The following is a 57,427-nucleotide window of genomic DNA, read 5'->3' on the forward strand; positions in this document are numbered from 1 at the left end:
CGAGCAAGGTGTAGCTGTAGCTGACCACGCCAGTGGCGGCGTTGAAGCCAGTGATGGTCAGCGTGTTGCCCAGCGCGGTGGTGATCGATTGTGGGAAACCGGCGGCGACGCCACCGCTGACCACGTTGATACCGCCGACGCTCAGGGTTTGCACGCCGTCCAGCGCAGTCACGGTAAAGGTGCCGCTCTGGGTCAACGCCGAAGCGTCGGGGCTGCTGCCGTCGTCGAGGTTTTTCTCTTGCACCGTCAGCTCGCCGCCGTCGGTGTCGAGACCGGTGATGATCACCGGGTCGTCGTTGTTATGGACTTGCAGCACCAGGTCCGCGGTGCTGGTGTCGCCATCGGCGTCGGTCAGGGTGTAGGTGAAGGTTTCAGTGCCGCTGCCGCCGCCGTGCAACGCGACGAATTGCGGGTCGCTGGTGTTCAGCGTGTAGGTATACGTGCCGTTGGGGTTGAGGACCAACGTCCCGTAGGTGCCGGTGAAGGTGCCGCCGATGATCGGGCCGCTGTCTGGGCCGGTGGGAATGCGATCCGCGCCCTGATGATCATTGGGCAAGACGTTGCCGGTGAGGCTGACGAGCGTTTCCGATGCGGTGCTGGCGTGGCTGTCATCGATTGCCTGGGGCACGTCGTCGGTGATGTTGACGTCCAGGGTGCCGGTGGCCGTATCACCGTCGGTATCGACCGCCACCACGGGAAATTGCTCACTGATGCTGTTGGCACCGTCGCCCGTCGGATGGGTTTCATTGTCGGTCAGGGTGTAGCTGTAGCTGACCACGCCAGTCGCGGGGTTATAGCCGGTGATGGTCAGCGTATTGCCCAGTGCCGAGGTGATGGATTGCGGGAAACCCGTGGGCACGCCTCCGGCAATCACGCTGAGGCCGCCAATGCTCAGGCTGCTCAGGCCGTCGGGGGCCGAGAGGGTGAACGTACCGCTTTGTACCAAGGCGCCTGGGTTGCTCGCCGTGCCGTCGGCGAGGCTGGCCTCGTGGGCGGTCAGTTCGCCGCCATCGACGGTCAGGCCGTCGAGGGTGACGGGATTATCCGGCGTCTCGGGCGTTACCGGCGGTACGGCAGCGTCGTCGCCGTCGCCATCCGGCTCAGCGGCCAATTCCAGCTGGGGAAACTCCGGTATCCCGTTGAAGCCGGCGGTTGGAAAGCCGATGAGCGGATCAACCTCCCCGGCGACTTCTTCCAGCAATACAAAGCTGTGCCCGCCGCCCACTCCGCCCGGGTTGCCACCCTCGGCGCCCGCAGCCGTGGCCTCGCCCGTCTGGGTCGGGTCGGCACCGGCGGCGATGGCCTGCTGCAGCTTTTGCACATCGGTCAGTTGCGCATCGGTCGGCGCCGCGCTGTCAGGCGTGTCGACATGAGGCGCCTGGTTGGCGAGCAATTGCGGGGTCAGGCTCAGGTTGCTCTCGCGGCCCAGAGTCAATTCCTGGCCGTTTTGCAAATGCACGGCCACTGCGCCTTCGGCCCCGGTGATCAGATGTTCGCCGGCATACAGCCGATCGCCTTCGACCAGGGGGCGCCGCAGCCCACCGGCAGCCTCCGCGAAAACCTGCCCGACCACCTTGCTGACGGTACCGATGAGCGCTGCCATGTGCATTCCCTCCGCTGCCAACCGCAGTCGGCACCTGTCTGGGTGAAGAATGCGTGCTCAGGTTACCGTCAGAATCTGGAAAATCTGCCAGCTTTCGCGAAGGTCCAAAGCGCTAGCCTTTCGCCACAATGACAAAAAACTGTCGCTTAAAACCACCTCTCCGCTCAACCTTTTTGCACGCCTTCACTATGTTTCAAAATTTGTATGGAACTTTTTATTGACGCCTAAAAGTCGTCAGAACCCTTATCTTCCGCGGCTTTCGCTTTGAACAATGTGCTGGATTTCTCAGAGCACATAAGTTTTTTTCGGCATAAAGCTTATGAGAAATTCTTCTTAGGTTTTCCTCAGGATGTTCTTAGCTGTGTTGTTACAAGGTTGAAACGGTTTTGATCTTTTAAACGTCAATATTCTGGCGACAACGAAGCACAACAGACCTCAGGAGATGCTCCCCATGCGCGTTCTTACTCCCCTCTACAGCGCGGTTTTACTGGCCATGGCCTGCTCTTCTCAGGTACAGGCCATGTCCGTGACCGAAGCGATCCAGAGCACCATCGCGACCCACCCCGAACTGGCGCAACGGGTGGACAGCCGTTTGTCGGCCAATGAAGACGTCAAGGTCGCCAGGGGGGGCTTTTTCCCATCGTTGGATTTGAACGCCGGTTATGGCCGCGGCTACAGCGATAACACCAACACCCGGGCATTGGGCAACCACCACACCAACATCCTGACCTACACCCAGTCGGAGCTGCGCCTGCGGCAGATGATTTTTGACGGTTTCAACACCGCCAATGAAGTGGAGCGCACCAAAGGCGTGGTCAACTCCCGAGCCTATTACGCCCAGGGCACCGCCCAGGACCTGGCCCTGCGCACCATCGAGGTGTATCTGGAAGTGCTCAAGCGTCGCGAACTGGTGACCCTGGCCAAGAACAATCTGCAAGCGCACCTGCGGGTCAACGATCAGATCGGCCTGCGCACCGAGCGGGGCGTTGGCAGCACCGCCGACTCCGACCAGTCCAATGCCCGTCGCGCCCTGGCGGAAAACAACTACGACACCGCCCAAGTCGACCTCGCCGATGCCGAGGCGAACTTCTACAGCGTGGTCGGGCGCATGCCCGATGAGCTGGAAGCGCCGCCCTCGACCAAAGGCGAACTTCCCGCCGACCTGCGCGAAGCCCAGCAAAGCATGGTCGACAACAACCCTTACCTGAAATCGGCACAGGCCGAGGTGCAGTCCGCCGAGAGCCAGTACGAAGTGGCGAAGTCGCCTTTCTACCCGCGCTTCGATGCCGAAGCGGCGGTGGGCGCCAACAACAACCTCGGCGGTGAAGAGGGCCATGACAACAACTGGCGGCTCGGCGTGGTGATGAATTACAACCTGTTCCGCGGCGGCAGCGACAAGGCGCGGCTGGCCTCGAACGCCCATCAGATCAACCAGGCCATGGACATTCGCAACAACGCCTTGCGCCAGCTCAATGAAGACACGCGCCTGGCCTGGAACGCGATGCTCAATGCCCGCAAGCAGACCCCGACCGCCCGCGAGTACGCCGACACCACCGCCCGTGTGCGCGCCGCCTATCAGGATCAGTTTGGCCTCGGCCAGCGGACCCTGCTCGATCTGCTCGACAGTGAAAACGAGCTGTACAACGCCAACCGTCGCTACACCGAGGTGCGCTACACCGAGGAATACTCGATGTACCGGGTGCTGGCGAACATGGGCCTGCTGCTGCAAAAACAACGGATCGTGCTGCCAGCCGACGCGGTCGCCCAAACCGAGGTCCAGAACCAGGCGCGGTTGCCGGAACTGAAGTAATCCAGTGGGAGTGATCAGCATGACCCGCATGGAACCGGTAATCCCCGGCGCCGACCCGCGCCTGAACTTCGATGATCCCTTGCTGGACGGTCTGTTGATCCTCTGCAAACTCCATGGCGCGACCGTCAGTCGCGCCAGCCTCAGCGCCGGGCTGCCTATGGCGCACCAACGCTTGAGCCTGGACCTGCTGCCTCGCGCAGCGGCCCGGGCCAGTTTGCAGGCGCGACTGTTGCGTCGCGACCTGAACGATATTTCCGCGCTCAACTTGCCGGTCATGCTGATCCTGGCAGGAGGTCGCTGCGCGATACTGCGGCGCTGGGGCGAGGACGGCCAGGCGCTGATCCTGCCCAGCGAAGCCGATGGCGGCGAGCAATGGGTCAGTCGCCAGGAACTGACCGCCGACTACAGTGGCCAGGCACTCTTCGCCCGGCCACGCCATGAACTCGAAGACCTGCGCGCGCCCTTGGTGCCGCGGGTCGAGGCATGGTTTCGCGACACGTTGAAACTGTCGCGCTGGTTGTACAGCGACGCAATCCTGGCAAGTTTCCTGATCAACCTGCTGGGCCTGATGGTGCCGCTGTTCGTCATGCAGACCTACGACCGCGTGGTACCGAACCAGGCTACGTCGACGCTATGGGTACTGGCCGTGGGGCTGCTGATCGGCACCGGGTTCGAATTGGTACTGCGGGTGGTTCGCGCCCATCTGCTGGACACCGCCGGCAAGAAAACCGATGTAATTCTCTCCGCCACCCTGTTCGAACGCATCACCGGCATGGCGATGAAAGCCAAGCCCGTGACCATCGGCGGATTCGCCCAGAGCATCCACGACTTCCAGGGCCTGCGCGAATTCCTCACCGCCGTGACCCTCACCAGCCTGATCGACCTGCCCTTCGCCCTGCTGATGCTGGTGGTGATCGGCCTGCTCGGCGGCTGGCTGGTGGTGATTCCAGTGGTGGCGTTTCCAATCACCATTGTCTTCGCCATGATCATCCAGGCCCGCCTGCGCGACACCGTGCAGAAAAGCCTGGCCCTCGGCGCCCAGCGCCAGGCACTGCTGATCGAAACCCTCGGCGGCCTGGAAACCCTCAAGGCCTGCAGCGCCGAAAGCGAGCGCCAGCATCAATGGGAAAGCACCCACGGCGCCCTCACCCGCCTCGACAGCCATGCGCGCAACCTGTCGGCGCTGGCAACCAATGGCACCCTCTTTCTGCAGCAACTGGCGGGCATGGCGACCATCGTCGCCGGCGTCTACAGCATCATCGCCGGCAACCTCAGCGTCGGCGCGCTGGTGGCGACCTACATGCTCGGCAGCCGCGTGCTGGCGCCGCTGGGCCAGATCGCCGGGCTGATTACCCGCTATCAGCAAGCCCAGCTCACCATGCGCAGCACCGATGCCCTGATGGCGTTGCCCCAGGAGCGCGATGCCAAACAGCGCCCGCTGGACCGCACTCAGTTGCAGGGCGCCCTGGACGTCAGCGGCGTGACCTTCCACTACAACGGCCAGGACACCCCGGCGCTGGCCGACATCAGCTTCAGCCTCAAGGCTGGCGAACGGGTCGGGATCATCGGCCGCAGCGGCTCGGGCAAAAGCACCCTGGCGCGCCTGGTGATGGGTTTTTACGCACCGGAGGAAGGCCAACTGCTGCTCGATGGGCTGGATTTGCGGCAACTGGACGTCGCCGACTTGCGGCAGCAGATCGGCTATGTCGCCCATGACCTGCCGCTGCTGGCCGGCAGCCTGCGCGACAACCTCACCCTCGGCGCCCGCTATATCAGCGACGCGCGCATGCTGGAAGTGGCGGAGCTGACCGGCGTTACCGAACTGGCCCGCCAGCATCCACAAGGTTTCGACCGCCCGGTGGGCGAGCGCGGGCAGTTGCTCTCCGGTGGCCAGCGCCAGGCCGTGCTGCTGGCCCGCGCGCTGCTGCTCGATCCGCCGATCCTGTTGCTGGACGAGCCCACCAGCGCCATGGACAACAGCAGCGAAGATACCTTGCGGCAGAAACTTCACACCCATGTCCAGGGCAAGACCGTGCTGTTGGTCACCCACCGCACCTCAATGCTGAGTCTGGTGGACCGCTTGGTGGTGCTGGATAACGGGCGAATCGTGGCGGATGGGCCGAAGGAAGCGGTGATCGATGCGCTGCGCAAGGGACGGGTGGGCTCCGCGGCGGTATAGCTGCCGACACATCCCCCTGTGGCGAGAGAGCTTGCTCCCGCTGGACTGCGAAGCAGCCCCAAGGCCATTCACCCGGTTGTGTCAGGCAGACCGCGTCGGCAGGTTTACGACGGCTTCGCCGCCGAGCGGGAGCAAGCTCCCTCGCCACAAAAAGCAGCACCCAGCTCTTTTCATTTAACCAACGGGTACCGCCCCATGTCCGCTCAAACACCCGATTCAGCCGCCCGCAGCTACTTCGGCAGTTTCAGCAAAAGCGCCGAAAGCGAGTTCATGCCGGAAACCGCCAGCGCCACGCTGCAGGATTCGCCCCGTCGCTCGCGGGTCACCGTGTGGCTGGCTGCCGGGCTGATCGTGACCGGGCTGGTCTGGGCCAAACTGGCGGTGCTGCAAGAAGTCACCACGGGTGAGGGCAAAGCCATCCCATCGAGCAAGATCCAGGTGATCCAGAATCTGGAGGGCGGCATCGTCACCGAGATTTTTGCGCGCGAAGGCCAGATGGTGAACAAGGGCGATACCCTGCTGCGCCTGGACGATACGCGGTTTCTTTCGAACAAGGGCGAGAGCGAGGCCGATCGTTATGCCCTGACGGCCCAGGTCGAACGCTTGTCGGCCGAGGCAGAAGGCCGTCCCTTCAAGCTGTCGGCCGAGGTGATCGCCAAGGCGCCGCAAGTGGCCGAAGACGAGCGCTCGTTGCATGAGCAACGCCAGCGACGCCTGGCCAGCGAGCAACGCACCCTGACTGAACAACTGCGGCAGAAGACCCAGGAACTCGCGGAGTTTCGCTCCAAGCAAAGCCAGTTCAGCTCGGCCCTGGGCCTGCTGCAAGAAGAGATGAACATGTCGGCGCCGCTGGTGCGCACCGGGGCGGTTTCGCCAGTAGAAATCCTGCGGCTCAAGCGCAGCGCGGTGGAAATCCGCGGCTCGCTCAACGCCACGACCTTGGCAATCCCCCGGGCCGAATCGGCGATCAACGAGATCAAGAGCAAGATCGATGAATCGGAACAGTCCTTCCGCTCCGACGCGGCGAAGGAACTCAACGAGAAACGCACCGAGCTGTCGAAAATCACCGCCTCGAGCATCGCCATCGATGACCGTGTCACCCGCACCACCGTGGTCTCGCCCGTGCATGGGGTGATCAAGCAGCTCAAGGTCAACACCATCGGCGGCGTGGTCCAGCCGGGCAGCGACATGATCGAAATCGTGCCTCTGGAAGACAACCTGCTGATCGAAGCCAAGGTCCGTCCCCAGGACGTTGCGTTCCTCCATCCAGGCCAGAAAGCCATGGTCAAGTTCAGCGCCTACGACTACACGATTTATGGCGGCCTGAGCGCCAAGCTCGAACTGATCGGCGCCGACACCATCACCGACGACAAGGGCAACAGCTTCTACCTGATCCAGGTGCGCACCGACAAAAATCACTTGGGCGGCGATGCGAAACCGCTGCTGATCATTCCAGGGATGGTGGCGACGGTGGATATCATCACCGGGGAGAAAAGTGTCTTGGATTACTTGCTCAAACCGGTGTTGAAGGCGCGGACCGAGGCGATGCGCGAACGCTGATCCGCATTCAACTCAACTCCGTGGCGAGGGAGCTTCTAACCGCCATGGTTCTTTTGGTAGGTCTCTTCCCCCATCGCCGCAATCTGCCCTTCGATCAACGCCTCGAACGGCTTCAGCAACAACTCGAAGCTCGCCGGTGCTTCAAGGGTTTGCAGCGCCTGGACAATCGCCTCCACCGTCGACAACGCCCCCGGCCCTGGCGCCTTGCGCAAACGGTAGCGGGACACGCCACCCTCGGCCAGGGTCACCCTTGGCAATGCCGCCAGCAATGGATTCATATGCAGCAGCTTGCGCGCCTTGCGCCAGGTGCCGTCGGGGACGACCAATAGCAGCGGGTCATCGCTCGGGCCATAGGCTTGCATCGGCTGCGCATCGTCAGCAGGAAACAACAACCGCGCCTGATAACCCGGTTGGTTGAGCAGCCTGGGCAAATCCGCGAACACCTCGCCCACGATCAATTCGGCATTATTGAGCCCCAACGCCGCCAACCGGGCAGTATTCAAGGCGTGGCTCACCTCGCTGGGGTGCTGCAACAACAAGACCTGGGTCCGGCTGTCGAGGCTGGGGATCAGCGGGCACAGGCAGTGGCTTTGCGGCCGGAGACAACGCGGGCATTGGATTCTGGACATGGTCATGCCTGATTCAGTTGCGCTTTGAGCAAGTCACGGAAGGTCTGGATCAACGGCTCGCGGCTGCGGCCACGGCGCACGATCATCGAAAACGGTGCCTGATAGCCGAACGTCGCCGGCAGCAGCACGCGCAAGTCGCCCTTGTCGACCCAGGCCTGGGCGTAATGCTCGGGCAAATAACCAACATAAGCACCGGACAGCACCAGGATCAACTGGGCTTCCATGCTCTCCACCGTCGCCGCGCTGTGTTTGAAGCCATGGCGAGCCAGTTCGGCCTGGCTCCAGTAACCACGCCCGACCATGCGTTGCTGGGTGATGACTTGCTCGGGAATGCGCCGCTCGTTGAACAGCGGGTGGCGGTTGCTGCAATACAGCCAGTGCTGCTCGCGGTACAGCGGCATGTAGACGAGGCCGCTCATGCGCGTGGAGAACGCGCCGATGGCCAGGTCCAGGCGATTGTCCTGGACGCCGAGTTGCAGTTCGTAAGGACTCATGACGGACAAGTGCAAATGCACCGCCGGATGTTCCTGGCTGTAGGCGCCGATGGCTTCGGCAAACGGCAGGGCCTTGTCGCTGACGGTGGAATCGATCACGCCGAGGTTCAGCGTGCCGCGCAGTTCGCCCTTGAGCGCTGCGGCGTACTGCTCGAACCCTTCGAGTTCGCCCAACAGGCGCAGGGTTTCCTGATGGAACAACTCGCCCTTGCTGGTCAGGCTGAACCCGCCCCGCCCGCGATGGCAGAGCACCAGGCCCAGGGCCGATTCGAGCTGGCTCATGTAAGTGCTGATAGCCGAGGTGGACAGGTTGAGCTCGTGCTGGGCATTGGCAAACCCCTGATGCCGGACCACGCTGACAAAAATGCGCAGCAGTTTCAGGTCGGGTAGAGCGTTGGCCATTGGGGTCTCCAAATTACTCAGGGGTTTGTAGCGCTCTTGTGGCGAGGGAGCTTGCTCCCGCTGGGCCGCGAAGCAGCCCCAAACCATTCACCTCGACGCATCAGACGGACCGCGTCGGCTGGTTTTGCGATGGCTGCGCCATCGAGCGGGAGCAAGCTCCCTCGCCACAGGGGGTGTTCATATCCCCCGGAATTGCATTACTGCGGAGTCTATCGCCCCGTCCGCCATTAGTTTAGAAAAATCTGAACTAAGTATTTGCCGCCAGCGATTCTTCACCGCAAAAGCTTTTCGCAGAATCGGCCCCTGATAAATAAAACAAACGATGAGGCCCTACCCGTGGACAAGATTCTTCACCAACCACTGGGCGGCAACGAAATGCCGCGCTTCGGCGGCATCGCCACCATGATGCGACTCCCCCATCTGCAAACCGCTGCCGGCCTCGACGCTGCGTTCGTCGGCGTACCGCTGGACATCGGCACCTCCCTGCGCGCCGGCACCCGTTTCGGGCCCCGCGAAATCCGCGCCGAATCCGTGATGATCCGCCCCTACAACATGGCCACCGGCGCCGCGCCATTCGACTCGCTGGCGGTGGCGGACATTGGCGACGTGGCGATCAACACCTTCAATCTGCTGGACGCGGTGCGGATCATCGAAGAGTCGTACCACAAGATTCTCGAACACAACGTCATCCCCCTGACCCTGGGCGGCGACCATACCATCACCCTGCCGATCCTGCGGGCGATCCATAAGAAGCACAGCAAGGTCGGCCTGGTGCACATCGACGCCCATGCCGATGTGAACGATCACATGTTCGGCGAGAAAATCGCCCACGGCACCACCTTCCGCCGCGCCGTGGAAGAAGGCCTGCTCGATTGCGACCGCGTTGTGCAGATCGGCCTGCGCGCCCAGGGCTACACCGCCGACGATTTCAACTGGAGCCGCAACCAGGGCTTCCGCGTGGTCCAGGCCGAAGAGTGCTGGCACAAATCCCTGGCACCGCTGATGGCCGAAGTGCGCGAGAAAGTTGGCGGCGGCCCGGTGTACCTGAGTTTCGACATCGACGGCATCGATCCGGCCTGGGCTCCGGGCACCGGCACCCCGGAAATCGGCGGCCTGACCACCATCCAGGCCATCGAAATTGTCCGTGGTTGCCAGGGCCTCGACCTGGTCGGCTGCGATCTGGTAGAAGTCTCGCCGCCGTATGACACCACCGGCAACACCTCGCTGCTGGGCGCCAACCTGCTGTACGAGATGCTCTGCGTACTGCCGGGCGTGGTCCATCGCTGAGGCGCCGCCATGAACGATCAGGATCAAGTGCTCAAGGCCGCCGCGCAACTGGTGTCGGCCTTCGCCCGCAATGACCGCGACGCTTACTTCGGCGCGTTCGCGGCCGATGCGAGCTTTGTGTTCTACACCCTCGAACAGCCTTTGTTGTCCCGCGATGCCTACCAGGCCTTGTGGGATCGCTGGCGGTCCGAGGATGGCTTCGAGGTGCTGAACTGCACCTCGAGCAACGCCTTCGTCAGCCTGCAAGGAGACGTGGCGATTTTCATCCATGACGTGGCCACCGAGCTGCGCATGCAAGGGGAGCTTTACATTAGCCAGGAGCGCGAAACCATTGTGTTTCGCCAAGAACAACAAGGCCTATGGCTGGCCTGTCATGAACATTTGTCCGCAATGCCGGAAGGGCTGCCACCCCCTTAGCCAAGCAGGCAGCGCTCACGTGCGATGAGTGCGCCTCGATGATCGGAGCAGATCATGAATAACAATAACGATAAAAGCCTTACGCAGATTGAAACCAACGGGGTCGAACAGATCCCCGACCATGAACGAACCGCCGGTCCGGGCGATCTGTTTCGCCTGATCTTCGGCGGCGCCAATACCTTTGCCACCGCCGTGCTCGGCAGTTTCCCGGTGCTGTTCGGCCTGTCATTCCAGGCCGGTGCCTGGGCGATTGTGCTTGGGGTGTTGGTGGGTTCGATCATCCTCGCGCCGATGGGCCTGTTTGGCCCGCTCAACGGCACCAACAACGCGGTGTCTTCCGGTGCGCACTTCGGCGTGCACGGGCGGATTGTTGGCTCGTTCCTCTCGCTGCTGACCGCCATCGCGTTTTTCTCGCTGTCGGTGTGGAGTTCGGGCGATGCATTGATCGGCGGCGCCAAGCGCTTGATCGGCGTGCCGGAAACCGACCTCAGCCTGGGCTTGGCCTACGGCCTGTTCGCCCTGCTGGTGTTGACGGTGTGCATCTACGGCTTCCGCTTCATGCTGTGGGTCAATCGCATCGCCGTATGGGCCGCCAGCCTATTGTTCCTGCTGGGCATATTCGCCTTCGCGCCGAACTTCGACAGCCAGTTCGCCGGCACGGTCAGCCTCGGCCAGCCGGGCTTCTACGCCGCTTTCATCGGCGCAGCGCTGGTGGCCATGAGCAACCCGATTTCCTTCGGCGCATTCCTGGGCGATTGGTCGCGCTACATCCCGCGAAATACGCCGAAGCCGCGCATCATGCTGGCGGTGATCGCTGCCCAGTTGGCCACGCTGATTCCGTTCCTGTTCGGCCTTGCCACCGCCACCATCGTGGCGATCAAGGCACCGGACTATATTGCGGCCAACAACTACGTGGGCGGGCTGCTGGCAGTGTCGCCGGGGTGGTTCTTCCTGCCGGTGTGCCTGATCGCGGTGATCGGTGGCATGTCCACCGGCACCACCTCGCTGTATGGCACCGGGTTGGACATGTCCAGCGTATTCCCTCGGTTACTGTCGCGGGTCAAGGCAACGCTGCTGATCGGCGTGCTGTCGATCGCCTTCATCTTCATCGGGCGCTTCGCGGCAAACCTGGTGCAGAGCGTCTCGACCTTCGCGGTGCTGATCATCACCTGTACCACGCCGTGGATGGTGATCATGATCATCGGCCTGCTGGTGCGCCGCGGCTTCTACTGCCCGGAGGACTTGCAGGTGTTCACCCGCGGCGAAACCGGTGGGCGCTACTGGTTCAGCCACGGTTGGAACTGGCGGGGCCTCGGGGCGTGGATTCCCAGCGCATTGGTGGGGCTGTGCTTCGTCAACCTGCCAGGGCAATTCGTCGGGCCATTGGGCGAACTGGCCGGCGGGATCGACATCAGCCTGCCGGTGACCCTGGGCCTGGCGTCGGTGGTGTACCTGGCGTTGCTGGGGCTGTTTCCAGAGCCGGCGGCGGTGTATGGGCCGGGGGATGCGCGGAGCACTGATCCGCTCAACCCGTCAGAACTGCGACAGGCCGCCTGACTGACCAATTCCCGTGGCGAGGGAGCTTGCTCCCGCTGGGTTGCGCAGCGACCCCCAGGTTTTCTGACTTGAAAAGCGGCGACTGCTGCGCAGTCGAGCGGGAGCAAGCTCCCTCGCCACGAAAGCCCGTTCGCACTGAGGCTGCGGTGTCAGCGCCAGCAGCCTTGTCCCACATAAAAAAAGACAATCGGAGACACGCCATCATGGCTTTGGATTTAATCGTCGTTCTCATCTACGCCGCCGGCATGATCGCCCTGGGCTGGTATGGCATGCGCCGCGCCAAGACGCGTGACGACTATCTGGTCGCCGGGCGCAACCTCGGCCCGGGTTTCTACCTGGGCACCATGGCCGCGACCGTGCTGGGCGGCGCATCGACCATCGGCACCGTACGCCTGGGCTACGTCCATGGCATTTCCGGCTTCTGGCTGTGCGGCGCGATCGGCCTGGGCATCGTCGGCCTGAGCCTGTTCCTGGCCAAGCCGCTGCTCAAACTGAAGATCTACACCGTGACCCAAGTGCTGGAGCGCCGCTACAACCCGGCGGCTCGTCACGCCAGTGCGCTGATCATGCTGGTGTATGCGCTGATGATCGGGGCGACCTCGACCATCGCCATCGGCACGGTGATGCAAGTGCTGTTCGGCCTGCCCTTCTGGGCTTCGATCCTGGTGGGCGGCGGTGTCGTGGTGCTGTATTCCACCATCGGTGGCATGTGGTCGCTGACGCTGACCGACATCGTGCAATTTTTGATCATGACCGTTGGCCTGGTGTTCCTGCTGATGCCGATGTCCATCGTCGACGCCGGCGGCTGGGATGCGATGGTAGCGGCGTTGCCGGCGCGTTATTTCGATTTCACCGCGATCGGCTGGGACACGATCCTCACTTACTTCCTGATCTACTTCTTCGGCATCTTCATCGGCCAGGACATCTGGCAACGGGTGTTCACCGCTCGCAGCGAACGCGTGGCGAAAGTCGCCGGCACTGCCGCCGGCCTTTATTGCGTGCTCTACGGCTTGGCCGGTGCGCTGATCGGCATGGCCGCCAAGGTGTTGCTGCCGGACCTGGAAAACGTCAATAACGCCTTCGCCAGCGTGGTGCAGACCAGCCTGCCCAATGGCATTCGCGGGCTGGTAATCGCCGCAGCGCTGGCGGCGCTGATGTCCACCGCCGCGGCGGGCCTGCTGGCAGCGTCCACAACGGTGGTCCAGGACCTGTTGCCGCGTCTGCGCCAGGGTCGAGAAAGCGGCGACGGCGACGTCCACGAAAACCGCATCGCGACCTTGCTGCTGGGTGTGGTGGTGCTGGGCATCGCCCTGGTGGTCAGCGACGTGATCAGCGCCCTGACCCTGGCTTACAACCTGCTGGTGGGCGGCATGCTGATCCCGCTGATCGGCGCGATCTATTGGAAACGCGCCACCACGGCCGGGGCAATCACTAGCATGTCGCTGGGCTTCCTGACCGCGCTGTTCTTCATGTTCAAGGACGGCCTGGATGCGAACACGCCGATCTACTACAGCCTGAGCGTGGCGCTGGTGAGTTTTGTGCTGGTGAGCCTGTTGTCGCCACGTTCGAATGTGGTGGCGAAGGCCGCTTGATCAAGCAGTAGCAAAGGTTTCTTCGAGGGGCATGGCGTCGGTGGCCATGCCCCTTTTTTTCCTGCATCAGTCCATCGAAACAAAAAAGATCGCAGTCTCGGGCTGTTTCAATTGAAACAGCCCGAGACTGCGATCTCTCCAAAATAGGTGGGTTTACCGGCGGCGCGGCTGGCGGCGGCGTTGCTCGTCGTCGGTGCGGATCGGTATCGGCTGCATCGGCGGTTCGATCAGGCCGAGCGCGACACCCAAGTCGTGAAGCCAGTTCTGGATTTTCTCTTTCATCGTGGTGCCCCCTCAGGGTGGTGCGAGCGGCAGATTTCTGTGGCCCCTTCACACTGATAATAGTCCGAAGTCCTACGCAATGCTCGTTACAGATTGCAATGATCTGTTACTGAATTGATCCAAATCCCAGCCTGGGAGTTCAAGCCGATTGCGCCGTGATCATTGGCGCGCGCGGCCAGGCTTGTTGTTGCAATTCCATCCAGGCGTTCAAGTTGGCGCCGACCATGCCTTTGCGCCACATCAACCAAGTCGTTGCGCTGGCAAACGGCTCGGCCAATGGATGCATCGTCACCCGTTCCCGGCCTGGCAGGCTGGCGAGCATCGACTCGGACATCAACGCCACCCCGGACCCGGCAATCACGCAAGCCAGCATCCCCTGGTACGACTCAATCTCCATCGCCCGGCCCATGGTTGCGTGATCATGGGCAAACCAGGCTTCCAAGCGCATCCGGTAGGAACAGCCGCGCCGGAACGTGAACACCGCGCGACCCTGGACATCCAGCGCACTGCGCACCGGCGGATGATCGGCCTCGGTGATCAGCACCAGCCGCTCGTTGCACAACGGCACGCCATCCAGCCCCGCCAGCTCCAGTGGGCCGTCTACCAATGCCGCATCGAGGCGATTGGTGAGCAAGCCTTCCAACAATTCTCCACTCGGCCCCGACTGCACTTGCAGGTTCACCGCCGGGTAAGCCCGGTGATAACCGGCCAGCAGGTCAGGCAAATGCGTCGCCGCCGTGCTGTACATGGTGCCCAACACAAAATCCCCGGCCGGCTGACCGCCCTGCACCGCCGCATGGGCCTCGTCGTGCAGGGCGAACAGCTTGATCGCATAGTCCAACAGGACTTTTCCCGCAGGCGATAACTGCAAACGCTGACGCTCACGCAGGAAAAGGTCGACGCCCAACTGCTCTTCGAGCTGCTTGAGCCGGGTCGAAAGGTTCGACGGCACCCGGTGCAGGCGTTCTGCCGCTCGGGTGATGGAACCTTCTTCGGCCACCGCCTGGAAAATCCGTAACTGGCTAAACTCCACGACCCTCTCCAAAAAAGAACAAGTTGCTCACTATTATTCATTTTTAATGAAAGTCAATCGGTTCTAGCCTGATGGTCATTCGCCTCGACGCTGGAGATCGACCATGTCGCCCTTGATTCGCCTGCTCGCCAGTTTCATTGCCCTGATGATGGCCATGGGCATTGGCCGCTTCGCCCTCACACCGCAATTACCTCATTTAATCGGCGAAGGTCAGGTCGACTTGACCGCCGCTGGTCTGATTGCAGCCGCCAACTACCTGGGTTATCTGCTCGGTGCGCTGGATGCCATGTTCGCCCGTCGTCCGCAACAGGTGCAGCGTCGCCTATTGGGAGGCCTGTGGCTGTGCGTAGTGCTGACGCTGGCGTCGTTCTGGGCCTGGGGGTTCTGGCCGCACCTGGCGCTGCGCTTCGGCACTGGCGTGGCGAGTGCATGGGTGATGGTGATGATTACCGCGTTGAGCCAACCTTTGGCTGCGGCGGCGGGACGGCCCCGACTCGGCGCACTGGTATTTGCCGGACCGGGGCTGGGGATTTTTCTTACAGGCTTGCTGGCCTTGGGTTCGAACTTGCTGGGCCAGACGTCCGACACCCTATGGCTGGTGTATGCCGGCGCAGCGCTGGTGATGTTGCTGGTGATCCTGCCGGCCCTGCCCAAACCCGTACCGACGGCCGCTGTCGCGGCACCCATCGCCGCGTCCAGCAACAGCGGTATCGCCCGGCTCTGCGTGGTCTACGCCTTGTATGGCGTCGGCTACATCATTCCGGCGACTTTCCTGTCGCAAATGGCTTCTGCGCAGTTTCAAGGACAGTGGCAAGCGGATCTGTTCTGGCCCTGCTTCGGCCTGGCCGCCGCCACCGGGGTGCTGCTGGTGAGCCTGCGTCGACCGAACCCGAACACCACCAGCCGCTGGCTGATGGCTACGTTGTGGCTGCAAGCCGCCGGCGTGTTTGCCTGCCTGTTGGGCAGTGGCGCGGGCTTGGCCCTGGGCGTGATCCTATGCGGAGCACCGTTCCTGGCCTGCATGCAACTGATGGTGCTGCGTTCAAGGGAACTGGCGCCCCACGCGACCCAGCGCAACATCGGGCTGCTGACCGCCTGCTTTGCCGTGGGCCAGCTCAGCGGTCCATTGCTGGCGGCGCTGAGCAGCCATTTCAGCGGCGGCCTGCAACCGGCGCTGATCGTCGCCGGCAGCGGCCTGGTATTGGCCGGCGGCCTGCTGCTGCGACCGACCAACCGCGGCGCAGTGAAGCCTTGCACCCAGACCGCCATGCGTTGATCAGGCCTGGCCGGCAGGGCTCAACGCCTTGGCCGGCCACGTTGCCGGCTCGCGCCGCGCCAGGACGAAATACAGCGCCCCGCCGAGAAAGCATCCGGTGAACCAGGCAAAGTTGGCCATCGGTTGCAGCAGTGGCGTGAACGTGATCGCTACGCCCATCAACGTCGCCGGAACCAACGCCTTGACGGCGGTCCAGTTGATGCCGCCACTGTAGTAATAACGCCCGCTCGGGCCGTCGTTGAACAGCGCGTCGACGTCGATCTGCTGTTTTTTGATCAGGTAATAATCCACCAACAGAATGCCGAACAGCGGCCCAATAAACGCCGCCAGCACGTCCAGGGTGTAGTGGATCACTTCAGGGTTGTTGAACAGGTTCCACGGTGTGATGAAAATCGACGCCACCGCCGCGATCATGCCGCCGGCGCGCCAACTGATCTTGCTCGGCGCGACATTGGCAAAGTCGAAGGCCGGGGACACAAAGTTGGCGACAATATTAATGCCGATGGTGGCGGTCACGAAGGCAAACGCCCCGAGCAAGACGGCCACATCGTTGTCGATGCGCGCCACGGTAGCGATCGGGTCGTGAAGCATCTCCCCGAAGACCGGCAAGGTCCCGGAGACAATCACCACTGTGACCAGGGAGAACGCCAGGAAATTCACCGGCAACCCCCAGAAATTTCCCCGGCGCACGTCAGACATGCTTCGGCAATAACGGCTGAAGTCGCCGAAGTTCAAGGTTGGGCCGGAAAAGTACGACACCACCAAAGCTGTCGCCACGATGACCTGGCCAAATGCTTGCCAGCCGGACAGGGACTTCTCGGCCAAGGTAAAACTGATGTTGCTCCAACCGGCTTTCCAGACGATCCAGCCGGCCAGCAGGAACATCACCGCGTACACCACCGGCCCGGCCCAGTCGATAAAACGACGGATCGACTCCATGCCCGTCCAGAACACCAGCGCTTGGACAAACCACAAGCCGAGGAAACCAAACCAGCCCAAGTAGGACAAACCTGCAAAATGCTGCGTCGCATAGACTTCCATCGAAGGAAAAAACCGCAGCACCACAATGATCAGCGCACTCGAGGCCAGATAGGTCTGGATGCCATACCAAGCCACGGCGATCAGGCCGCGGATCACCGCCGGAATATTCGCCCCGAACACGCCGAACGCCAACCGGCAAATAACCGGATAAGGCACCGCCGCCTGCTGGCTCGGCTTGGCGACAAGGTTGGCGATCAACTGCACAATGCAAATCCCGCCCAACAACGCGATGAGCACCTGCCAACTCGCCAGGCCCAAGGCGAACAGGCTGGCGGCAAATACATAGCCGCCGACGCTGTGAACATCACTCATCCAGAACGCGGAGATGTTGTACCAATTCCATTTCTGCGGCAGCGGGCCCAAGTCTTCGTTATAGAGACGAGGGCTATAGCCGTTGGGCATTTGCTCGGACATCGCGGGGCTCCTTTTGGATACCGCCGAGCCCCCGAGTTGATTGTCCACCATACTGCGCACGGGAGCTGGCATGGTTTGTATACGAGTTACAAGGCAGAATGCGTGCCATAGGCGCCGGATGCGAGACAAACCGTGATGTCCAGCGCCGAAGCAAGTCGAGCTGGCACAGGCAAACGCCCACGAACGGGGCGCGAATGCATGTTAAGGGTGCAGGATTTTGTATACAGCGAAGTTCAACCGTGGCGAGGGAGCTTGCGCCCTCGCCACGCGGGGATAAGTCAGGTCAGCTCAATACGATCCGCATGAATGACAATCTGCCCATTCTTGTACAGCGCACCAATGGCCTTCTTGAAGTTGCCCTTGCTCACGCCAAACAGGCTGGTGATCAATACCGGGTCGCTCTTGTCACTGACCGGGAGCGTGCCGTTGTTCTCGCGCAACTTGGCGAGGATCTTGGCGTTCAAGCTGGTGGCCGCTTCCTGACCCACCGGCTGCAGGCTCAGGCTGATCTTGCCGTCCGGACGGATTTCCTTGATGAAACCCTTTTCCTCTTTACCGGCGCGCATGAACTTGAAGATTTCGTTCTTGTGGATCAAGCCCCAGTGCTTGTTATTGATGATCGCCTTGAAGCCCATGTCAGTGGCTTCGGCCACCAGCAAATCGACTTCCTGTCCAGGTATATAGTTGGCCGGGGTCTTGTCCAGATAACGGTCCAAGCGCGCCGTGGCGGTGATGCGGCGGGTGTGTTTGTCGAGGTAGACATGCACCACGCAATATTCGCCGGCGGTCATCTGGCGTTTCTCTTCGGAGTACGGCAGCAGCAGATCCTTGGGCAGCCCCCAGTCCAGGAACACGCCGATGCTGTTGACCTCAACCACTTTCAGGCTGGCAAATTCGCCCACCTGGACTTTCGGCTTTTCAGTGGTGGCGATCAGTTTGTCGTCGCTGTCCAGATAAATAAAAACATTCAGCCAGTCTTCATCTTCGCTGGGAATATCCTTGGGGATATAACGATTGGGCAGCAGGATTTCACCGTCCGCTCCACCGTCCAGATATAAACCGAAGTTGGTATGTTTAACCACTTGCAAACTGTTGTAGCGCCCGACTAAAGCCATTTCCAATACCCTCATTGCTTGGGCGGCATTCTACCCGGTTTTGCGGCGCGATTCGTGGCCGACGACGAGCTTCGCCGCGCGGCCTTTGATTTTCCTGGGTTTTCGTCCAGGGCGTGGCCATTCGTCAGACGGCCGACGGTTCGCGTTGCTTCGCCTCGGCGCTGGGCTTGCTCAGATGATCTTATTTAAAACAGCGACTTAGGGCCATAAATACGGATAACCCAGCCGATATTCCGGTTTCAGCGATAATAATTCAGGAGGATATTTGCCGAGCAATTGTCAAGTATTTCCTGTACGATGCCTGGCCCAATTAATTATCTACAGGTTAATGGTCGTCATGCGCGTAAAAGCATCCAACAGCAAATCAAAGCCAGCTCCAGCCGTTGAAACCAGCGAGTCGATCAACGACCAGATCGCTGCGTTCCTCAAGTCCGGCGGTGAAATCCAGCAAATTGCCAAAGGTGTCAGCGGCCAGACATTCGGCCCGTCCAAGCAGATCAGCCTGGGCAAGAAGTAAACCTCGTAACACCTGGTCCCAAAGCGCTTTGACGCTCGAAGCGCTTGGACTGGAACCCCCTGCTTACACCCCTTCCCGCAAAAATCGACGAACGGCCATCGCGGCCGAGCATTCGCCGGTATGCTTGCACCTCTCTAGCTCAAGCGTTTCAGCTTGGTTACGATTCCCTGCTCCTCGCTATTGATGGAGTGAAGCATGCGCATTCACACGGTCGTGCTGTTGACCAGCCTATTGGCCTGCCCTCTCGTCCAAGGACAGGTGTTCCAGCGCGAGCTTGGTGACTTCGACCTTAAACTCGGTACCACGCCCAGCCGCAGCATGGCCCAGGGCCTCGTCACGCCATCGAGCACCGGTTCGTTCCACGGCGGCCTGGACCTGAGCCACGACAGCGGCTGGTATATCGGCCAGTGGTCGCCTAGCGCGGGAGTGTCCGCCGATCTGGAAGTCGATTCCTACCTGGGTTTCAAACAGCCCTTCGACCAGACACTGGGTTACGAAGTCGGCCTCATCCATTACAGCTACCCCACCGTCGATACCCTCGACAGCCAGGAATTCTACGGCGGCCTGACCCTGCTCGGCAGTCGCTTCGGCGCCGCCTTGAGCAATGACCCGGACACACAGAACAGCACCTTGTTTGCCGACCTGGGCGGCAACGTGCCGTTCGGCATTGGCATCAGCGCCAAATACACCACCCACCAGCTCAACTCGCCGGTGTCTGTGGATAACGGCTACGTCAGCAGCTTCAGCGACTGGTCGTTGAAAATCTCCCGGCCCTGGAAAGGCATCGACCTGGACCTGATCTACAGCGATTCGAGCCTCAGCGGCAACAGTTGCTCGGCGTATTCGGGTCACAACAGCGAATGCGACGGACTGGTCACACTGAAGATGGCCCACCCTTTTTACTAAGCGTTACGTATTCAATCGGCTGAACTGCCGCGCCCCTGCCATGCTCCAACAAAGCACCTACGCTTTCGCAAGGACTCGCTCATGTCGCGCTGGTTAACCCGCACCGCCATGTTCATCGCCATGCTCTTCGTGCTCACCGCTTGCAGCCGCGTCGGGCTGGCGTACCGCAACCTCGACCTGATCATCCCCTGGACGCTCAACGACTATTTGGAGATCAACGGTGAACAAAAGGATTGGTTCGATGAGCGCCTCAAGGACCATCTAAGCTGGCATTGCACCACGCAATTGCCCGGGTACCTTGACTGGCTCGATCGCCTCAAGACCATGGTGCAAACCGACCAGGTAACCGACGAAGCCCTGCAGCAACGCACCCGCGAAGCCAAGGCCGCCATTGCTGAAACGGCCCGGGAAATCACCCCCTCGGCCATCGAACTGCTGCAAGGCCTGAGCGACGACCAAGTGGCCGACATGGACGCCGCGTTCGTCAAGGATCAACGCAAACGCCAACGGGAATACCTCAAGCCGACGTTGCAACAGCAGATCAAGGAACGTGCCGAGCGTATGGAAAAACGCCTGAATGACTGGATCGGCCCGCTCAACGACGCCCAGCGTCAACGGGTACAAGCCTGGTCCACCGCCCTCGGCGACCAGAACCAGCAATGGATAGCCAACCGCGCTCACTGGCAGAACCAATTCAGCCAAGCCGTCGCCCAACGCCACAGCCCCGACTTCCCAAAACGCATCGAACAATTGCTGGTGAACCGTGAGAGCCTGTGGACCCCCGCCTACCGCGAGGCCTACAACAAAACCGAAGCCCAGGCCCGCAGCCTGCTGGTGGACCTGATGGCAGACAGCACTCCGGCGCAGCGTGAACGGCTGTTGCAAAAAATCGACGGAGTGAAAAAGGACTTCGGTGATTTAAAATGCTTGAAGGCAGCGCAACGGTAGGACAGGCCATCACTTGGGAGCGGGCGAGCCCGCTCCCAAGTGATATGGGACTGGATCTAGGCAATCTGCGCCTTCGAAGCCAAATCATCGAACGTAAACTCATCCAGCGCATCCTCCTGCTCATCCAACACTTGGCGCGGATGATCATTACCCGGGATGCTGCTATCGATCAGGCTCAACAACCTCGAGCCACGCGGCGTCAGCACAAAATTCTCGCCATTGCCGCCTTCTTCCTCCGGCCGAGGTTCGATATAGCCGCGCTCCAGCAGTAACTTCTCGTACTCCCCGGCGACCGCTTTCAGATGATCGAGGTTCTCGATTTCTTCGCCCTCAGCTGCTTTCGCCGCCGCGTGCTGCTCCGCATAGGGCCGAGGGGTAAAACTGTGGCCGGCGCCGTTCTGCACTTCGTGCAGCAACCGTTCGATCAAGTCCCAGTTATAAGTCGTCATCCTGGTCCATCCTCTAAAGAGTGAGATGCCTACTTGTTTTGTGACCGAGACGGTGCCGCGCCGTTCAGCCGGGTTCACGACCGGTCCTCTCCCCGAGCCGACCAACGGCATGTCGAATCCGACGCAGACCAAGCGACTAGGCAAAGCAACCGTCGATAAACGAATCTCTGAGGAGCAGCCCATGAACATCGAACACCATCCAGTCGTGTCGCGCAAAGAATGGCTCGCCGCCCGCCGCCAACACCTGGCCCACGAAAAAGCCTTTACCCGCGAACGGGACAAACTCAGCGCCGAACGCCGCGCCTTGCCCTGGGTAAAAATCGACAAGTCCTACCGCTTCCAAGGCCCCGACGGCGAACTGAGCCTGGCCGACCTGTTCGGCGGCCGCAGCCAACTGATCATCTACCACTTCATGTTCGGCCCCGGCTGGACCGAAGGCTGCCAAGGCTGCTCGTTCCTGTCCGACCACATCGACGGCGCCAACCAACACCTGGCCCACCACGACGTGGCCGTCGTCGCCGTCTCCCGCGCGCCCTTCGCCGAATTCCAACCCTTCAAACGCCGCATGGGCTGGGCCTTCGACTGGGTCTCCTCTGAAGGCTGCGACTTCAACTACGACTTCGGCGTCAGCTTCAAAACCGAAGACACTGCCACCGGAAAAGCCACCTACAACTACGAAATAACCGACACCACCGAAGGCGAACTCCCCGGCCTGAGCGTCTTCTATCGCAACGAAACCGGCGAGATCTTCCACACCTACTCCACCTACGCCCGCGGCCTCGACATCCTGGTCGGCACCTACAATTACCTCGACCTGACACCCAAGGGTCGCAACGAAGAGGAGATCATGGATTGGGTGCGGCATCATGATAAATACGAAGAGGCCAAGCCCCATAGTTGCTGCCACAGCTGACGCGCCAACCGCACAAGTCGAGCGCGATCCCAGTGGCGAGGGAGCTTGCTCCCGCTCGACTGTGCAGTAATCGCCCGTTTCGCCTTAACCACAGCGCTGCGCGATAGGTTTGATGTAATCGGGAGAGCTGCGAACGCAGGTAACAGAATTAATGACAACGGGCGACTTTCTCAGCCGCCCGCTTCATAGCATTGATTTGCTCATCGCCGATGGCGCTGCTGGGCCTGCATGTATTGGCGAAGAAGCTGATTGATGCGTGTCTGATAGCCCGCGCCCTGCCCCTTGAACCACTCGACCACATCGGTATCAAGGCGAATAGTCACCGACTGCTTTACCGGCACACGCAGCTCGGCGCGACGGAAGAAGTCCTCATCCAATTCGGGGATATCGCTGGTATCGATGTCCGCGTCATCCAACTTGGCCAAGCGCTCCCAGTCAGTTTTCGATGTTTTCGACATAACGCATGGCCTCCTGCTTAGTGGCTTTTCGGGCGGAGATGATGCGGATCACATCGCCCCGCCGTTCGGTGTACACGACCACGCCAATCAACGTTTTGATCAATCCGATAGTGATCCAACGCTCTTCGCCGTAGGCCCTTCGGTCATCGTGCAAGACCAGCATCGGATGCTGGAAAATGCCCGGCACGTCGTTGAAGTCGATGCCGTGCTTAAGAATGTTGGCCCGGTTCTTGGCTTCGTCCCATTCAAACAGCATGGGACCATCTGTACTTACCTACGTACATACACAGTACGCTCCTCTGCAGAAATACGCAGCCCCCAGGTAGCTCGATGAGATGCCCATCGGATCACCAGCGACATTCAAAACAACTCAGAAGACGCAACCGTATTCGACGCATGACGCCTCTTGCCCGAAGATTACTGTCGTAACCGCTCATCTGAAATCAGACGCCTCCTTTACGGCAGTACGAAAGATCCTGAGCGGCCGCAGGACTCCCTCGATCAGCAGCCCACCTTGCAGTCACTGAACTTTCTCCCCGCCATCAGCCTCAACCGTTTATCTGCCCAACAAAGGAATACGAGGCCCGAGCCATGAAAACCCTCATCACACTCACCCTCGCCGCCACTCTCACCTGCGCCCTGCCCGCCTGGGCCGCTTGCACACCCGAAGAAGCCAGCATCAAGCGCGAGCAACTGGCTGATAAGGTTGCCAAGCTCACTGAACAGGATCCGTCCAAGGCCAAGGAAATGAATGCCGAACTGCAGGCCATGAACATGGAGACATCCAGCAAGGATGTGCCGGACAAATGCGAGTTGATTGATAAGCGCCTGAAGGAATTGGAAGAGGCGCAGAAGAAGGCGGAGTGACCGCCGAGCTCAGCACACCCCGTTTCTGTGGCGAGGGAGCTTGCTCCCGCTGGGGTGCGAAGCAGCCCTGAAGTCAATAACTCGGTGTTCCAGGGGCAAACGGGGTGCTTTTATTGGGGCTGCTGCGCAGCCCAGCGGGAGCAAGCTCCCTCGCCACGGGTTGTGCGCAAGATTCAACCGCACATAAAAAACCGGACCCAGCTCCGGTTTTTTTCATCAAGCGCTAACGCCGATTTTACTCAGCCGCCGGTGCCTCTGGCTTGCGGCGCTTGAGCGGGGCCATGCCGTCCTTGCTGACCAGCGACAAGGCGTCGGTCTTCGGGCGGTTGGCGATCTTGCGCTTGGTCGGGGCCTTGGCGCCGGTTTTTTTCTTGTCGCCCTTGGCGTCGACTTTTTTCTTCTTCACGCCAACGGCCTTGCCCGAGGCCTTGACCTTTTTCGGTCCGCCGTAGGTGCCTTTGACTTCCTTGATGGTGCGACGCTCGAAGCTCTGCTTGAGGTAGCGCTCGACGCTCGACATCAGGTTCCAGTCGCCATGACAGATCAGCGAGATCGCCAGGCCGTCGTTGCCGGCGCGACCAGTGCGGCCGATACGGTGCACGTATTCGTCGCCGCTGCGGGGCATGTCGAAGTTGATGACCATGTCCAGCCCATCCACGTCCAGGCCACGGGCCGCGACGTCGGTGGCGACGAGGATTTTCACGCCGCCCTGCTTGAGGCGGTCGATGGCCAGCTTGCGGTCCTTCTGGTCTTTCTCGCCGTGCAGCACAAAGGCTTTGTATTCCTGGGCAACGAGACGGCCGTAGATACGGTCGGCCATGGCCCGGGTGTTGGTGAATACGATGGCCTTTTCATAGGTTTCGTTGGCCAGCAGCCAGTTGACGATCTGCTCTTTGTGCTGGTTGTGGTCGGCGGTGATGATCTGCTGACGGGTGGTGGCGTTCAGCTGGCTGACCGCGTTGAGCTGCAAGTGCTCGGGGTTGTTCAGGACCTTGGCGATCATCTCGCGCAGGCCCGAACCGCCCGTGGTGGCGGAGAACAGCATGGTCTGCTGGCGGTTGGTGCATTCATCCACCAGGCGCTGCACGTCTTCGGCGAAGCCCATGTCCAGCATGCGGTCGGCTTCGTCCAGCACCAGCACCTCGACTTCCTTGAGGTCGAGGTTGCCGGCGTTGAGTTGCTCGATCATCCGCCCCGGCGTGCCGATCAGGATGTCCGGCACCTTGCGCAGCATGGCGGCCTGGACCTTGAAGTCTTCGCCGCCGGTGATCAGGCCGGACTTGATGAAGGTGAACTGCGCGAAGCGCTCCACTTCCTTCAAGGTCTGCTGGGCCAGCTCACGGGTCGGCAGCAGGATCAGGGTCTTGATGCTGACGCGGACCTTGGCCGGGCCGATCAGGCGGTTAAGGATCGGCAGCACGAACGCGGCGGTCTTGCCGCTGCCGGTTTGCGCCGTCACCCGCAGGTCACGCCCTTGGAGCGCGAGCGGAATAGCCGCTGCCTGCACCGGCGTTGGCTCGACAAATTTAAGCTCGGCCACGGCTTTGAGCAGGCGTTCGTGCAGGGCGAATTGGGAAAACACGGGTGCTACCTCGAAGAAATGCAAAAAAACAGCTGCATAGGGTAACGGTTTCGAACGCGAAGGCCGAGTTTCTTTGTACAAACGGCTGCAAATCAGTGTGTTTTTGTGAAGGGGTTTGTCATCAACGGTCACTTTATCGGGCTTAAATGCTCTAATTCGCCCCATCGCGCCTATAGAAGAACCGTCTCGTCCATGGATATCAAACAGCTCTGGCTCAACCTACAAGATTTCTGGGGCGCCCTGGATCAGCATCCGCTCCTGCATTCCAGCCTCGCCCTGGCGCTGCTGCTGACGATTGCGCTGGTGCTCGGGCGCGTGGCGCGCTACCTGATCTTGCACGGCGCCAAGCTACTCGGCCGCCAACCGGCCCTGCACTGGGTCAACGACCTGCGCCAGAACAAGGTCTTTCATCGACTGGCGCAAACGACGCCGTCGCTGATCATCCAGTTCGGCCTACACCTGGTGCCGGGGCTCGGCAAGACCAGCACGGTGTTCCTGGGTAATGTGGCGCTGGCCTTCACCATTCTGTTCATGGTGCTCGCCATCAGTGCCCTGCTCAGCGCCCTGCTGGATGTGTACGCCCGCACCGAGCATGCCCGCACCCGCTCGATCAAAGGCTACGTGCAACTGACAAAGATGGTGCTGTATGTGTTCGGCGCGATCATCATCGTCGCCACGCTGATCGACCGTTCGCCGCTGTTGCTGCTGTCGGGCCTGGGTGCGATGTCGGCGGTGATCCTGTTGGTCTACAAGGACACGCTGTTGTCGTTCGTCGCCAGCGTGCAGTTGACCAGCAACGACATGCTGCGGGTCGGTGACTGGATCGAGATGCCCCAGGTCGGCGCCGACGGTGACGTGGTGGACATCACCCTGCACACGGTCAAGGTACAGAATTTCGACAAGACCATCGTCTCGATCCCGACCTGGCGCCTGATGTCCGAGTCGTTCAAGAACTGGCGCGGCATGCAGCAATCCGGCGGGCGGCGGATCAAGCGCAGCCTGTTCATCGACGCCAGCGGCGTGCGCTTCCTCCATGACGAGGAGGAGCAGCGCCTGACCCAGGTGCGCCTGCTGACCGACTACATCGGCCGCAAGCAGGCCGAGCTCAAGGCCTGGAACGAAGCCCAGGGCAACGTCGCGGCGATGTCGGCCAACCGCCGGCGGATGACCAACCTGGGCACCTTTCGCGCCTATGCCCTGGCCTATCTGAAAAGCCACCCGGAGATCCAGCCGAACATGACCTGCATGGTCCGGCAGCTGCAAACCACCGCCCAGGGCATCCCGCTGGAAATCTACTGCTTCACTGGCACCACCGTGTGGGCCGACTACGAACGCATCCAGGGGGATATTTTCGATTACCTGCTGGCGGTGATGCCGGAGTTTGGATTGAACCTGTACCAGCAGCCCAGCGGCACGGATCTGCGCTCGGGGCTGCTGCCGGCAGTTCTGGGGGCGAGCCACCTGCCGGAGCCGCAGAAGCAGGTGGTCTGAACCAGCACAATATTCAGGATGAAGGCTGGGGTCGGCGAACCCCCAACCGACTGATCCACACTGCCGCCAGTATCACCGACCCGCCCAGCAGCAACCGCCCCAACGCCTCGTGTTGGTTCCAGATCAACAGGTTCACCAGCAGCCCCACCGGCACGTGCAGGTTATTCATCACTGCCAGCGTACCGCCGTTGACCAGGCAAGCGCCTTTGTTCCACCAGTACAAACCGAGCGCGGTAGAAACCAGCCCGAGGAATACCAGTACGCCCCACTGCAACGGCGCTTCAGGCCAGAAATCCGCCTTGCCGAACAGCAGGAACGCCGGCAACGCAACCATCAGCGCGCCCAGGTAGAAATAGCCGAAACGTCGGTAATGCGGCAGGTCACTCGGATGCCGCGCTACCAAGTGCTTGTACAACACCTGTCCCGCCGCATACGTGAAGTTGGCCAGTTGCAGCAGCAAGAACCCCATGAAGAAATCCGGGTTGATCCGGTCGTAGCGAATCACCGCCGCGCCGGCCACGGCCACCAGCGCCGCGATCAACGCCCAGGGATTGAAGCGACGGTTGAGGGCATCTTCGATCAAGGTCACGTGCAGCGGTGTGAGGATGGTGAACAACAATACCTCTGGGACCGTCAGCACTCGGAAACTCAGGTAAAGGCAAACGTAAGTCACGCCGAACTGCAAGGCCCCGATCAACAGCATGCCGCGCATGAACGACGGTTCCACCTGGCGCCAGCGCGTCAACGGAATGAACACCAGCCCCGCCAGCACGACCCGCACCAGCACCGCGAAATAACTGTCGACGTGGCCGGCCAGGTATTCGCCGATCAGGCTGAAGGAAAACGCCTGGATCAATGTCACAAAAAGTAGATAGCCCATACCGCCCTCGTTTCGAATGGCGGCGAAGATAACGGTTTTGAACAGCGGGAGCCATGAGATCGCAGGCAAAAAAAAGCCCGATCTCGCTTAAGCGTTCAATCGGGCTGATGCACTCAGGGAGCAATAAGTGCAAAGGGAGGTTCGATGCGCAAAACGGTTTGAAGGGAAGCGCCAAGTCACTAGACCACCTGGCGATTACCCGAGGATTAACGGATCAGGCGACCTGGGACAGCTTGGCGTTGGCCTGATTCAAGCCCTTCTCCTGGAAGTCACCGCCCAGGTTCAAGCCTTCGGCATGGATGAACGTGACGTCGTGGATACCGATGAAACCCATCACCTGGCGCAGGTACGGTTCCTGGTGGTCGGTGCTGCCGCCTGCATGGATGCCGCCGCGGGCGGTCAGGACGAAGGCGCGCTTGCCGGTCAATAAACCCTGGGGACCGGTGGGGGTGTACTTGAACGTCACGCCGGCACGCAGCACATGGTCCAGCCAGGCTTTCAAGGTGCTGGGAATCGCGAAGTTGTACATCGGCGCGGCCATCACCAGTACGTCGGCGGCCAGCAGTTCGTCGGTCAGTTGATTGGAGCGCTCCAGCGAAGCGTTCTCGCTGTCGTTGCGCTGCTCAGCCGGTTTCATCCAGCCACCCAGCAAATTGGCGTCCAGGTGCGGCACCGGATTGACGGCCAGGTCACGAACGCTGATCTCATCGGCCGGGTGCGCGGCTTTCCACTGGTTGATGAAGGTCTGGGTCAGTTGGCGAGAGACCGAATCTTGCTGGCGGGCACTGCTTTCGATGATCAGGACGCGGGACATGGCTTGTAGGCTCCATCTGAGAATGTTGTCAGTCGATGGAGTGAAGGTTAATCGCGATCATATCGATGAAAAAGCGCAAATAATTGCTGTAATACATCGATATTTTCGTTTATAAGCGGAGCACATGTTGCGACGCTACCCGCCGTTGGCTACTTCGGCTTACAGGTCAGCTCGATGCGCAGCTTGATGATGTTGCGGTTGAACTTGGCCGTGGCGTTCTTGAACTTGCCGGCGGCGACTTCGATCTTGCGGGTGCGCGGTGCTTCGGGACCGTTGCGGAATACCACCGTACAGGCCGCGTCCGTGCTGCCGTAGTTGTTGACCTGGATCGAGCCGATATCGGCATCGGTGTCGTAGGCGGTGTAGTCGATGCTCAGGCCGTTGAGGTGTTTTTCCACATCGATCGGGTAGGCGAACGCGGTCAATGGCAACAGGGCCAGCAACGCACAACAGATTTTCTTCATTCGGCAGTCTCCACCAAGGGATCGCCAGCTTAGGACAAGAGGAGCTCAATATGAAAGCGCCCCGCGTGACCCTTGATCAGTGGCGAACGTTGCAAGCGGTGGTGGACCACGGTGGTTTTGCCCAGGCCGCCGAAGTGCTGCATCGTTCCCAGTCATCGGTAAGCTACACCGTCGCGCGCATGCAGGATCAGCTCGGCGTACCGTTGCTGCGCATCGACGGGCGCAAGGCCGTGCTGACCGAAGCCGGTGGCGTACTGTTGCGCCGCTCCCGGCAATTGGTGAAACAGGCCAGCCAATTGGAAGACCTGGCCCATCACATGGAGCAAGGCTGGGAAGCCGAAGTTCGCCTGGTGGTCGACGCGGCCTACCCCAACGCCCGCCTCGTTCGTGCCTTGACGGCATTCATGCCGCAAAGCCGTGGCTGCCGGGTGCGGCTGCGCGAAGAAGTGTTGTCGGGGGTCGAAGAAGTGCTGCTCGAAGGCGTGGCAGACCTGGCCATCAGCGGCTTCAGCATTCCCGGTTACCTGGGCGCGGAACTGAGCGATGTGGAGTTCATCGCCGTGGCCCATCCCGAACACGCCCTGCACCGCCTCAATCGCGAGCTGAACTTCCAGGACCTGGAGAGCCAGTTGCAAGTAGTCATCCGCGACTCCGGTCGCCAGCAACCCCGGGATGTCGGCTGGCTCGGCGCCGAACAGCGCTGGACCGTAGGCAGCCTGGCCACCGCCGCGAGTTTTGTCGGCAGCGGGTTGGGATTCGCCTGGCTGCCCCGTCATATGATCGAACGAGAACTCACGGAGGGCGTGCTCAAGCGTCTACCCTTGGAACAGGGAGGCAGCCGCAACTCGACCTTCTATCTTTTCTCAAACAAGGAAAAACCCCTGGGCCCGGCCACGCAAATCCTGATCGAACTGCTGCGCACCTTCGACACCGCGCCGCTGGATGCGCCGTTCGCCGCCCCTGAACAAGCCTGACAAGGACTTCACCGATGGCCTATTTCGAGCACGAAGGTTGCAACCTGCATTACGAGGAGTACGGCCACGGCGCGCCCCTGGTGCTGGTCCACGGGTTGGGCTCGAGCACGCGGGACTGGGAAAAACAGATCCCGCTGCTGTCCGCCCGTTATCGCCTGATCGTGCCCGACGTGCGCGGCCACGGTCGCTCCGACAAGCCCCACGAGCGCTACAGCATTGAAGGCTTCAGCGCCGACCTGAGCGCCCTGATCGACCACCTCGAGCTGGGCCCGGTGCACTTGGTGGGCTGGTCCATGGGCGGCATGATTGCTTTCCAGTTGGCCGTGGACGAACCCGCGCGGGTCAAGAGCCTGTGCATCGTCAACAGCGCCCCTGAAGTCAAAGTCCGCACGCCGGACGATTGCTGGCAATGGTTCAAGCGCTGGAGCTTGATGCGCCTGCTGAGCCTTGAAACCATCGGCAAGGCCCTCGGCGCCAAATTGTTCCCCAAGCCCGAGCAAACCGAGCTGCGCCTGGAAATGGCCCGACGCTGGGCACGGAACGACAAACGCGCCTATCTCGCCAGTTTCGACGCCATCGTCGGCTGGGGTGTGCAGGAACACCTGTCGCATATCGCCTGTCCAACCCTCATCATTTGCGCCGACCACGACTACACCCCGGTGGCGCTGAAAGAGGCTTATACGAAGCTTTTGCCTGACGCACGACTGGCGGTCATCGCCGATTCACGGCACGCTACACCGCTGGATCAACCCGAACGCTTCAACCAGACCCTGCTCGAATTCTTGACCGCAATCGATTCCACTACCCAGGATCACTGACCCCATGCTGAAAAAAATCGCCCTCGCCGCCGGCTCCGTCCTGTTTGCTGCCAACCTGATGGCCGCGCCCGCGCCACACGTCTTGCTGGATACCACCAACGGCCAGATCGAAATCGAACTGGACCCGGTCAAGGCGCCCATCAGTACCAAGAACTTCCTTGAGTACGTTGACAGCGGCTTCTACAACAACACGATTTTCCACCGCGTGATCCCAGGCTTCATGGCCCAGGGCGGCGGCTTTACCCAGCAGATGCAACAGAAAGACACCAAGGCGCCGATCAAGAACGAAGCCAGCAACGGCTTGCACAACGTTCGCGGCACCTTGTCGATGGCTCGCACTTCCAACCCGGATTCGGCCACCAGCCAGTTTTTCATCAACGTGGCTGACAACGCTTTCCTCGATCCGGGCCGCGACGCCGGCTACGCGGTGTTCGCCAAAGTGGTCAAGGGCATGGACGTGGTCGACGTCATCGTCAACTCCCAGACCACCACCAAGCAAGGCATGCAAAACGTGCCGATCGATCCTGTGATCATCAAGTCGGCCAAGCGCATCGACTGAACGCACAGGGCAAGCCTGAGCGGCGCCGGCAACCCCGCGCCGCTCACAGCAAAAAAGGAGAGCCCTCGCCCGGGCTATGTACCCCATGGTTTACCGCCGTTTTGAAAAACTGATCGACATCTTCCGCGACGCGCCGACCTCGGCCCCGCCGAACCGCGTCCTGCCCTTCTATACCTATTACCTGAAACAGGTCTGGCCCAGCTTCGCCGCGCTGCTGCTGGTGGGCCTGATCGGCGCGCTGATAGAAGTCGCGCTGTTCAGCTACCTGAGTCGCATCATCGACCTGACCCAGGCTACGCCCAGCGCAGACTTCTTCAAGCTCCACGGCGTGGAGCTGGCTTGGATGGCCGTGGTGGCGCTGGTGTTCCGGCCGATCTTCGTGGCCCTGCATGACCTGTTGGTGCACCAGACCCTGAGCCCCAGCATGACCAGCCTGATCCGCTGGCAAAACCACAGCTACGTGCTCAAGCAAAGCCTCAACTTCTTCCAGAACGACTTCGCCGGGCGCATCGCCCAGCGCATCATGCAGACAGGCAACTCGCTGCGCGACTCGGCGGTGCAGGCGGTGGATGCGTTGTGGCACGTGCTGATCTATGCCATCAGCTCGCTGGTGCTGTTTGCCGAAGCCGATTGGCGCCTGATGATTCCCCTGCTTATGTGGATCGCCTCGTACATCGGCGCCCTTTACTACTTCGTGCCACGGGTCAAGGAACGTTCGGTGGTCTCCTCCGATGCCCGCTCCAAGCTCATGGGGCGGATTGTCGATGGCTATACCAATATCACCACTCTGAAGCTGTTCGCCCACACCAACTTCGAACAGCAATACGCGCGCGAAGCCATCGAGGAACAAACCGAAAAGGCTCAGCTGGCCGGCCGTGTGGTGACCAGCATGGACGTCGTCATCACCAGCATGAACGGGTTGTTGATCGTCGGCACCACCGCCCTGGCGCTGTGGCTGTGGACGCAATCGCTCATCAGCGTCGGTGCCATTGCGCTGGCTACCGGCCTGGTGATCCGTATCGTCAACATGTCCGGCTGGATCATGTGGGTGGTCACCGGCATCTTCGAAAACATCGGCATGGTCCAGGATGGCTTGCAGACCATCTCCCAGCCCGTCAGCGTCACCGACCGCGAGCAGGCCAAGCCGCTGGCCGTGGCCCAGGGCGAGGTGCGTTTCGAGCACGTGGATTTCCACTATGGCAAGAAAAGCGGCGTAATCGGCGACCTGAACCTGGTCATCAAGCCTGGCGAGAAAATCGGCCTGATCGGCCCGTCCGGCGCGGGCAAGTCGACACTGGTGAACCTGCTGCTGCGTCTTTACGACGTACAAGGCGGGCGCATCCTCATCGACGGCCAGGATATCGCTCATGTCGGCCAGGAAAGCCTGCGCGAGCGCATCGGCATGATCACCCAGGACACGTCGCTGCTGCACCGTTCGATTCGCGACAACCTGCTTTACGGCAAGCCCGACGCGACCGATGCGCAACTCTGGGAAGCGGTGCACAAGGCCCGCGCCGATGAGTTCATCCCGCTGCTATCGGACGCCGAAGGCCGCACCGGCTTCGACGCCCATGTGGGCGAACGCGGCGTCAAACTCTCCGGCGGCCAGCGCCAACGCATCGCCATCGCCCGGGTACTGCTCAAGGACGCGCCGATCCTGATCATGGACGAAGCGACTTCCGCGCTGGACTCCGAAGTCGAGGCGGCGATCCAGGAAAGCCTAGAGACGCTGATGCAAGGCAAGACCGTGATCGCCATCGCTCACCGCCTCTCGACCATCGCCCGGATGGATCGCCTGGTTGTGCTGGAAAACGGCCGCATCGCCGAGACCGGCAGCCATGCCGAACTGCTGGCCCATGGCGGTTTATATGCGCGGCTTTGGCAGCATCAGACGGGTGGATTTGTCGGAATCGACTGAGCCCTGGAGTCTGCACAAAACCCGTGGCGAGGGAGCTTGCTCCCTCGCCACGGGGGTTTCTAGAGCCCATAGTCCTCAGCACTGCCGATAAGGCAGTGCTGCTTTCGCCTCTTCGGCATACGCCAGCACCCCTTCATGCTCGCGCGCGAGAAAATCCGCCACCGCCGCTTTCAGGCCCGGATGACGCAAGTAGTGCCACGAGCGGGTAATCACCGGTTCGAAGCCGCGGATCAACTTGTGCTCACCCTGGGCACCGGCGTCAAAGCGCTGCAGACCGTTGGCTATCGCATAGTCCATGCCTTGGTAGAAACAGGTTTCGAAGTGCAGGCGATCAAACTCCGCCAGGCATCCCCAGTACCGCCCATAAAAGCTGTCGCCACCCACCAGACTGAACGCCATCGCCACCGGCCGTAAACCTTGCTTGGCCAGCACCACGCGAATGGCCTCGGGCATGCGCTCGGCCAACAGGCTGAAAAACGCCCGGGTCAGGTATGGCGCCTGCCGTCGCACCGCGTAGGTGTTGGCGTAGCAGGCGTAGACAAAATCCCACTGCGCCTCGTCCAGTTGATGGCCTTCAAGCCACTCGAATTCTATGCCCTGCCCTGCCACCTGCTCGCGTTCCTTGCGCATCTGCTTGCGCTTGCGGGAACTGAGCGCATCGAGGAAATCCTGGAAGTCCCGGTAACCGCGGTTCTGCCAGTGGTATTGGCAGCCGATCCGCTGCAGCCAGCCCTCCTGTCTGGCCAGCGCCGCATCGGTGAAAGGGTCGGTGAAGTTAATGTGGGCGCTGGAGAGCGCTTCGATTTCCAGATAACCCGGCAGGCTGCCGAGCAATTCCAAGCCATCCTCCACACACGCCGCCAACAATCGCGGACCGCTGACCGGACTGAACGGCACCGCCGTCAACAGCTTGGGGTAATACTCGATGCCGGCACGGGCGCAGGCGTCGGCCCAGCCGTGATCGAACACATACTCACCGTAGGAATGCCACTTGCGATAACTGGGCAAGGCCGCGAGCAAGCGTCCCTCTTCGATGTGCAACAGGTGCTCGGGCTGCCAACCGGAATGCGCGCCCAGGCTGGCGCTGTCTTCAAGGGCGCTTAGAAAAGCGTGGCGCAGGAAAGGTTGATTGGCGGGCACCAGCGCGTCCCACTCATGTGGCGCGATGGCGGACAAACTGTCCAGGACGTGAAGCGGCATGCAGTTCCCCGTGATCCAGGTGATGGGGCGAGTATCGCCGATTCGGACCGTGCGGGCTAAAAAAAAACCCCGCCAGAGGCGGGGTTCAAAGGAGCTGTAACGGATGAAAGTGGAGCGGTGTATCAGGTCAACGCGATTTAGAACACGTACTGGGCACGTACAACGAAGCCGTCGCCGTCGTCATCGCCATTGGCGTTGGTGACTTTGTCGGTCTTGGCCTTGACGTAGGCACCGGTGATTTTCACCGCTTCGTTGGCGTACCAGTTGACGCCCAGGTTGTGCACCTTGGCTTCGGCATCGCCCACTTCACGGGTTGCCGAGGCAGTGGTGATGTTGTCGTCTTCTACGGTCATGCTGTCGAAGCGGTAGAACACTTCCCAGGCACCGATGGACTTGTTCTGGGGCTTGATCGCGTCAAACTTGCCGACTTTATAACCACGGGACTCACCGGTGATGGTGTAGGCACCCTGGACATAGAAGCCGTGGCCCTTGAGGTCTTCGAAGGCGTCGCTGTCAGCCTTGGTCTTGCGGGAGATGTATTCACCTTGGATCGAGGCTGGACCCATGGCGAACGCGGCTTCCAGGCCGAAGGCGGTATCGGTGTCGTAGGAACCGGCCGGCGAGTTGTTGGCGCCGCCCAGGACCGGACGGTTGCCGTTAGGACCGGCGTCGTTACCACCCAGGGTTTCAACGCCACGCATGCCCAGACGGGAGCGATAACGGGCATCGAATGCGGTATCGGAAACGTCGCGGGAGGCCACGTTCAAACCGAAGTGCAGCACGTTGCCGGCTTCGTGCATCGGGGCGAACACGAAGCGACCGTTGGCCTGCTTGATGCTGTTGCCGTCGGTGTCGTCGGTGTCTTTGCTGAATACACCGGCCGACGCGTAGAACGAATCGGCGAAGACGCCGGAGGCTTGCAGGCCCAGGCCGTTCTGGTGGCCGTTCGCCCAGTCGATCAGGTCGTAGGCGGCGTTACGCTCAGGCGCAGTGACCCACTTGGAGCTGGTGGCTTTTTCCAGGCCGAAGTCCGGGTCGAAACGACCTACCTTGATCGACACCGGCTTGAAGCCGTTGTAGGCCAGGGACGCTTCGTCGAAGTAACCGTTGTCGGAATCGCCGCTGTTGTGGGAGAAATCGTAGTTGATGGTGTAGGCCCAGTCCGTGTACAGCACGCCGGACAGTTCCAGGAAGCCGCGGCGGATGTAGGCGGCATCAGCCTTGTCGCCGTTGTCAGTGTAGATACCGTCGAACTGGCTGTAGTCAGCCTGCAAACGACCGCCGAGCTTGAAGCTGAACTCTTTGTCAGTGGTAGCGACCTCAAGGCCGCCCTTGGTCTTGACCACGATATCGGCGCCATCGGTGGTGACGGTGCCGGCGAAAGCCTGGGCGGTTACTGCCATTGCCAGTGCGCTGGCGGCAACACCTGCGAAGTGCTTACGGATCATCGAAGAATTCCCCTAGTTGGTAATCTATGCGTTAGAAAACACGCGGAACTGGGCCCGCTGGTGTTGGGAGGGGATCTTGGCGGCGGGGTGTGTCAGGCAAGTTGCTATCACATAAAGATTTTATGACAGCGGAACTTTTTACTTCGAATGGGAATAACTGAAGGGCAGCTTCGAGAGGTGAGCTGCAAGCGGCAAGCTAGAGCGGTGAAGCAGCGATCAAGCTGCTTTCGTGGCGAGGGAGCTTGCTCCCTCGCCACAGGGAAAAATCGGGCAGTTCAGGTCACCGCTTGCGCAGGATCACGCTGCCGATCGAGTAGCCGGCGCCAAACGAGCTGAGCACCGCGACCGAGCCGCTAGGCAGGTCATCCTGATACATGTGGAATGCAATCACGGAACCGGCCGAGCTGGTGTTGGCGTAGCGGTCGAGGATCACCGGGGCTTCCTCTTCGGTAGCCTCGCGCCCCAGCAGCTTGCGCACGATCAGCTGGTTCATGCTCAAGTTGGCCTGATGCAGCCAGAAACGCTTCACTTCGCCGACGTTCAGCTGATTTTCTGTCAAATGGGTGCCGACCAGTTCCGCCACCATCGGGCAGACGTCACGGAACACCTTGCGGCCTTCCTGGACGAACAGTTTGTCTCGGGTGCCGACGCCCTCTTCTGCCGCACGGTTGAGGAAGCCGAAATTGTTGCGGATGTTGTTGGAGAACTTGGTGAGCAGCTTGGTGCTGACCACGTCGAACTGGTACGGCGATGTCGCCTGGTCCGCGCGCTCGATGATCACGGCAGTGGCCGCATCGCCGAAGATGAAATGACTGTCGCGGTCGCGGAAATTCAGGTGGCCGGTGCAGACTTCCGGGTTGACCATCAGGATCGCCCGGGCCTGGCCCAGCTGCACGCTGTTGGCCGCGGCCTGGATGCCGAAGGTCGCCGAAGAACAGGCTACGTTCATGTCGAAGCCGAACCCTTCGATGCCCAGGGCTTCCTGGACTTCAATGGCAATGGCTGGATAAGGACGCTGCAGGTTGGAGCAGGCAACGATCACGCCGTCGATGTCGGCAGCGGTGCGGCCGGCGCGCTCAAGCGCCTGTTTCGCGGCGCCTACGGCCATTTCGCAGAGCACCGACCACTCGTCGTTGGAACGCTCAGGCAGGCGCGGCGTCATGCGTTGCGGATCGAGGATGCCCTCCTTGTCCATCACGAAACGGCTCTTGATGCCCGAAGCCTTTTCGATGAACGCCGCGTTGGATTCGGTCAATGCTTGGACTTCGCCGCGTTCGATGGCCTCGGCGTTGTCGGCGTTGAACTGCGCGACATAGGTATTGAAAGATTGCACCAGCTCTTCGTTGGAGATGCTGTTGGCCGGGGTGTACAGGCCGGTGCCGCTGATGACGACGTTATGCATGGTCGTTTCTCTGATCTGTTCAGGCAGAAAGTATTGGCACCGACGTACCAACACGCAAAGGGACTTTTCCCATCCAGGGGAAGCAGCCCAGGCATCGCTTTATTCCGATCCGCCCGTGGCCTTGAAGCTCAAGACCACGGGACCGGCATTTATAGGCGCGAAGTTTGCCATAAACGCTGGCGTTTGGCCCATTCTCCCTTCACCGCCCCTATGAAATAGGGGCGGTCGCGCTAACCGAATTCATTCAGGGTTCTACCTGTCCCCATTGCTTACCCAGGCGCTTGTCGGAAATCGGCACCTTGGTGCCCAACTGCTGGGCGAACAGCGACACCCGATACTCTTCCAGCCACCAGCGATACAGCTCCAACTGCGGATCGCGCTTGCCTTCCTGGGCGTGTTTGCTCGCGCGGGCCTGGTACTGAGCCCAGAGGTTTGACAGCTCGCCACTCCAGACCCGGTCTTTCTGCACCTGGCTGCCGAGTTTCTCGAAACGTTGCTCGACGGCCTTGAGGTAGCGCGGCAGTTCCTTGAGCCACTGATGCGGCGTTTCACGCACGAAGCCCGGGTACACCAAATGGCTGAGCTGCTGCTTGATGTCGTTCAGGGCCACGGCTTGGGCCAGGTCGATCTTGCCCTTGAAACGCTTTTGCAAGCCGTGCCAGAGCTTGAGGATGTCCAGCGTCAGCTTCGCCAGGCGTTCGGCGTGTTCGGTCCAGCCGCCACGCTTGCGGTCGGCCAGGGCCGCCAGTGCGGCGCCGTCACGGGGCAGGCTCGGCTCGCCTTCGAGCACGCAGCTGTCGAGGCTGGCGAGCAGAATGTCCTCCACCAGGCCGTCGATGCGGCCCAGGTCGCGGTACAGCAGGCCCAGCTCCGTCAGGCCTGGCAGCTTGCCACGGAGGAACTTCGCCGGTTCGGCCAGTTGCTGCATCAGCAAGCGCTGCAAGGCGCGACGGTGCTGGAACTCGGCTTCGGCCGGCGTCGGGAAACGCCCTTCCTTGACCACGCCGCCCTCTTCCACCAGCGCCGGATACACCGTCATCGACAACCCGGCGATCTTCTGCTGGGTTTTCTCCGCCACCGGCGCAAAGACTTTCGCCTCCACCGGCGCCTGGCTTTTCGCCGTTTGCGGTACGGCCAACGCGGCCTGGCTGGCTTCGGCAAAACGCGCCGTCAGCTCGGCCAGGTCACGTCCTTCGCCGAGAAACTTGCCCTGGCCGTCGACGATTTCCAGATTCATGCGCAGGTGGCTCTCCACCTGCTGCGCCGCTTCGGCCCAAGCTTCGTCGCTGACCCGCGCGCCGGTCATGCGCAACAACTCGCGCCCCAGCGCCTGGAGCAACGAGCCCTCGGCGAATGTCATGCGTTGCAGCGCGGCCTTGACGAAGTCCGGCACCGGTACGAAGTTCTTGCGCAGGGCCTTGGGCAGGTTGCGCACCAGGGCAATGCACTTGGCTTCGATCATTCCCGGCACCAACCACTCCAGGCGCTCCGGCGGCAACATCGGCAGCAGCGGTGCCGGCACGCGCAAGGTCACGCCATCGCGCGGGTGGTTGGGCTCGAAGTGGTAGCTCAACGGCAAGGTCAGCTCGCCGACGCGCAAGGTGTCGGGGTATTGAGCGGCCGTTACCTCGCTGGCCTCGCGCGCCAGCACGTCTTCTTCGCGCATGATCAGCAATTGCGGATCTTTCTGGCTGTTGATCCGATACCAGCTATCAAAGGTCGCAGTCTGGTGGATCTCCGCGGGCAGGCGCGCATCGTAGAACGCGAAGAGGGTTTCCTCGTCCGCGAGGATGTCACGCCGGCGCGCCTTGGCTTCCAGCTCGTCAAGTTGTTCCAGCAGGCGGGTGTTGGCGCTCAGGCACTTGGCCTTGGACTGGATCTCGCCACGCACCAGCGCTTCGCGGATGAACAGCTCGCGGGACACCTCCGGGTCCACCGGACCGTAATGCACCGGCCGGCGACCAACGACGATCAAGCCGAACAAGGTGATCTGCTCGTACGCCACCACCTGCCCGCGCTTCTTCTCCCAATGGGGCTCGAAATGATTTTTCTTGATCAGGTGCCCGGCCAGCGGTTCGATCCAGTCCGGTTCGATCTTCGCCACCATGCGCGCGTACAGCTTGGTGGTTTCCACCAGCTCGGCGGTCATCAGCCATTGCGGACGCTTCTTGCCCAAGCCTGACGACGGGTGAACCCAGAAACGCCGTTGACGAGCGCCGAGGTAATCGCCGTCTTCGGTCTTCTGGCCGATCTGGCTCAGCAGGCCCGAGAGCACCGCTTTGTGCAGTTTCGGGTAATCAGCCGGATCTTTGTTGAGGCTCAGCTGCATGTCGCGGCAGATCAGGCTCAACTGGCGATGGGAATCGCGCCACTCGCGCAGGCGCAAGTAATTGAGGAAATTCTTCCGGCACCAATTGCGCAACGGGCTTGCCGTCAGGGCTTGGCGCTGCTCTTCAAAACCGCGCCATAGATTGACCAACCCGGCGAAGTCCGAGTCCGCATCCTTCCATTGAGCGTGGGCCTGGTCGGCCGCTTGCTGACGTTCCGGCGGGCGCTCGCGCGGGTCCTGGATCGACATGGCGCTGGCAACGATCAACACTTCCTGGAGGCTGCCCAGTTTTGCCGCTTCCAGCAGCATGCGGCCCATGCGCGGGTCCACCGGCAGCCGCGCCAACTGCCGACCCAACGGCGTCAACTGGCTGTTGCGGTCCACCGCCGAGAGTTCTTGCAGCAGGTTGAAACCGTCGCTGATAGCCTTGCCGTCCGGCGGCTCGATGAACGGAAAGTCGGTGATCTCGCCGAGGCGCAGGTGCAGCATCTGCAGGATCACCGCCGCCAGGTTGGTGCGCAGAATCTCGGGGTCGGTAAATTCCGGCCGGCCGAGGAAATCTTCTTCGCTGTACAGTCGAATGCAAATCCCCGGCTCGACCCGCCCGCAGCGGCCCTTACGCTGGTTGGCACTGGCCTGGGAAATCGCTTCGATGGGCAGGCGCTGGACCTTGGCGCGATAGCTGTAGCGGCTGATGCGCGCGGTGCCGCTGTCGATCACGTAGCGGATGCCCGGCACGGTCAGCGAGGTTTCGGCGACGTTGGTCGCCAGCACTACGCGCCGACCTGGGTGGGACTGGAAAATCCGCTGTTGCTCGGCCGGCGACAGGCGTGCGTACAACGGTAGGATCTCGGTGTGCTTGAGCTGGGCCTTGCGCAGCATGTCCGCGGCGTCACGAATCTCCCGCTCGCCCGGCAGGAACACCAGCACATCGCCAGGGCTGCGGCGCTCGCTACGTTCGTAGGCGGCGATTTCATCGAGAGTGGCGAGGATCGCCTGGTCGACGGTCAAGTCGTCTTCGACCCGGTTGCCCTCCTCGTCCTGCTCCAGGGTCAGCGGGCGGTACCAGGTTTCAACCGGGAAGGTGCGGCCCGAGACTTCGACGATCGGCGCATCATCGAAGTGCTTGGAGAAGCGCTCCAGGTCAATGGTCGCCGAGGTGATGATGACCTTCAGGTCAGGACGACGCGGCAGCAGGGTCTTGAGGTAGCCGAGCAGGAAATCGATGTTGAGGCTGCGTTCGTGGGCTTCGTCGACGATGATCGTGTCGTAGCGCTCGAGGTAGCGGTCGTTCTGGGTTTCGGCCAGCAGGATGCCGTCGGTCATCAACTTGATGAGGGTGTTGGCGTCGCTCTGGTCCTCGAACCGCACCTGATAACCGACCAGCGCGCCCAACGGAGTGCCCAGCTCCTCGGCGACGCGGCTCGCCACGCTGCGGGCAGCGATCCGGCGCGGCTGGGTGTGGCCGATCAAGCCATGCTGGCCGCGACCGATTTCCAGGCAGATCTTCGGTAACTGCGTGGTCTTACCCGAGCCGGGCTCGCCGGCGATGATCAACACCTGGTGCTTGAGCAGCGCCTCTTTGATTTCGTCGCGCTTGGCGGCAATCGGCAAATTGTCGTCGTAGCGAATCACCGGCAGGCTTGCCTTGCGCGCCAACACCTGATCGCAGGACGCTTGCATGCGCGTCACCCACTGGGCCAACTTGGCCTCGTCAGGCTTCTTGCGCAGCTCGAGCAACTGCCGCCGCAACCGGTTACGGTCGGCGAGCATGGCGTGATCAAGGTTTTTCAACAGTTTGTCGATAGCGGGGGCTTGGTCAGTCATCAGGTACGCAAGGGGAATAGGAGCAGCGGCAAGTTTCAAGCTGCAAGCTGCAAGTTGCAAGCTGCACAGGCCTGAAACTCAAAACTTGCCGCTTGAAGCTTGAAGCTTGAAGCTTGAAGCTGCTTCTACCCCTTACGCCGATACGGGAACACGTCGATCACCTTCCCTGCCCGAATCGCCTCTTGCAGGCTTTTCCAGTAGTCGGCGTTGTACAGCTCGCCATGCAACTGGTCGAACAGCTTGCGCTGTCCGGCGTCGGCGAACAGGAAGGGGGGGAACTCCTCGGGGAAGACATCCAGCGGCCCGATGGAATACCAGGGCTCGGACGCCATTTCGTCTTCCGGCGTGCGCGGCTGGGGGATGTGGCGAAAGTTGGCTTCGGTCAGGAAACAGATTTCATCGTAGTCATAGAACACCACGCGGCCATGGCGGGTCACGCCGAAGTTCTTGAGCAACATGTCGCCCGGGAAGATGTTGGCGGCCGCCAACTGCTTGATCGCCAGGCCATAATCCTCCAGCGCCTCGCGCACCTGGGCTTCGTTGGCGTTTTCCAGGTAAAGGTTCAGCGGCGTCATCCGGCGTTCAGTCCAACAGTGGCGGACCAATACCGTGTCGCAGTCCACCGACACCGTGGACGGTGCCACCTCCAGCAGTTCCTCCAGGCATGCTGGCTCGAACTTGCTCAAGGGAAAGCGGAAATCGGCGAACTCCTGGGTATCGGCCATGCGTCCGACCCGGTCGACACTTTTCACCAGCCGGTATTTCTCGATGACCGTGGCCCGGTCGACGTTTTTCGACGGCGAAAATCGGTCCTTGATGATCTTGAACACGGTGTTGAAGCCCGGCAGGGTAAACACGCTCATGACCATGCCGCGCACGCCGGGCGCCATGATGAACTGGTCGTCGGTGTTCGCCAGGTGATTGATCAAGGCCCGATAGAACTCCGACTTGCCATGCTTGTAGAAGCCGATGGATGTATACAGCTCGGCAACGTGCTTGCCCGGCAGGATGCGCTTGAGAAAGCCGACGAATTCCGCTGGCACCGGCACGTCCACCATGAAATACGAACGGGTGAAGGAGAAGATGATCGACACCTGCGCCTCATCGGTGATCAGCGCGTCGATCTGGATACCCCGGCCTTCGCGGTGCAGCAAAGGAATCACCAGCGGCCATTGGTCGTCCCGGGTGTAGATGCGCCCCACCAGGTAAGCGCCCTTGTTGCGATAAAGCACCGAGGAGAACAATTCCACCGTCAGCTCGGGGTCTTTGCAGACCCAGTCCGGCAGGTTGTCGCGCAGTTGGGTTTCGAGGCGCTTCAGGTCACCGGGCAGGTCGGCGTAGTCTTCGCTGAAGCGATAATCGGCGAACATCTGCGCCAGCATCTTGTCCAGCTGCCCTTCGGGTTTATAGGTACGAGTCTGGGCGGCGCGGGCACGACGCAGGCTCGGCCGGGTCGTGTGAATGAACATCGTGCCGTCGCTGATCAGGTCATGACTGAACAGGCCGCAAAAAATCGAGTTGTACCAGGTCTCGGACAACTCATCGTCGAAGCGCAGGTCGATCAGGCTGATGTAGGCGCTTTTCACCAGGGGCCAGCAACCGACATCCATCAGGGCTTCGGCAGCGAAGGCCTCGCGCAGCCTGGCCACGGTTTCGAAGACTTTTTCTTCGTACAAGCTGATGCGCGCCGCCGAAGCCGCCTGCGCCTCTTGCCATCGCGCCTGCTCGAACCGGGCGCGGGCACCGTCGGTGATCTGCCGGAAATGCTCACGATAATCGTCGAAGCCGTCGAGGATCGAACGGGCGATATCGGTGGCGGGCCATGGCTGCGACATAGGGAAAACCTCGGCGGGTCATGCTTGTTATTGGCGACTGAGCTTAGAGGCCAATTGCGCGGCAACGCAACCATTGCCATTGGTCTTGGGGGCGGCGACACTTGCGACCCCATCAAGGAAGGAAATCCCCGTGAACCCCGTCGATATCTTGCGTTTGCTATCACTGGCCGCCATCTGGGGGGCGAGTTTCCTTTTCATGCGCATTATTGCCCCGGTAATTGGCACGATTCCCACGGCGTTTTTTCGCGTTTCCATCGCCTTCGTCGGACTGCTGGTGATCCTCGCGCTGATGCGTATCGATTGGAATTTCCGCGGCAAACTGAAAATCGTGATGGTGCTGGGCCTGATCAACTCCGGCATTCCGGCGACCTTTTATTCCCTGGCCGCACAAGTCCTGCCGGCCGGGTACTCGGCGATCTTCAACGCCACCACACCGCTGATGGGGGTGTTGATCGGCGGGTTGTTCTTCAGTGAAAAACTGACCCTGGCCAAGGTCAGCGGCGTGTTCCTTGGGCTCTTCGGCGTCGGCATCCTGACCGGCGCCGGCCCGGTGGCTTTCGACCTGCAATTGCTGATGGGCGCCCTCGCCTGCCTGCTCGCCACCACCTGCTACGGTTTTGCCGGTTTCCTCACCCGTCGCTGGCTCGATCACCAAGGCGGGCTGGACAGTCGCTTGTCGGCTTTGGGCAGCATGTTTGGCGCCACGGTTTTTCTGCTGCCGCTGTTTGGCTACAGCGTCATCAGCCAACCACCGGCCAGTTGGGGCGGTTGGAGCGTCTGGCTGTCGCTGCTGGGATTGGGGCTGGTGTGCACGGCGCTGGCGTACATTCTTTATTTCCGCCTGCTCAGTTCCATCGGCCCGGTCAAGTCCATGACCGTGACCTTCCTGATCCCGCCGTTCGGCGTGCTGTGGGGGGCGCTGTTGTTGGATGAGCCGTTGGGAATGGCGCACCTGTATGGCGGAGTGTTGATTGCCGCGGCGTTGTGGCTGGTGCTCAAGCCTGGAGCGGCGAAACCGATTGAGGTTTCTGCCCGCTAATCTTTCGGCGAACCTGAAAATGCCATCGCGAGCAGGCTCGCGATGGCATTGGTCCGACAGGAATCAGCTAGCGACTCTTACGAAACACAAACACCAACCCGATGATAATCAGCACCATCCCCAGCAAGCTCAACAACGCCAGCCGGTTGCCAAATACCAAGTAGTCCATGATCGCTGTCACCGCCGGCACCAGGTAGAACAGACTGGTCACGTTGACCAGATTGCCCCGGGCGATAAGCCGATACAGCAGCAAGGTCGCCAGCACCGATACCACCAACCCCATCCACAGCACCGGCACGATGAAACCCATGCTGTGTTCGAAGTGAAACGGCTGGAACGGCACGAACACCGCGCACAGGATGAGCCCGGCCAGGTATTGCACCGGCAGGGTGCCGAGCGGATTGTCGGTGATGCGCTTCTGCATGATCGAACCCGCCGTCATGCTCACCAGCGCCAGCAACCCGCAGAGCATGCCCGCCAGGGACATGCCCGCCAGGCCGATGCCTTGGTACACCACCATCACCAGTCCAACCAAGCCCAGCGCCAGGCCGAACATTCGTTGCCAGGAACGTTGACGCTCCATGAGCACCACGGTGAGGATCGGCTGTACACCCATCAGCGTGGCCATCACGCCGGGGGTAACGTTCAATTGCAGCGCCAGCAGATAGAAAATCTGATAGGCCCCCAACAACACCAGGCCGGTCGCCGCCGCATACAGCATCGGCTTGCCGGGCCGTGGCAGCTTGAACTTCAGCAAGGGGATCAACAGCACCAACGCACACAACGCGATAGCGAAACGGATCAGTAGGAAAGCGAACGGTGACGCATGGGCCAGGCCCAATTTTGAAAAGATCGCCCCGCTGCTCCACAGCAAAACGAACAGGCTCGTGGAAGCCGTCGCCAATAAGGCGTTTTTGGAAAAGGAAAACATGAAAACCACCTGTAGTCAGGCAAAAAGCCAACTCAGCCGAAGCTGAAATCCAGTCGTTTTTTCAGGCGGGCACAGGGAACGGCAGCCGTTGCCGGTCAGCCCTGAACGCCAACACCCGGCGGTGATACGCAGGCGTATACCGAAGAGCGACTGACAGGTGGGGGGTATTGACCGATCTGCTCAGACGGCGGGTTCCCGCACGGCACGACGCCAGCGTTGGACGCTGGAACCACAACCGCGGTGAACGGGAATGCAGGCATGAGCCGATCTCTTGGAAGGTGGGTTTGAAAACCCGGAGAGCGCTGACTATAACCAGCGCCCTATGAACTACGCAATGTTTAAACAAACAACCAATAGCCCAGCGCCGTCAACACGGCCACCGCCAGCACGGGCCGCATCACCCGGTAGGCCTTGGGGTGCTTGCGCTTGAAGTGCTTGACCCGGCCGCTGATGCCGTCGCTGAACGACTTGCTCCAGGCATAGGCCCGGTTGATGCCGCCGACGTGCTCATCGTCCAGGTTCTGCGGTGCGGTGGCGCGTCCGAGGAAGGCGCTGATGGCGCGGTTGAAGCGAGTCATCAACGGATTTTTCAGGGGCCGCTCGACATCACAGAAGAGGATCACGCGAGTCTGCGGCGTTTCGTTCTTGACCCAGTGCACATAGGTTTCATCGAACATGACGTCTTCGCCGTCGCGCCAGGCATAAATCTGCCCGTCGACGAAGATCCGGCAATCGTCGGAATTGGGCGTGGACAGTCCCAAGTGATAACGCAGCGACCCGGCGAACGGATCGCGGTGAGGATTCAGGTGGCTGTCGCCCGGCAGCAGCGCGAACATCGCGCCTCGCACACTGGGGATCCGATTCACCAGCTCGACGGTTCTGGGGCACAACAGCTCTGCCGAAGACAGCGGTTTGTCGTACCACTTGAGGTAGAAACGCTTCCAGCCCTTCTTGAAGAACGAACCGAAACCAGCGTCGTTGTTTTTCTCCGCGGCGCGGATGTAACCCTCGTCGAACAGGTGCATGGCTTCGTCGCGGATCACCTGCCAGTTGTCCTTGAGCACATCCAGTTCGGGGAACTTGCTGCGATCCAGGTACGGCTTGGCAGGCACCCCGGAAAACAGATACATCAAGGCGTTATAGGGGGCGAACAACGCAGAGTGATTGACGAACTGGCGCAACACCGGCAAACGCGCCTTGCCACGCAAATGCACAAACAGCGTACTGCCCAGGAACAGCAGCAACACAGAGGCCTTGGCGACAAACGAAATGGTCATTTTTCAACTCCTTGTCTAAATGCAACTTGCGCAACGCCATCAGCCCGACGTGCGGCCGGCCATGCTAAATATCCTCGTCCAGATGAAACATCGGCAGACGCGACATTCACTGTTGAGGATTACGCAACAAAGCCCTTGTTAACATGCGTCAGCTGAACCTTGGCTGACGCACCGAACGATCTCCAATCTTGTGCTCAAAATGGCGAGGTGCTTTCGTGGCGAGGGAGCTTGCTCCCGCTGGCGTGCAAAGCGCGCCCCTGCGATTTGGCGACCCAGGTTAATCCCAGGCGCCTGCTACGCAGTCGAGCGGGAGCAAGCTCCCTCGCCACGGAAAGCTCCGTACGCCACACACTGCCTACGGTTACTGCTGAGTCTCCTGCTCGGTAAACAAGTCGCTGAACAGCATGCTCGACAGGTAGCGTTCGCCCGAGTCCGGCAGGATCACGACGATCGTCTTGCCCTGCATTTCCGGTTTTTCCGCCAGGCGCACAGCCACTGCCATCGCCGCGCCGCAGGAGATGCCGCAGAGAATCCCCTCTTCCTGCATCAAGCGCAGGGCCATGGCCTTGGACTCATCGTCGGTGACCCGCTCGACCTGGTCCACGATCGACAGATCGAGGTTCTTCGGTACGAAACCCGCACCGATCCCCTGGATTTTGTGAGGACTGGGCTTGATCTCCTGCCCCGCCATCACCTGGGTAATCACCGGCGACGCTTCGGGCTCTACCGCCACGGACAGGATCGGTTTGCCGCAGGTGTTCTTGATATACCGCGAAACACCGGTAATGGTTCCGCCGGTCCCCACGCCCGCGACCAGCACATCGACGGCGCCGTCGGTGTCGTTCCAGATTTCCGGACCGGTGGTTTTCTCGTGGATGGCCGGGTTGGCCGGGTTATCGAACTGCTGCGGCATGAAGTATTTCGACGGGTCGCTGGCGAGGATTTCGGCGGCTTTCTCGATGGCGCCTTTCATGCCCTTGGCCGGCTCGGTGAGCACCAGTTCCGCGCCCAAGGCCTTGAGCACCTTGCGCCGCTCGATGCTCATGGACGCCGGCATGGTCAGCATCAGTTTATAGCCACGGGCAGCCGCCACGAACGCCAGGCCGATCCCGGTGTTGCCCGAGGTGGGCTCGACGATCGTCATGCCAGGCTTGAGTTTGCCCGAGCTTTCAGCGTCCCAGATCATGTTCGCGCCGATCCGGCACTTGACCGAATAACCCGGGTTGCGCCCTTCGATCTTGGCCAGGATGGTCACACCACGAGGGGCGATGCGGTTGATCTGCACCAGCGGCGTATTGCCGATGGAATGGGCGTTGTCAGCGTATATACGACTCATGACCGGGTCCTTAATGCAGAGGGAATTTAGCGCTTTAAGGTAAGCCTGTTGCCTAAGGGCGTCCAGTTGCACCGAACGTTCCCGCTGTGACGACAGTCAATGGTTTTAACAACGGAGACTACTGACATGAAGCGTCGATACAGCTGGCCACTGTGGGCCTTCGTCGCCATCGTTGCGCTACTGGTGGCCCTGCATTTCGCCTTGCCTTACCTGGTGCGCAACTACCTGAACGACAAATTGGCCGACATGGGCAGTTACCGTGGCCAAGTGACCGATGTCGACCTGGCCCTCTGGCGCGGTGCCTATCGGATCAACGGCCTGCGAATCGTCAAGGTTGACGGCAAGGTCCCGGTGCCATTCGTCGATGCGCCACTGGTCGACTTGTCCGTGAGCTGGCACTCACTCTGGCATGACCACGCGGTCGTGGCCGAGGTGGAGTTCGCCCATCCCGAAGTGAACTTCGTCGACGGTGGCGCCAACCGACAAAACTCCCAGACCGGCCAAGGCACCGACTGGCGCGAGCAGTTGAGCAAGCTGATGCCCATCACCCTCAACGAGGTGCGGATCAACGATGGCAAGGTGACCTTCCGCAACTTCAACTCCAAGCCGCCGGTCAACCTGCGGGCCACCAACGTGAATGCCACCTTCCATAACCTGACCAACGTGGTCGACACCGAAGGCAAGCGCGACGCCCGCTTCGAGGGCAAGGCCCTGGTGGCCGAACATGCGCCACTGGAAGTCCAGGCCACGTTCGACCCGCTGAGCGACTTCGAGGACTTCGATTTCCGCCTGCGGGCCAGGAACATCGAACTCAAACGACTGAACGACTTCGCCGCGGCCTACGGCAAGTTTGACTTCAACGCGGGCCACGGCGACCTGGTGGTCGAAGCCGAAGCCAACAACGCCAAGCTCAGCGGCTATATCAAGCCGCTGCTGCGCGACGTGGATGTGTTCGACTGGCAGCAGGACGTGGAAAACGAGAAAAAGAACATCTTCCGCTCCGTCTGGGAAGCGTTGGTCGGAGGGGGTGAAACCGCCCTCAAGAACCAGCGCAAAAACCAGTTTGCCACCCGCGTGGAACTCAGCGGCAACGTCCACCAACAGGACATCGGTGCGTTCGAAGCCTTCCTGCAGATCTTGCGCAACGGTTTCGTCCAGGCGTTCAATGCCCGCTACGAGCAACCGCCGCCCTCCGAGGATTAAGGCTTGCGGGTGACGGTGTAGCGGCCGCTCTGCTCCGCCGCCGCCACGGCTGTGGTGCGTTGCAGCGAGTCCCAGCCCAGGCAGGCCAGGGCCAGCGAACGCGGCACCGCCTCGCGGCCGCTGCTGTAGCGACTGATGCTGCGGGCGCTGACCCCCAGCGCTTCGGCCGCCTGGTTCAACGGCAAGCCGGTGCGGGCGCGCCAACTGATGAAGATGCGGGTGTTTTCATCCTCGGCATTCTGCGCCAGCGCATCCAGGTACAAAGTGTCGGCGCCGATCTGGATATCCAGCGCCGGCCACTCGACGCTCCAGCCGTCGTCACCCAGCACCGCGCCTTCAAACGCGCCCTCCTCCAGCAAAGGTCGCAGGCCCGGAAAATGTTGCACATCGGCGCTCAGGTCCAGCGTCAGTCGTTGACCGTCGATGAACGTCAGTTCGAGACTGAACGGTAATAAAGGCTGCACGGCCAATAGCCGCGGTCGTTTCATGGGTAGCATCGCTGCCAATCCTCCAGCAGTTGCGCCTGGTGGGCCCTGACCCACTCCAACGACCAACACATGGCTTACGTGTAGCGCACTTGTGGCGAGGGAGCTTGCTCCCGCTGGGCTGCGAAGCGGCCCTAAAAGCCTGCGAGCGCTGCGCACTCGAGCGGGAGCAAGCTCCCTCGCCACAAGTGCGGCTGATCGTTAGAAAAATATGAATTCGGAAATGTATCGCCAAATTGGCGATATGCAATACTGGCAAGACGCCGAGACTGAGTCAACATGTGACGCCCCATTCAGAGACTGAATACAGCGTCTGCGTTCACAGTCAGCGGGGGCTCGCGTTATAGTCGGGCACGCTATCTATTTCGCGCGCCTCGCCTCGCCGGGCCGGCGACACCGTTCGAGGAAATACCGATGAAGTTCGAAGGCACCCGCGCCTACGTGGCCACCGATGACCTGAAACTGGCCGTGAACGCCGCCATCACCCTGGAGCGGCCGCTGCTGGTCAAGGGCGAACCGGGCACCGGCAAGACTATGCTGGCCGAACAACTGGCCGAGTCCTTCGGCGCGCGCCTGATCACCTGGCACATCAAGTCCACCACCAAGGCCCACCAAGGCCTGTACGAGTACGATGCGGTCAGTCGCCTGCGGGACTCGCAGTTGGGCGTGGACAAAGTCCATGACGTGCGCAACTACCTGAAGAAAGGCAAGCTCTGGGAAGCGTTCGAGTCCGAGGAACGGGTCATCCTGCTGATCGACGAGATCGACAAGGCCGACATCGAGTTCCCCAACGACCTGCTGCAAGAGCTCGACAAGATGGAGTTCTACGTCTACGAGACCGACGAAACCATCAAGGCCAAGCAGCGCCCGATCATCATCATTACCTCCAACAATGAAAAAGAACTGCCGGACGCCTTCCTGCGCCGCTGCTTCTTCCACTACATCGCCTTTCCCGACCGCGTTACCCTGCAAAAGATCGTCGATGTGCATTACCCAGACATCAAGAAAGACCTGGTCAGCGAAGCGCTGGACGTGTTTTTCGACGTGCGCAAGGTGCCGGGCCTGAAGAAAAAACCTTCCACCTCCGAACTGGTGGACTGGCTCAAGCTGCTGATGGCCGACAACATCGGCGAAGCGGTGCTGCGCGAGCGTGATCCGACCAAGGCCATTCCGCCGCTGGCGGGCGCCCTGGTCAAGAACGAACAGGACGTGCAATTGCTCGAGCGCCTGGCGTTCATGAGCCGTCGCGGCACTCGCTGACCCTCTTCGTCTAACAAGAGCGAGGGCGATTGCCATGCTGCTTAACCTGTTCAATGAGATGCGCGCCGCCAAGGTGCCCGTGTCGGTGCGTGAGTTGCTGGACCTGATCAACGCGCTGAAACAGCGGGTGATCTTTGCCGACATGGATGAGTTCTATTACCTGTCCCGAGCGATCCTGGTGAAGGACGAACGGCATTTCGACAAGTTCGACCGGGCGTTTGCCGCCTACTTCAACGGCCTGGAAAAACTCGACGATCATCTCCAGGCGCTGATTCCCGAAGACTGGTTGCGCAAGGAGTTCGAGCGCTCGCTGACCGATGAAGAACGGGCACAGATCCAGTCCCTCGGTGGCCTGGACAAGCTGATCGAAGAGTTCAAGAAACGCCTGGAGGAACAGAAGGAGCGCCACGCCGGCGGCAACAAGTGGATCGGTACCGGCGGCACCAGCCCGTTCGGTTCCGGCGGTTTCAACCCCGAGGGCATCCGTGTTGGCGACGCCGGCAAGCGCCAGGGCAAGGCCGTGAAGGTCTGGGACCAACGCGAATACAAGAACCTCGACGACCAGGTCGAACTGGGCACCCGCAACATCAAGATCGCCCTGCGTCGCCTGCGCAAATTTGCTCGCCAGGGTGCGGCCGAAGAGCTGGACATCGACGGCACCATCGACCATACCGCCCGGGACGCCGGCCTGCTGAACATCCAGATGCGCCCCGAGCGACGCAACACCGTCAAGCTCTTGCTGCTGTTCGACATCGGCGGCTCGATGGATGCCCACGTGAAGATCTGCGAGGAACTGTTCTCGGCCTGCAAGACCGAGTTCAAGCACTTGGAGTACTTCTACTTCCACAACTTCGTCTACGAATCAGTGTGGAAGAACAACCTGCGCCGCACCTCGGAACGCACCTCGACCCAGGATCTGCTGCACAAGTACGGTGCCGACTACAAAGTGATCTTCATCGGCGATGCCGCCATGGCCCCTTACGAGATCACCCAGGCCGGCGGCAGCGTCGAGCACTGGAACGAAGAAGCCGGTTATGTGTGGATGCAGCGCTTCATGGAGAAATACAAAAAGCTCATCTGGATCAATCCGTACCCGAAGGACACCTGGGGTTATACCGCCTCGACCAACATAGTCCGTGAATTGGTCGAGGACCGGATGTATCCGCTGACGTTACGGGGCTTGGAAGAAGGGATGCGGTTTCTCTCCAAATAAGCGCTTCGCGCCAGTGATGACTCTTCGCGATCCCGTCGGATCGCGAAGCCTTCAGCCCCTCAAGAACGCCTGAAGACATTCAACCTGCTGCCGATGCGCAACCTCCTGCACCACTGGCCGCAACCGCACCGGCGTCCCTGGCAGGCATTGCGCCAGCCGGGCCAGGGACAGCGGTGTCAGGGCACCCAGGCGCGGATAGCCGCCGATGGTTTGCCGATCGTTGAGCAGCACGATCGGCTGGCCGTCCGGCGGCACCTGCACGGCACCGAGCGGAATGCCCTCGGAAATCATCGCCGGCCCCTGATATTCCAGCGCCGTGCCCAGCAAGCGCATGCCCATGCGATCGGCGCGACTGTCCAGCGTCCACACAGTGTTGAACGCATCGAACAGGCTGCGTCCGCTGAACGCACCATTCTGCGCCCCGAGGATCAGGTCCAGCGGCTGCGCTTGCTGAAAATCTGGAATCAACGCGTGCGGCATGGGCCGAGGCGTCGCCGCGCCTGAATAACTCAAGTGTTCGCCGCGACTCAACGCCCGCCCCCGCCCGTCCAGGCCACCGAATTCCTCGCGCACCACCGTCGCCCGGCTGCCCAGCACCGCGGGCGCGTCGAACCCGCCGGGCGCCGCCAGGTAAGCCCGGGCGCCAAGCACCGGCTGGGTGAGCGCCAGGGTCTGGCCTCGGCGCAGGCTAAAAAACCGCCACGACGCCACCGCCTGGCCATCCACCCGCGCCCCCAGATCAGCCCCGGCCAGCGCAAGCACGCAATCTTCCTCGGCCACCACGGTAAAACCGCCGAGGGTGATTTCCACCACTGCCGCGTCCTGCGCATTGCCCAGCATCCAATTGGCCCAGCTCATCGACAGCCAATCCGCCGCGCCGCCCTGGGTCACGCCCAAATGCCTTACGCCGAAACGGCCGGTGTCCTGCAACAGGCACAGCGGTGTGCTGGCCTCGATCAACAAACGACTCATGCCTGGGCCTCCAACGGGCTATCGTCGCCGCCCAGGGCGATGAATTCAGCGTGATCGATGGCGGCAAAACGCACCGTGTCGCCGGGTCGCATCAAGCTGTAGCCGTCGCGCTCACGGTCGAACAGTTTGGCCGGGGTGCGACCGATCAGGTTCCAGCCGCCGGGCGAGACCACCGGATATGCCGCCGTCTGGCGCTCGGCGATCCCGACGCTGCCCGCCGCGACGCGTTTGCGCGGTGTATCGAGGCGCGGCGCGGCCAGTTCTTCGTCAACCAGCCCCATGAAGGCGAAGCCCGGCGCGAAACCCAGGGCAAACACTTGGTACTCACGCTCGGTGTGGCGACGGATCACTTGCTCCACCGTCAACCCGCTGCGGCTCGATAGCAGGACCAGCTCAGGCCCGACGCTAAGGTCGTACCACACCGGCAACACATGGCATTGACCGACGGAGCCGGCGTCCGGCGAAAGATTGTTCAGCGCTTCGCCGATCAGCTCGCGAGCCTGGGTCGGCGTCAGGGCCAGCAAATCGTAATGCACCATCAGCGTGGTATAGGACGGCACAAGGTCGATCAAATCGCCGGCAAAAACCTCACGCAAACGCTCGCTGGCGGCGAGCATCCACGGCATGTTGGTCTCGGCGATCTCGTCGAACAGGCGAACCATCAGGCAGTCCACCGCCACCACTTCCAAGCGCGGCTTCATGGCGCGCTCTGCCCATCCAGGGCCTGGCGGATACGCTGCACGGCGGCTACGGAACTGGCGTTGTCGCCATGCACGCACAAGGTGTTGGCGTGCAGATTCAAGGGGCTGCCATCGCTGGCCGTTAGCGCATCGCCGCGGGCGATGGTCAGGGCCTGCCCGATGATGATCTCGGAATCGTGATGCACCGCCCCAGGCAATTGCCTGGAAACCAGGTGACCGGCACTGTCATAGGCTCGGTCGGCGAAAGCCTCGAACCACAAGGTCAGGCCGTATTCATCGCCCAGGGCCTGGGCGGCGCCGTTGTCCCGAGTCGCCATCAGCATCAGCGGCAATTGCCGATCATAAGCGGCGACTGCCTGGATTACCGCGCGCAGTTGCGCCGGGTTGGCCATCATGTCGTTGTACATCGCGCCGTGGGGTTTGACGTAGCTGACCCGACCGCCTTGGGCGCGGCAGATACCGTCGAGGGCGCCGATCTGATAGTGCAGCAGGTCCTGCAATTCCTGGGCGCCATAGGCCATGGAACGTCGGCCGAAGCCCGCCAGATCCTGATAGGCCGGGTGCGCGCCGATCCGTACGCCATGGCTCAGGGCCAGGCTGACAGTCTTGCGCATGATGCTCGGGTCGCCAGCATGGAAGCCGCAGGCGATGTTGGCACAATCGATAAAGGGCATCACCTCGGCGTCCAGACCCAGGGTCCAGTTGCCGAAGCTTTCGCCGATGTCGCAATTCAATAGCAGGCGGTTCACGGTGAACGCTCCTGTAGGCTCTTTCTTTTTAGCTATGGGGCATTTGGCCCCACAGGTTATCAGTTACTCGGCTTCCAACTGCTTGCCTTGGGTTTCCGGCAGGCTCAGGGCCGCGAGGATCACCACTCCGTAGGACACCGCCGCGAACGCACCGATACCGACGCTCAACGGCACCTTTTGGCTGAGAATACCGATCAGCAGGGGGAACAGTGCGGCCACCGCCCGGCCAATGTTGTAGCAGAAGCCCTGTCCCGATCCGCGAATGCGCGTGGGGAACAGTTCGGTGAGGAACGACCCCATGCCGCTGAACATGCCCGAAGCAAAGAAACCCAAGGGGAAGCCCAGCCACAGCATCACGTTGTTGCTTACCGGCACCTGGGTGTACAGCAGCACGATGGTGAAGGAACCGACGGCAAACAGGACGAAATTTTTCTTGCGTCCGAGGATGTCGGACAAATAAGCGCTAATGACGTAACCCACGTAAGAGCCGACGATCACCATCGCCAGGTAGCCACCGGTACTCAGGACGCTCAAGCCGCGCTCGTTTTTCAGGAAAGTCGGCAGCCAGGAGGTGATGGCGTAGTAGCCACCCAGCGCGCCAGTGGTCAGCAGCGAGGCTCGAATCGTCGTGAACAGAATGCCGGGGGCAAAAATCTCGTAGAACTTCGCCGGGTTCTCGGGCGTCAGCCGGGCCTTGGTCTGGTTGTAGATTTCCGGATCCTTGACCAACCGGCGGACGAAAATCACAAACACTGCCGGCACGATGCCGAGGATGAACAACGCGCGCCAAGCGTCTTCCGGCGGCAAGACCGAGAACAACAGCGCATATAGAATTGCCGTCATGCCCCAGCCCAGTGCCCAGCCCGATTGCACCATGCCCACCGCCTTGCCACGGTCCTTGGCGCGGATCACCTCGCCCATCAACACCGCGCCGGCGGTCCACTCGCCACCAAAGCCGAAGCCCATCAATGTGCGGGCGATCAACAGCTGTTCGTAGTTCTGGGCGAAGCCGCAGAGGAAGGTAAAGAAGGCGAACCACAACACCGTCAGCTGCAAGGTGCGCACCCGGCCGATGCGGTCCGAGAGAATGCCCGCGACCCAACCGCCGATGGCCGAAGCGATCAGCGTGCTGGTGTGGATCAGCCCCGCTTCACCGGTGGTGATGCCCCACATGGCGATCAGCGTCGGCACCACGAAACTGAGCATTTGCGTGTCCATGCCGTCCAGGGCATAACCGATCTTGCAGCTCCAGAACGTGCGCCGTTCCTGCTGGTTGATGTTGCGGTACCAGTCGAACGGGCCGGAACGGGCCTGCGGCTGGGGGACGCCGAGCGTGTCGGGTGCACTCATGGTGGTTCTCCACGGTTTTATTGTTGTGAGTCTCGACGACGCTGGCGTGGAGACCGTTGCCCCGATTCTTGAGCGCGCAGCCGATCCCGTCCAACGAATAAAACCTTGGCCGGGTCATAAGAAAAATTTGATTGGGCGGAGCATCGCCAGGAAAGGCGGACCGTTTCTGTGGCGAGGGAGCTTGCTCCCGCTGGTCTGCAAAGCAGACCCAAAACGGCCGGGCATCATCAACCTGACACTGCGCAGCGTCTGGTTTCGGGGCCGCTGCGCGCTGGAGCGCCAGCCCGGCCCAGCGGGAGCAAGCTCCCTCGCCACGAAAAGCGCTGTCAGAGCCCGCGCAGGTCGCGCTCTTCGATTGGCCGGCTCTGGCGCAGGCGCTTGCCGCCCAGCACGACCCAGTCGATCAGGCGGAACAGGCATTCCAGGCCGAACGACAGCAACATCGCGCCGCTGATGCCCCAGATCATCGCCTCGGGGGTCAGCAGGATCTGGTAGCTGTAGCCATTCCAGGTTTCCTTGCGGATGTCCGGATCGGCAGCCAGGGCCACCTGCAGCAAGCGGATGTACCACGGGCCTTGCATTGCCTGGAACTGCTTGTCCAAGGCCTGCTGGCGCACGAGCAAAGTGTTCAGGCTGTCGGCATCGCTGCGAAAGATCGGGTCTTCGCTGGCGCGGTAATGCGCTACCAGGGCTTGCATGTCGCCCTTGAAAAACTGATTCGCGGTGCCCTGGAACCCTTGCAGGCCAGTCTGCGCCTCGATCAGGTGGGCCTCGACCCGCTTGGCATAGTCGCTGACAAAGCCTGGCACCTGGACCCCGACCAGCAGGCCCACCGCGAACAACACCAACCGTAGATAACTGAGCAACATAGCGTGACGTCCTTATTCGGTCCGGCCGTGGCTGACGCATTCGCCGCGTCGCCACAGGCTCCATTGGCCCGGTTCGTAGCGGGTCCAGGTTTCGTTTTCAGTCAGGGGTTCGGTGGCAATCACCGTGACCACGTCGTTGGGCGTGGTTTCGGCCTGGAAGTCGACAATCACGTCGACATCCTTGAGCCGCGCCGGGCCGAACGGCGCCCGCCGGGTGATCTGCGCCAGTTTGGTCGAGCAATAGCAGAACAGCCAGTCACCGTCGCTGAGCAGGCAATTGAACACGCCTTTGCTGCGATATTCGCTGCAGGCTTCGATCAACGATGGCAATAACTGCTCCACGTCCACCGGTTCCGGAAAGGCTTGGCGCACCCGGTTGAGCAAATCACAGAATGCCGCTTCGCTGTCGGTATCGCCCACGGGGCGGTAGAAGCTCACGCCCGGCTGGAAATCGGCGAGCTGGCCGTTGTGGGCGAAACACCAGTTGCGCCCCCACAACTCGCGCACGAACGGGTGGGTGTTGGACAGGCAGACCTTGCCGACGTTGGCCTGGCGGATGTGCCCGATCACCACTTCGCTCTTGATCGGATAGCGCTGCACCAGATTTGCCACTTCCGACTCGCTGCTCGCGGCCGGGTCCTGGAACAGGCGCAAGCCGCGGCCTTCATAGAAGGCGATTCCCCAGCCATCGCGATGCGGTCCGGTCTTGCCCCCGCGTTGCATCAACCCGGTGAAACTGAACACGATGTCGG

General features: G+C 61.3%; 51 protein-coding genes (1 of these 51 cut by a window edge). 22 read left to right on the forward strand and 29 right to left on the reverse strand.

Translation table 11 applies throughout. The features are described from left to right. Window positions 1-1,603, reverse strand: a 1,603-nt coding sequence (locus HU806_RS21070) for a retention module-containing protein (protein ID WP_186614008.1), incomplete at its 3' end; no start/stop codon positions are given. Between the two features lie 451 nt (window positions 1,604-2,054). Between HU806_RS21070 and HU806_RS21075 the strand changes: the two genes are divergently transcribed. The 3 genes from HU806_RS21075 to HU806_RS21085 all read left to right on the forward strand — a co-directional run bounded on the left by HU806_RS21075 (window position 2,055) and on the right by HU806_RS21085 (window position 7,152). After that, a complete protein-coding gene (locus HU806_RS21075) occupies window positions 2,055-3,413 on the forward strand; it encodes a TolC family outer membrane protein (protein ID WP_186614010.1) in 1,359 nt (452 codons plus the stop codon). 19 nt (window positions 3,414-3,432) lie between these two features. After that, window positions 3,433-5,592, forward strand: coding sequence for a type I secretion system permease/ATPase (locus HU806_RS21080; RefSeq protein ID WP_186614012.1), 2,160 nt, complete (start codon window positions 3,433-3,435; stop codon window positions 5,590-5,592). 195 nt (window positions 5,593-5,787) lie between these two features. Continuing rightward, a complete protein-coding gene (locus HU806_RS21085) occupies window positions 5,788-7,152 on the forward strand; it encodes an HlyD family type I secretion periplasmic adaptor subunit (protein WP_186614014.1) in 1,365 nt (454 codons plus the stop codon). A gap of 35 nt (window positions 7,153-7,187) precedes the next feature. Here the strand turns inward: HU806_RS21085 and HU806_RS21090 are convergent, their stop codons facing one another. After that, window positions 7,188-7,781, reverse strand: coding sequence for a tRNA-uridine aminocarboxypropyltransferase (locus HU806_RS21090; RefSeq protein WP_186614016.1), 594 nt, complete (start codon window positions 7,779-7,781; stop codon window positions 7,188-7,190). A gap of 2 nt (window positions 7,782-7,783) precedes the next feature. Further along, a complete protein-coding gene (locus HU806_RS21095) occupies window positions 7,784-8,677 on the reverse strand; it encodes a LysR family transcriptional regulator (RefSeq protein ID WP_003184133.1) in 894 nt (297 codons plus the stop codon). A 336-nt stretch (window positions 8,678-9,013) separates the two neighbouring features. Between HU806_RS21095 and speB the strand changes: the two genes are divergently transcribed. From speB to HU806_RS21115, 4 genes are all read left to right on the forward strand, one after another. Further along, window positions 9,014-9,964: an agmatinase gene (speB, locus tag HU806_RS21100; RefSeq protein WP_186614018.1), complete on the forward strand. Its 951-nt coding sequence runs from the start codon at window positions 9,014-9,016 to the stop codon at window positions 9,962-9,964. A gap of 9 nt (window positions 9,965-9,973) precedes the next feature. Continuing rightward, complete coding sequence (locus HU806_RS21105) at window positions 9,974-10,381, forward strand: YybH family protein (RefSeq protein ID WP_186614020.1); 408 nt, start codon at window positions 9,974-9,976, stop codon at window positions 10,379-10,381. Window positions 10,382-10,432: 51 nt separating this feature from the next. Next, window positions 10,433-11,938, forward strand: a complete 1,506-nt coding sequence (locus HU806_RS21110; protein ID WP_186614139.1) for a cytosine permease — start codon at window positions 10,433-10,435, stop codon at window positions 11,936-11,938. Between the two features lie 203 nt (window positions 11,939-12,141). Then, window positions 12,142-13,530 (forward strand): sodium:solute symporter family protein, encoded by a 1,389-nt coding sequence (locus HU806_RS21115; RefSeq protein ID WP_186614022.1) that lies wholly within the window; start codon window positions 12,142-12,144, stop codon window positions 13,528-13,530. A 153-nt stretch (window positions 13,531-13,683) separates the two neighbouring features. On the opposite strand, the gene HU806_RS26675 is transcribed toward HU806_RS21115, so the two are convergent. Both HU806_RS26675 and ptrR read right to left on the reverse strand, forming a co-directional pair. After that, window positions 13,684-13,812 (reverse strand): PA1414 family protein, encoded by a 129-nt coding sequence (locus tag HU806_RS26675; RefSeq protein ID WP_256222727.1) that lies wholly within the window; start codon window positions 13,810-13,812, stop codon window positions 13,684-13,686. Window positions 13,813-13,951: 139 nt separating this feature from the next. Continuing rightward, window positions 13,952-14,845, reverse strand: a complete 894-nt coding sequence (gene ptrR / locus HU806_RS21120; RefSeq protein ID WP_186614024.1) for a putrescine utilization regulator PtrR — start codon at window positions 14,843-14,845, stop codon at window positions 13,952-13,954. Window positions 14,846-14,948: 103 nt separating this feature from the next. Here ptrR and HU806_RS21125 point away from each other — a divergent pair, with 103 nt between their 5' ends. After that, the gene (locus HU806_RS21125; RefSeq protein WP_186614026.1) at window positions 14,949-16,121 is read left to right on the forward strand and encodes an MFS transporter; all 1,173 of its coding nucleotides are present in this window, start codon (window positions 14,949-14,951) and stop codon (window positions 16,119-16,121) included. Here the strand turns inward: HU806_RS21125 and HU806_RS21130 are convergent, their stop codons facing one another. Together HU806_RS21130 and HU806_RS21135 are read right to left on the reverse strand one after the other, a co-directional pair. Beyond that, complete coding sequence (locus tag HU806_RS21130) at window positions 16,122-17,576, reverse strand: NCS1 family nucleobase:cation symporter-1 (RefSeq protein WP_186614028.1); 1,455 nt, start codon at window positions 17,574-17,576, stop codon at window positions 16,122-16,124. It abuts the gene before it with no gap. Between the two features lie 278 nt (window positions 17,577-17,854). Then, entirely contained in the window at window positions 17,855-18,691 is an 837-nt protein-coding gene (locus HU806_RS21135) for a CvfB family protein (protein WP_186614030.1), read from the reverse strand. A gap of 328 nt (window positions 18,692-19,019) precedes the next feature. Between HU806_RS21135 and HU806_RS21140 the strand changes: the two genes are divergently transcribed. From HU806_RS21140 to HU806_RS21150, 3 genes are all read left to right on the forward strand, one after another. Further along, complete coding sequence (locus tag HU806_RS21140) at window positions 19,020-19,208, forward strand: PFL_1563 family small protein (RefSeq protein ID WP_172436054.1); 189 nt, start codon at window positions 19,020-19,022, stop codon at window positions 19,206-19,208. 195 nt (window positions 19,209-19,403) lie between these two features. After that, a complete protein-coding gene (locus HU806_RS21145) occupies window positions 19,404-20,114 on the forward strand; it encodes a TorF family putative porin (RefSeq protein WP_186614032.1) in 711 nt (236 codons plus the stop codon). An 81-nt stretch (window positions 20,115-20,195) separates the two neighbouring features. Further along, window positions 20,196-21,062, forward strand: a complete 867-nt coding sequence (locus HU806_RS21150) for a DUF6279 family lipoprotein (RefSeq protein WP_186614034.1) — start codon at window positions 20,196-20,198, stop codon at window positions 21,060-21,062. A 56-nt stretch (window positions 21,063-21,118) separates the two neighbouring features. On the opposite strand, the gene HU806_RS21155 is transcribed toward HU806_RS21150, so the two are convergent. Then, the gene (locus tag HU806_RS21155) at window positions 21,119-21,511 is read right to left on the reverse strand and encodes a transcriptional regulator (protein WP_186614036.1); all 393 of its coding nucleotides are present in this window, start codon (window positions 21,509-21,511) and stop codon (window positions 21,119-21,121) included. Between the two features lie 181 nt (window positions 21,512-21,692). Between HU806_RS21155 and HU806_RS21160 the strand changes: the two genes are divergently transcribed. Further along, a complete protein-coding gene (locus HU806_RS21160; RefSeq protein ID WP_186614038.1) occupies window positions 21,693-22,424 on the forward strand; it encodes a DUF899 domain-containing protein in 732 nt (243 codons plus the stop codon). A gap of 200 nt (window positions 22,425-22,624) precedes the next feature. Here HU806_RS21160 and HU806_RS21165 read toward each other — a convergent pair whose 3' ends face one another. After that, entirely contained in the window at window positions 22,625-22,882 is a 258-nt protein-coding gene (locus HU806_RS21165; protein WP_186614040.1) for a BrnA antitoxin family protein, read from the reverse strand. Further along, window positions 22,860-23,138, reverse strand: a complete 279-nt coding sequence (locus tag HU806_RS21170; protein WP_186614042.1) for a BrnT family toxin — start codon at window positions 23,136-23,138, stop codon at window positions 22,860-22,862. Before HU806_RS21170 ends, HU806_RS21165 begins: the two co-directional genes overlap by 23 nt. Window positions 23,139-23,473: 335 nt before the next feature. Here HU806_RS21170 and HU806_RS21175 point away from each other — a divergent pair, with 335 nt between their 5' ends. Further along, the gene (locus HU806_RS21175) at window positions 23,474-23,749 is read left to right on the forward strand and encodes a hypothetical protein (protein WP_186614044.1); all 276 of its coding nucleotides are present in this window, start codon (window positions 23,474-23,476) and stop codon (window positions 23,747-23,749) included. 235 nt (window positions 23,750-23,984) lie between these two features. Here the strand turns inward: HU806_RS21175 and HU806_RS21180 are convergent, their stop codons facing one another. Further along, complete coding sequence (locus HU806_RS21180; RefSeq protein ID WP_186614046.1) at window positions 23,985-25,331, reverse strand: DEAD/DEAH box helicase; 1,347 nt, start codon at window positions 25,329-25,331, stop codon at window positions 23,985-23,987. A gap of 192 nt (window positions 25,332-25,523) precedes the next feature. Here HU806_RS21180 and HU806_RS21185 point away from each other — a divergent pair, with 192 nt between their 5' ends. Further along, entirely contained in the window at window positions 25,524-26,822 is a 1,299-nt protein-coding gene (locus HU806_RS21185) for a mechanosensitive ion channel family protein (RefSeq protein WP_186614048.1), read from the forward strand. A 13-nt stretch (window positions 26,823-26,835) separates the two neighbouring features. Here the strand turns inward: HU806_RS21185 and HU806_RS21190 are convergent, their stop codons facing one another. From HU806_RS21190 to HU806_RS21200, 3 genes are all read right to left on the reverse strand, one after another. Beyond that, entirely contained in the window at window positions 26,836-27,702 is an 867-nt protein-coding gene (locus HU806_RS21190) for a carboxylate/amino acid/amine transporter (RefSeq protein ID WP_186614050.1), read from the reverse strand. Between the two features lie 214 nt (window positions 27,703-27,916). Continuing rightward, entirely contained in the window at window positions 27,917-28,516 is a 600-nt protein-coding gene (locus tag HU806_RS21195) for an FMN-dependent NADH-azoreductase (protein WP_186614052.1), read from the reverse strand. 149 nt (window positions 28,517-28,665) lie between these two features. Then, on the reverse strand, window positions 28,666-28,980 hold the full coding sequence (locus HU806_RS21200) for a 3-phosphoglycerate kinase (protein ID WP_186614054.1): 315 nt from the start codon (window positions 28,978-28,980) through the stop codon (window positions 28,666-28,668). Between the two features lie 50 nt (window positions 28,981-29,030). On the opposite strand from HU806_RS21200, the gene HU806_RS21205 reads away from it, so the two are divergent. The 4 genes from HU806_RS21205 (at window position 29,031) to HU806_RS21220 (ending at window position 33,249) form a co-directional block, all read left to right on the forward strand. Further along, complete coding sequence (locus HU806_RS21205) at window positions 29,031-29,954, forward strand: PA3225 family LysR-type transcriptional regulator (protein WP_186614056.1); 924 nt, start codon at window positions 29,031-29,033, stop codon at window positions 29,952-29,954. A gap of 14 nt (window positions 29,955-29,968) precedes the next feature. Further along, window positions 29,969-30,772, forward strand: a complete 804-nt coding sequence (locus tag HU806_RS21210; RefSeq protein WP_186614058.1) for an alpha/beta fold hydrolase — start codon at window positions 29,969-29,971, stop codon at window positions 30,770-30,772. Window positions 30,773-30,776: 4 nt separating this feature from the next. Then, entirely contained in the window at window positions 30,777-31,331 is a 555-nt protein-coding gene (locus HU806_RS21215; protein ID WP_186614060.1) for a peptidylprolyl isomerase, read from the forward strand. Between the two features lie 85 nt (window positions 31,332-31,416). Continuing rightward, complete coding sequence (locus HU806_RS21220; protein ID WP_186614062.1) at window positions 31,417-33,249, forward strand: ABC transporter ATP-binding protein; 1,833 nt, start codon at window positions 31,417-31,419, stop codon at window positions 33,247-33,249. Between the two features lie 75 nt (window positions 33,250-33,324). On the opposite strand, the gene HU806_RS21225 is transcribed toward HU806_RS21220, so the two are convergent. The 5 genes from HU806_RS21225 to aceK all read right to left on the reverse strand — a co-directional run bounded on the left by HU806_RS21225 (window position 33,325) and on the right by aceK (window position 43,290). Next, window positions 33,325-34,449, reverse strand: a complete 1,125-nt coding sequence (locus tag HU806_RS21225; RefSeq protein WP_186614064.1) for a GNAT family N-acetyltransferase — start codon at window positions 34,447-34,449, stop codon at window positions 33,325-33,327. 137 nt (window positions 34,450-34,586) lie between these two features. Then, on the reverse strand, window positions 34,587-35,897 hold the full coding sequence (locus HU806_RS21230) for an OprO/OprP family phosphate-selective porin (protein ID WP_186614066.1): 1,311 nt from the start codon (window positions 35,895-35,897) through the stop codon (window positions 34,587-34,589). A 280-nt stretch (window positions 35,898-36,177) separates the two neighbouring features. Then, entirely contained in the window at window positions 36,178-37,299 is a 1,122-nt protein-coding gene (locus HU806_RS21235; RefSeq protein ID WP_186614067.1) for a beta-ketoacyl-ACP synthase III, read from the reverse strand. Window positions 37,300-37,543: 244 nt separating this feature from the next. After that, complete coding sequence (hrpA, locus tag HU806_RS21240) at window positions 37,544-41,455, reverse strand: ATP-dependent RNA helicase HrpA (RefSeq protein WP_186614069.1); 3,912 nt, start codon at window positions 41,453-41,455, stop codon at window positions 37,544-37,546. Between the two features lie 125 nt (window positions 41,456-41,580). Next, window positions 41,581-43,290 carry a bifunctional isocitrate dehydrogenase kinase/phosphatase gene (gene aceK, locus HU806_RS21245; protein ID WP_186614071.1) on the reverse strand — a complete coding sequence of 570 codons (1,710 nt, stop codon included), beginning with the start codon at window positions 43,288-43,290 and terminating at the stop codon, window positions 41,581-41,583. 130 nt (window positions 43,291-43,420) lie between these two features. On the opposite strand from aceK, the gene HU806_RS21250 reads away from it, so the two are divergent. Further along, window positions 43,421-44,329, forward strand: coding sequence for an EamA family transporter (locus tag HU806_RS21250; protein ID WP_186614073.1), 909 nt, complete (start codon window positions 43,421-43,423; stop codon window positions 44,327-44,329). Window positions 44,330-44,396: 67 nt separating this feature from the next. On the opposite strand, the gene HU806_RS21255 is transcribed toward HU806_RS21250, so the two are convergent. From HU806_RS21255 to cysK, 3 genes are all read right to left on the reverse strand, one after another. Continuing rightward, window positions 44,397-45,260: a DMT family transporter gene (locus HU806_RS21255; RefSeq protein ID WP_186614075.1), complete on the reverse strand. Its 864-nt coding sequence runs from the start codon at window positions 45,258-45,260 to the stop codon at window positions 44,397-44,399. A 338-nt stretch (window positions 45,261-45,598) separates the two neighbouring features. Next, the gene (locus HU806_RS21260; RefSeq protein WP_186614077.1) at window positions 45,599-46,537 is read right to left on the reverse strand and encodes an aspartyl/asparaginyl beta-hydroxylase domain-containing protein; all 939 of its coding nucleotides are present in this window, start codon (window positions 46,535-46,537) and stop codon (window positions 45,599-45,601) included. Window positions 46,538-46,898: 361 nt separating this feature from the next. Next, window positions 46,899-47,873 carry a cysteine synthase A gene (gene cysK, locus HU806_RS21265; protein ID WP_186614079.1) on the reverse strand — a complete coding sequence of 325 codons (975 nt, stop codon included), beginning with the start codon at window positions 47,871-47,873 and terminating at the stop codon, window positions 46,899-46,901. 126 nt (window positions 47,874-47,999) lie between these two features. Between cysK and HU806_RS21270 the strand changes: the two genes are divergently transcribed. Beyond that, window positions 48,000-49,076, forward strand: a complete 1,077-nt coding sequence (locus HU806_RS21270; RefSeq protein WP_186614081.1) for a DUF748 domain-containing protein — start codon at window positions 48,000-48,002, stop codon at window positions 49,074-49,076. Here the strand turns inward: HU806_RS21270 and HU806_RS21275 are convergent. Continuing rightward, on the reverse strand, window positions 49,073-49,573 hold the full coding sequence (locus HU806_RS21275) for a DUF2442 domain-containing protein (protein WP_186614083.1): 501 nt from the start codon (window positions 49,571-49,573) through the stop codon (window positions 49,073-49,075). The genes HU806_RS21270 and HU806_RS21275 overlap by 4 nt on opposite strands. Before the next feature lie 402 nt (window positions 49,574-49,975). On the opposite strand from HU806_RS21275, the gene HU806_RS21280 reads away from it, so the two are divergent. Both HU806_RS21280 and HU806_RS21285 read left to right on the forward strand, forming a co-directional pair. Then, complete coding sequence (locus tag HU806_RS21280) at window positions 49,976-50,821, forward strand: AAA family ATPase (protein ID WP_025212404.1); 846 nt, start codon at window positions 49,976-49,978, stop codon at window positions 50,819-50,821. 34 nt (window positions 50,822-50,855) lie between these two features. Further along, window positions 50,856-52,034 (forward strand): vWA domain-containing protein, encoded by a 1,179-nt coding sequence (locus HU806_RS21285; RefSeq protein WP_003198888.1) that lies wholly within the window; start codon window positions 50,856-50,858, stop codon window positions 52,032-52,034. 51 nt (window positions 52,035-52,085) lie between these two features. Here the strand turns inward: HU806_RS21285 and HU806_RS21290 are convergent, their stop codons facing one another. The 6 genes from HU806_RS21290 to HU806_RS21315 form a co-directional block, all read right to left on the reverse strand. Beyond that, window positions 52,086-53,006 carry a 5-oxoprolinase subunit C family protein gene (locus HU806_RS21290; RefSeq protein ID WP_186614085.1) on the reverse strand — a complete coding sequence of 307 codons (921 nt, stop codon included), beginning with the start codon at window positions 53,004-53,006 and terminating at the stop codon, window positions 52,086-52,088. Next, complete coding sequence (pxpB, locus tag HU806_RS21295) at window positions 53,003-53,707, reverse strand: 5-oxoprolinase subunit PxpB (RefSeq protein WP_186614087.1); 705 nt, start codon at window positions 53,705-53,707, stop codon at window positions 53,003-53,005. Before pxpB ends, HU806_RS21290 begins: the two co-directional genes overlap by 4 nt. Then, window positions 53,704-54,456 (reverse strand): 5-oxoprolinase subunit PxpA, encoded by a 753-nt coding sequence (locus HU806_RS21300; RefSeq protein WP_186614089.1) that lies wholly within the window; start codon window positions 54,454-54,456, stop codon window positions 53,704-53,706. Before HU806_RS21300 ends, pxpB begins: the two co-directional genes overlap by 4 nt. 63 nt (window positions 54,457-54,519) lie before the next feature. Further along, window positions 54,520-55,806 carry an MFS transporter gene (locus HU806_RS21305; RefSeq protein WP_186614091.1) on the reverse strand — a complete coding sequence of 429 codons (1,287 nt, stop codon included), beginning with the start codon at window positions 55,804-55,806 and terminating at the stop codon, window positions 54,520-54,522. Between the two features lie 326 nt (window positions 55,807-56,132). After that, entirely contained in the window at window positions 56,133-56,675 is a 543-nt protein-coding gene (locus HU806_RS21310) for a DUF2937 family protein (protein WP_186614093.1), read from the reverse strand. A 12-nt stretch (window positions 56,676-56,687) separates the two neighbouring features. Further along, window positions 56,688-57,427, reverse strand: the 3' portion of a protein-coding gene (locus HU806_RS21315) for a class II glutamine amidotransferase (RefSeq protein WP_186614095.1). The gene runs 37 nt beyond the window's last position; only the last 740 of its 777 coding nucleotides appear in the window; its start codon lies beyond the right edge, outside the window; it ends in the stop codon at window positions 56,688-56,690.

The sequence above is a fragment of the Pseudomonas sp. SWRI154 genome, from assembly GCF_014268645.1.
Classification (GTDB): domain Bacteria; phylum Pseudomonadota; class Gammaproteobacteria; order Pseudomonadales; family Pseudomonadaceae; genus Aquipseudomonas; species Aquipseudomonas marvdashtae.

Excerpts from the sequence above, each read along its gene's own strand:
- HU806_RS21140 (WP_172436054.1), top strand. The coding sequence starts at position 19,020 with ATGGTCGTCATGCGCGTAAAAGCATCCAACAGCAAATCAAAGCCAGCT.
- HU806_RS21210 (WP_186614058.1), top strand. The coding sequence starts at position 29,969 with ATGGCCTATTTCGAGCACGAAGGTTGCAACCTGCATTACGAGGAGTAC.
- HU806_RS21085 (WP_186614014.1), top strand. The coding sequence starts at position 5,788 with ATGTCCGCTCAAACACCCGATTCAGCCGCCCGCAGCTACTTCGGCAGT.
- pxpB (WP_186614087.1), bottom strand. The coding sequence starts at position 53,707 with ATGAAGCCGCGCTTGGAAGTGGTGGCGGTGGACTGCCTGATGGTTCGC.
- HU806_RS21130 (WP_186614028.1), bottom strand. The coding sequence starts at position 17,576 with ATGTCCGAGCAAATGCCCAACGGCTATAGCCCTCGTCTCTATAACGAA.
- HU806_RS21275 (WP_186614083.1), bottom strand. The coding sequence starts at position 49,573 with ATGCTACCCATGAAACGACCGCGGCTATTGGCCGTGCAGCCTTTATTA.
- HU806_RS21075 (WP_186614010.1), top strand. The coding sequence starts at position 2,055 with ATGCGCGTTCTTACTCCCCTCTACAGCGCGGTTTTACTGGCCATGGCC.
- HU806_RS21220 (WP_186614062.1), top strand. The coding sequence starts at position 31,417 with ATGGTTTACCGCCGTTTTGAAAAACTGATCGACATCTTCCGCGACGCG.
- HU806_RS21260 (WP_186614077.1), bottom strand. The coding sequence starts at position 46,537 with ATGACCATTTCGTTTGTCGCCAAGGCCTCTGTGTTGCTGCTGTTCCTG.
- HU806_RS21225 (WP_186614064.1), bottom strand. The coding sequence starts at position 34,449 with ATGCCGCTTCACGTCCTGGACAGTTTGTCCGCCATCGCGCCACATGAG.
- HU806_RS21080 (WP_186614012.1), top strand. The coding sequence starts at position 3,433 with ATGACCCGCATGGAACCGGTAATCCCCGGCGCCGACCCGCGCCTGAAC.
- HU806_RS21190 (WP_186614050.1), bottom strand. The coding sequence starts at position 27,702 with ATGGGCTATCTACTTTTTGTGACATTGATCCAGGCGTTTTCCTTCAGC.
- HU806_RS21200 (WP_186614054.1), bottom strand. The coding sequence starts at position 28,980 with ATGAAGAAAATCTGTTGTGCGTTGCTGGCCCTGTTGCCATTGACCGCG.
- HU806_RS26675 (WP_256222727.1), bottom strand. The coding sequence starts at position 13,812 with ATGAAAGAGAAAATCCAGAACTGGCTTCACGACTTGGGTGTCGCGCTC.
- HU806_RS21115 (WP_186614022.1), top strand. The coding sequence starts at position 12,142 with ATGGCTTTGGATTTAATCGTCGTTCTCATCTACGCCGCCGGCATGATC.
- HU806_RS21135 (WP_186614030.1), bottom strand. The coding sequence starts at position 18,691 with ATGGCTTTAGTCGGGCGCTACAACAGTTTGCAAGTGGTTAAACATACC.
- HU806_RS21205 (WP_186614056.1), top strand. The coding sequence starts at position 29,031 with ATGAAAGCGCCCCGCGTGACCCTTGATCAGTGGCGAACGTTGCAAGCG.
- HU806_RS21150 (WP_186614034.1), top strand. The coding sequence starts at position 20,196 with ATGTCGCGCTGGTTAACCCGCACCGCCATGTTCATCGCCATGCTCTTC.
- HU806_RS21270 (WP_186614081.1), top strand. The coding sequence starts at position 48,000 with ATGAAGCGTCGATACAGCTGGCCACTGTGGGCCTTCGTCGCCATCGTT.
- HU806_RS21195 (WP_186614052.1), bottom strand. The coding sequence starts at position 28,516 with ATGTCCCGCGTCCTGATCATCGAAAGCAGTGCCCGCCAGCAAGATTCG.
- HU806_RS21105 (WP_186614020.1), top strand. The coding sequence starts at position 9,974 with ATGAACGATCAGGATCAAGTGCTCAAGGCCGCCGCGCAACTGGTGTCG.
- HU806_RS21160 (WP_186614038.1), top strand. The coding sequence starts at position 21,693 with ATGAACATCGAACACCATCCAGTCGTGTCGCGCAAAGAATGGCTCGCC.
- hrpA (WP_186614069.1), bottom strand. The coding sequence starts at position 41,455 with ATGACTGACCAAGCCCCCGCTATCGACAAACTGTTGAAAAACCTTGAT.
- HU806_RS21185 (WP_186614048.1), top strand. The coding sequence starts at position 25,524 with ATGGATATCAAACAGCTCTGGCTCAACCTACAAGATTTCTGGGGCGCC.
- HU806_RS21215 (WP_186614060.1), top strand. The coding sequence starts at position 30,777 with ATGCTGAAAAAAATCGCCCTCGCCGCCGGCTCCGTCCTGTTTGCTGCC.
- HU806_RS21170 (WP_186614042.1), bottom strand. The coding sequence starts at position 23,138 with ATGCTGTTTGAATGGGACGAAGCCAAGAACCGGGCCAACATTCTTAAG.
- cysK (WP_186614079.1), bottom strand. The coding sequence starts at position 47,873 with ATGAGTCGTATATACGCTGACAACGCCCATTCCATCGGCAATACGCCG.
- HU806_RS21145 (WP_186614032.1), top strand. The coding sequence starts at position 19,404 with ATGCGCATTCACACGGTCGTGCTGTTGACCAGCCTATTGGCCTGCCCT.
- HU806_RS21095 (WP_003184133.1), bottom strand. The coding sequence starts at position 8,677 with ATGGCCAACGCTCTACCCGACCTGAAACTGCTGCGCATTTTTGTCAGC.
- HU806_RS21235 (WP_186614067.1), bottom strand. The coding sequence starts at position 37,299 with ATGCATAACGTCGTCATCAGCGGCACCGGCCTGTACACCCCGGCCAAC.
- HU806_RS21090 (WP_186614016.1), bottom strand. The coding sequence starts at position 7,781 with ATGTCCAGAATCCAATGCCCGCGTTGTCTCCGGCCGCAAAGCCACTGC.
- HU806_RS21175 (WP_186614044.1), top strand. The coding sequence starts at position 23,474 with ATGAAAACCCTCATCACACTCACCCTCGCCGCCACTCTCACCTGCGCC.
- HU806_RS21290 (WP_186614085.1), bottom strand. The coding sequence starts at position 53,006 with ATGAGTCGTTTGTTGATCGAGGCCAGCACACCGCTGTGCCTGTTGCAG.
- HU806_RS21255 (WP_186614075.1), bottom strand. The coding sequence starts at position 45,260 with ATGTTTTCCTTTTCCAAAAACGCCTTATTGGCGACGGCTTCCACGAGC.
- aceK (WP_186614071.1), bottom strand. The coding sequence starts at position 43,290 with ATGTCGCAGCCATGGCCCGCCACCGATATCGCCCGTTCGATCCTCGAC.
- HU806_RS21165 (WP_186614040.1), bottom strand. The coding sequence starts at position 22,882 with ATGTCGAAAACATCGAAAACTGACTGGGAGCGCTTGGCCAAGTTGGAT.
- HU806_RS21285 (WP_003198888.1), top strand. The coding sequence starts at position 50,856 with ATGCTGCTTAACCTGTTCAATGAGATGCGCGCCGCCAAGGTGCCCGTG.
- HU806_RS21280 (WP_025212404.1), top strand. The coding sequence starts at position 49,976 with ATGAAGTTCGAAGGCACCCGCGCCTACGTGGCCACCGATGACCTGAAA.
- HU806_RS21305 (WP_186614091.1), bottom strand. The coding sequence starts at position 55,806 with ATGAGTGCACCCGACACGCTCGGCGTCCCCCAGCCGCAGGCCCGTTCC.
- HU806_RS21125 (WP_186614026.1), top strand. The coding sequence starts at position 14,949 with ATGTCGCCCTTGATTCGCCTGCTCGCCAGTTTCATTGCCCTGATGATG.
- HU806_RS21310 (WP_186614093.1), bottom strand. The coding sequence starts at position 56,675 with ATGTTGCTCAGTTATCTACGGTTGGTGTTGTTCGCGGTGGGCCTGCTG.
- HU806_RS21230 (WP_186614066.1), bottom strand. The coding sequence starts at position 35,897 with ATGATCCGTAAGCACTTCGCAGGTGTTGCCGCCAGCGCACTGGCAATG.
- HU806_RS21155 (WP_186614036.1), bottom strand. The coding sequence starts at position 21,511 with ATGACGACTTATAACTGGGACTTGATCGAACGGTTGCTGCACGAAGTG.